We start from the raw sequence: 47,098 nt of genomic DNA on the forward strand, positions 1-47,098 counted from the left end.
CGCCCCGGATGACCGCGCCCAGCGCGATGACGGCGTCGTGCTGGCGCGCCAGCTCCTGGGCGACGACCGGGATCTCCACGGCTCCGGCGACCCGGACGACCACGGGATCGGCGGCGCCGGAGGCCTTGACCGCGGCCAGGGCGTTGGCGAGCATCGGCTCGACGATGGGCGCGTTCCAGCGGGTGACGACGATGCCGACGGACAGTCCGGCGGCGTCGACGTCATCGGGTTCGGGGCGGCCTTCACCACTCATGTGCGGATCTCCTTCGTACGGTACGGCGGGTCGGGGGCGGGGCGCTAGCGGGCGATGCCGGAGAGCACGTGGCCCATGCGGTCGCGCTTGGTCCGCAGGTAGGCGATGTTGTCGTCGGTGACGAAGGACGGCATCGCCACGCGTTCGCTGACGCGCACGCCGTGCCGCTCCAGCCCCTCGGCCTTGGCCGGGTTGTTGGACAGCAGCCGGACCGAGGTCACACCCAGGTCGGTGAGGATCTGGGCACCGGCCCCGAACTCGCGGGCGTCGGCGGGCAGGCCCAGGCGCAGGTTGGCGTCCACGGTGTCCACCCCCTGGTCCTGGAGGCTGTAGGCGCGCAGCTTGTGCAGCAGGCCGATCCCGCGGCCCTCGTGGCCGCCGAGGTAGACGACGACGCCGCGCCCCTCCTCGGCGATGTCGGCCATGGCGGCGTCGAGCTGCTCGCCGCAGTCGCAGCGCTGGGAGCCGAAGGCGTCGCCGGTGAGGCACTCCGAGTGCAGGCGGGCCAGGACGTCGGTGCCGTCGGTGAGGTCGCCGAGGACGAGGGCGACGTGCTCGGCCCCGTCGGTGGTACCCGTGAAGCCGATCGCGCGCCACTCGCCGTAGCGGTTGGGCAGGCGGGTCTCGACCTGGCGGGTGACCAGGGGCGGGGCGGCCTGCTCCGCGGTGAGGGTGTCGCCCAGGGCGACGCGGTGGGCGGCGAGCTGTTCGACGGAGACGAGCTTGAGGCCGTGCTCGTCGGCGAACTCGCGCAGGCGGGGCAGGCGGGCCATGGTGCCGTCGTCGTTGACGACCTCGGCCAGGACCCCGGCGGGGCGCAGTCCGGCCAGGCGGGCGAAGTCGACCGAGGCCTCGGTGTGCCCGCGGCGGGCCAGCACGCCGCCCGGACGGGCGCGCAGGGGCAGGATGTGGCCGGGGCGGACGAAGTCGACGGGGCGGCTGTCGGCGTCGGCCAGCAGCCGGATGGTGTGCGCGCGGTCGGCGGCGGAGATGCCGGTGCTGACGCCCTCGCGGGCGTCGACGGTGACGGTGTAGGCCGTGCGCAGGCTCTCCTCGTTGCGCGCGGTCATCAGCGGCAGGTCGAGGCGGTCCAGGTCATGGCCCTCCAGCGGGACGCACACCACCCCGGACGTGTAGCGGATCATGAACGCCAGGAGCTCCGGGGTGGCGAGTTCGGCCGCGAAGATGATGTCGCCCTCGTTCTCGCGGTCCTCGTCGTCCACCACCACGATGGCGCGCCCGGCGGCGAAGTCGGCGATGGCGTCCTGGATCGGGTCCAGGACGACGGCCTGCTCGATCCCTCTGGTGTCCGGGCTGGTGTCGGTGACGGTCATGGCCGCTCCCTGAGAGTGCGTGGGTGGTTCTGTGCGTGGTCGGTGGTGGGCCGGACCCTCCGGGTGCCGCGGGCGTCGGGGGCCGCACGGCCGGAGGGGACCCTAGGCGTCGGCGCCGGCGGCGTTCCGGGCGGCCGCGACGGCGGCGATGCGCTCGACGTACTTGGCGATGACGTCGACCTCGACGTTGACGGTGGCGCCGACCGCGAGGGAGCCCAGGGTGGTGGCCTCCAGGGTGGCGGGGATGAGGCTGACCTCGAAGTACTCCTCGTCGGCGCCGGGCGCGCTGACCGCGGAGACGGTCAGGCTGGTGCCGTCGACGGTGATCGACCCCTTCTCGACCACGTAGGGGGACAGCTCGCGGGAGAGTCCGAACCGCAGGACGTCCCAGTTGTCGCCGGGGCTCCGGGAGAGCAGGCCGGCCGTGCCGTCGACGTGGCCCTGGACGATGTGGCCGCCCAGGCGGCCGTCGACGCGCGCGGCGCGTTCGAGGTTGACCGGGGAGCCGGGGGTGAGGGCGCCGAGGGAGGAGCGGTCGAGGGACTCCTTCATCACGTCGGCGGTGAAGGTGTCCGGCCCCTGGGCGACGACGGTGAGGCACACGCCGTTGACCGCGATGGACTCGCCGTGCCGGGCGTCGGAGCTGACCAGCGGGCCGCGCACGGTGAGCAGGACGGCTTCACCGGCGGCACCGGCGGGTTCGATGGAGACGACCTCGCCGAGTTCTTCCACAATTCCTGTGAACACGCCTTCGCATTCCCTTCACCTGTAGAGGCTCCGGGGCAAAGGGTGTGGAACGGGTCCACGGCGGGGTCGGCGACACGGCGCACACGGGGCGCAGCGGTCGGACCGTCCCGACACGCGCTGCCTCCCATCCGGACTTTCACCGTCGGTACCGGAATTCCACCGGTTCAACCGGCCGATGGCTTCGGCCGGGTCGCGGACTGTCACCGCCGGTTCGGACTTTCACCGACCCCGGAGCACGCGTCTGACTTTCGTCTCAACGATCATGATCTTAACCGTTCGATCACCTGGCCGCATAGCCGGTGTGACGGGAGTCATGCGTGATCGGGGCCGGTGGGCGTGTCGGTGGCCTGGTCGGACCGTGTGGCCAGACCGGTGCGGACGAACAGCTCGGGTGCGAGGAACAGCGCCCAGAAGGCCAGGACGGTGTAGACCGCGTAGGCGACGACGGCCTCGGCGAGGCCCTCCAGACCGCCGGTGGCGATGTCGCCGACCACCTGGATGAGCAGGACGACGGAGATGCCCAGGACGAAACGGGCGATCCGCGCGACGAGGGTGCCCGAGGCGCTGTAGCCGCCGCGGCGGTCGAGCAGGGTGAGGCCGCAGACGCCGCCCATGAGGACGCCGCCGAGGGAGTACAGACTGACGAGGGTGTAGGCGGCGGGATCCAGGGGCACGGCGCCGATCCAGTCCGCCGGAGGGGTCCAGTCGCCGCGCACGCCCAGTTGCCAGAGGGTGGCCAGGACGCACGGGAGCAGGGAGGCGAGCGCGAGGTAGAGGACCCAGCGGGCGGTGTCGAGTCCGCGCCACCAGGCGGCGATGCGGTCCTCCCACCGCAGGGTGGCCCACAGGAGGGCGCCGCCGAACAGGAGTCCGGCCAGGACGTCGCTGATGAAGTGCACGCCGAGGTAGACGCGGGAGAGGCCCATCAGTGCGATGAGGACGCCCGCGGCCCACATCCACCGCCGGTCGCCGGTCTTGGCGCCGAGGTAGCCCCACAGCACGGTGGCGTGCTGGGCGTGGCCGGAGGGGACGCCGAAGCTCTCCTCGGCGGAGTGGGCGGAGATGTCGGCGCTGAACCAGTACGGGCGTGCGCCGTAGAACAGGGACTTGAACAAGTAGTTGACGACCGCCGACACGGCCACGGCGACGAACAGGCGCGCGCCGACCTTGGCGTTCACGCTCCAGAAGATCAGCGCGACGAGCGCGATCACGAAGGTCTGCGAACCGAGATCGGTGAGGAGTCCGAAGGGGACGGCGAGCCAGTCGCCCATCCCCTGGAGCCAGACAATGGGGGTGGTCTCCACCTCCCAGAGCACGTCCATGGCCAACTGCTCGGGGTTCCCAGCGTTCAACGTGCACTCCACGGTTCCACGCCTGGCAACGCGCTCACGCCGCCGCTCCCCCGGTTCGCGCTCACGCACAGCGGTGGACGGAGCCGCGACCAAGCGAGATCTACGACTGTCGAGCGGTCATCCTAGGGTGGCCGGGATCTGAGGGGCCAGTGGTGCTGGAGCAGCGCACCGGAATCGTTACGCCTTGGCCGCGGCGGTGGCGAGGTCGCGCAGGGACTCCACGGCCTTGGCGGGGTCCTGGGCGCCGTAGACCGCCGAGCCCGCCACGAAGACGTCTGCCCCGGCCTCGGCCGCGCGCTCGATGGTCTCGGTGCTGACGCCGCCGTCGACCTGGAGCCAGACGGAGGCCTCGCGGCTGTCGAGGAGTTCGCGGGCGCGGCGGATCTTGGGCAGGACCAGGTCGAGGAACTTCTGGCCGCCGAATCCGGGCTCGACGGTCATCAGCAGGAGCATGTCCATCTCGCCGATGAGGTCGGCGTAGGGGTCGACCGGCTCGGCGGGGTTCAGCGCCAGGCCCGCCCGGGCGCCGTGCCTGCGGATCTCCCGCAGGGTGCGCACCGGGGCGCCGGCCGCCTTGGCGTGGATCGTGACGCTGCCCGCGCCGGCTTCGGCGTAGGCGGGCGCCCAGCGGTCGGGGTCGTCGATCATCAGGTGGCAGTCCAGCGGCGTGGAGGTCGCCTTGAGCAGGGACTCCACGATGGGCAGGCCGAGCGTGAGGTTGGGGACGAAGTGCCCGTCCATCACGTCGACGTGCAGCCAGTCGGCTGCGGGCGAGACGGCGGCGGCTTCGTCGGCGAGGTGCGCGAAGTCGGCGTTCAGGATGCTGGGTGAGATCTGGATGGCCACGCACCGAAGTCTAGCCAGCCCGCACACGCACCCTCTCCCACCGGGGGCGACGCATCCGGCGGGGAGGGATCACCGCCGCAGCAGCGTGGCCAGTTCGCGCGTCCGCGGCCAGCGGCCCCAGGCCACCAGGGCGAAGACGACGCCGAGCACCGTCGTCTGCACCGCGAAGGCCTGGTAGCCGGGCGTGATCAGGTTGCTGGCGGTGGCGCCGACCATCACTCCCAGCAGCCCCAACGCGGCCAGTCCGCACAGCCGCGGGATCAGCAGGCCGACAGCGCCGGCGACCTCGACGACTCCGGTGACGTACCGCAGCCACTGGCCGAGGCCGATGTCGTCGAACAGCCGGACCGAGTCCTCGGTTCCGAGCAGCTTGCCACCGCCCTGGAACAGGAAGAAGGCCGCGAGCAGGATCTGGGCCGCCCACAGGATGATGTTCAGCGTCCGGCCCCGCCGCGGCGAGCCGCCCTGAGTGTCGCTCGGACTCACGTATCCGTCCCTCTCGCTCCTCGGCCCGGGAACCGCCCGCTGGTGGCCGGGTCCCGGACACGGCCGGTGCCGGTGTGTCCCCTGCCTTCCTTCCCAGGACGGGGACTCCCCACCCTGGGACAGGGCGCGATCGGTCAGGCCCCGGTCCTGCGGAACAGGGCCAGGAACATGGCGTCGGTCCCGTGGACGTGCGGCCAGAACTGGACGTACTTCCCGTCCGGCCCGGCGGCGAGGTCGGGGACCTCGTCGAGGTAGTCGGCCGCGCGGAGCAGCGTGAGGTCATCGCGCTCGGCCAGGACGCCCTGGACGATCGCGTCGGTCTCGTCCAGGTGCGGCGAGCACGTCACGTAGGCCACCACGCCGCCCGGGCGTGCCGCGTCGGCGGCGGCGGTGAGGAGGTCGTGCTGGAGCGGCGCCAGGTCGACGACGGACTGCGGGGTACGCCGCCAGCGGGACTCCGGACGGCGGCGCAGGGCCCCCAGGCCGGTGCACGGCACGTCCGCCAGGACCCGGTCGAAGACCCCCGGCCGCCAGGCGGGCCGGGTGCCGTCGGCGGCGATGACGCGTCCGGCGTCGCGGGGGGCGCGGCGCACGGCGGACGTCACCAGTCCCGCGCGGGCGGGCTGGGCCTCCGAGGCCAGCAGGTGGCCCTCGCGCTGGCCCGCGAGCGAGGCCAGCAGGCCCGCCTTGCCGCCCGGGCCGGCGCACATGTCGAGCCAGAGCCGGTCGTCCCCGTGCGCGTCCACGCGCGTGAGCGCCAGGGCGACGAGCTGACTCGCCTCGTCCTGCACGGCGGCGCGGCCCTGGCGGATCTCACGGATCCCCGCCGGGTCGCCCTCGGGCAGGTAGGCGGCGAACGGCGAGAACCGTGCCTCCTCGGCTCCGGCCGCGACGAGGTCGGCGACCGTGGACCGGCCCGGTTTGGCGACGAGGGTCACGCGGGGCCGCTCGTTGTGCGCGACGAGCAGGCGCTCGGTCTCGACCAGCCCGGTGGAGGAGTGCTCGCCCAGCGCCCGGGCCAGCGCCTTGACCACCCAGCGCGGGTGGCTGTGCACCACGGACAGGTAGCCGCTCGGGTCGCGCTCGCGGTCCGGGGCGATGACCGAGGTCCACGCGTCCAGGTCACGGGCGGAGACCTTGCGCAGAACGGCGTTGACGAACCGTCCCCGGTGGTGGCCCACCACGCGTCGCGCCAGGTCCACGGTCGCGCTGACGGCCGCGTGCGGGGGGATCTTGGTGGACAGCAGCTGGTGCGCGCCCAGCCGGAGCACCGGGAGCACCTCGCGGTCCACCGAGGCGAGCGTGCGGTCCACGCAGGCTTCGAGGATCGCGTCGTAGGTCCCCTGGCGGCGCAGCGTCCCGTAGGTGAGTTCCGTGGCCAGCGCGGCGTCGCGCCCGCTCATCCCCCGCTCGTTGAGGAGCGCGGGCAGGAGCAGGTTCGCGTAGGCGTCCCGCTGTTCGACGGCCGCCAGCACGTCGTAGGCCACCCGGCGGGCCGGGTCACGGGGCTGGGGCGGCCCGGCCTTGCCCTGGCCACCGCCCTGATTCGGCTTCCCGCGTCGGGGGCGGCGGTACGGGGATCGGGACTGCTCGCTCAACGTGTAACTGCCTCAACAGAGCCGGGGAAGGGTCAGCACGATGCTATGCCAGCTCAGCGTCCCAGGCGGTCGTCTTCGGTGGGACGCACGCCACGCGCCCAGTCCACGGCCGCCATGGGCCGCTTGCCCTGCGGCTGTACCTCGCCGAGGACCACCGGGTGCGTGCTCGTTCCGACGATGACGCGCTTCTTGTCGGCGTGCAGCTGCCCCGGGTCGAGCACCGGGGTGTCGGCCTCGGGCAGCGGCGTGACCGGGCCCAGCTTCAGCCGCGCGCCCCGGAACGTCGTCCAGGCGCCCGGCGCGGGGGTGCACGCGCGGGCCACGCGGTCGACCCGCCGCGCCGGCGCGGTGAAGTCGACCTCGGCGTCCTCGGTGGAGAGCTTGGACGCGTAGGTCACCTCGGCGTTCGGCTGCTCCACCGGACTCAGCGTTCCCGCCTCGATCCCGTCCAGTGTGCGCCTGAGCAGCTCGGCCCCCGAGTGGGACAGCCGCTCCAGCAGGTCGCCGCTGGTGTCGGTCGGCCGCACGTCCTCGGCGACGGTCCCGAAGACCGGTCCGGCGTCCAGCTCCTTGACGATCCGGAAGGTGGACGCGCCGGTGACGTCGTCACCGTGCAGCACCGCGTGCTGGACGGGCGCCGCGCCCCGCCAGGCGGGCAGCAGGGAGAAGTGCAGGTTGACCCACCCGTGCCGGGGGATGTCCAGCGCCGCCTGGGGCAGCAGCGCCCCGTAGGCGACGACCGGGCAGCAGTCCGGAGCGATCTCGGCGAGCCGCTCCAGGAACTCCGGGTCGCGGACCTTCTCCGGTTTGAGGACCTCGATCCCCTCGCTCGCGGCCAGCTCGCCCACCGGACTGGCCGAGAACGTCCGCCCGCGCCCGGAGCGGGCGTCGGGCCGGGTGACGACGGCGGCGACCTCGTGGTCGGAGTCGATGAGGGCCCGCAGCGATGGCACGGCCACCTGCGGTGTTCCGGCAAAGACAAGCTTCATCGGGAGAAGTCCTTCCACTGGCCGGGGGTCCGTCCCCGGAGCTCGCCGCGCGCCGGGGCGGGGGCGCCGCCGGACTCCGTCACGAGGCAGCACGGGGCCCGGCGGGCGCGGTCTGTCGGTCCCCCAGTTCTACCAGCCGCGCCCGCCCGGCCCGCCGCGAACGCCGGGAGGTGTCCGAGGATTCTGGTACACCAGAGACGATGACAGCGCAGCCCGACCAGCCCAGCGACGCCCTCTTCGACCTCGCGGAGCTGGTGGACCCCAAAGCCGCGGCCAAGGCCAAGGCCGAGCAGGCCGACCGACCGGTGCCGAAGCGGCCCGCCGATCGGCTCCCGGTCGCGCGCGTCATCGTGGACACACCGTTGCCGCACCTGGACCGCTACTTCGACTACCGCGTCCCCGCCGATCTGGACGAAGCCGCCGTCCCGGGTTGTCGTGTGACGGTGGTCTTCAAGAACCGGCAGCTCGGCGGGTTCATCGCCGAGCGGGTTGATCGATCGGAGTTTCCGGGCCGGCTGGCCTACCTGAGCTCGGTGGTCTCCCCGGAACCGGTACTCGCCCCGGAGATCCTGGACCTGGCCAGGGCTGTGGCCGACCGGTACTCGGGCACGTTGAACGACGTCCTCCGGCTGGCCATCCCGCCACGCCGCGCACGGGTGGAGAAGGAACCCGACCCGGCGGAAGCGGTTCCGGGGGCGAGGGATCCGGACGGGCCGCTGGAGCCGGGGAAGAAGGTCTCGACCGATCGGGAGAGCGCCCCGTCGCCCTGGGACCCCTATCCCGACGGTCCCGCCTTCGTCCGAGCCCTGAGGGAGGGGAGTCCGGCCCGCACGGTGTGGAACGCCCTGCCGGGCGCCGACTGGGTCGACGCCATCGCTGCGGCCGCCGAGGCGGCCCTGGACGCCGGACGCGGGACAGTGATCGTGGTCCCGGACAGCCGTGACGTCCGGGCGGTGGACGCGGCGCTGACCCGGCGTCTGGGCGAGGGCAGACATGTCGCGCTCCCCTCCGACCTCGGCCCCACCCCCCGGTACCGACGCTGGCTGTCGGTGCGGCGCGGACGGATCCAGGTAGTGGTCGGATCGCGCACCGCCATCTTCGCTCCGGTGCGCGACCTCGGCCTGGTCGTGCTGTGGGACGACGGCGACGACCTGCACGTGGACCCGCACACCCCCTATCCGCACGCCCGCACCGTGCTCTCGATGCGCGCGCACCGCGCCGGTGCCGGAGCCCTGATCGGCGGCCGCACCCGCACCACCGACGCCCAGCTCCTGGTCGAGTCCGGGTGGGCCGGGTCGCTCACGGCCGACCGCGCCACCCTGCGCCGCCGTGCCCCGCAGATCCGCGCAGCCGGGGACGACCGCGAACTCGCCCGGGACGAGGCCGCCCGGACCGCTCGAATCCCGAGCCTGGCCTGGCGCACCGCGCGGGAGGCCGCGCAGACCGGCCCCGTGCTCTTCCAGGTCCCGCGCCGCGGCTACCTCAACACCCTGGCCTGCGCGGGCTGCCGCGAACCCGCGCGCTGCGACGGCTGCCGGGGCCCGCTGTCGATCACCACGGCCCACGCGATGCCCTCCTGCGGCTGGTGCGGGCGGATGGCCGGGCAGTGGGCGTGCCCGGAGTGCGGGGTGACCCGGATGCGCGCCGTCGTCGTGGGCGCCCGCCGCACCGCCGAGGAGCTGGGCCGCGCCTTCCCATCGCTGACCGTGCGCACGTCCGGGCGGGAGGAGGTGCTCACCGAGGTCGGCGACCGGCCCTCGCTCGTGGTCGCCACGCCAGGGGCCGAGCCCGTCGCGGAGCACGGGTACGCGGCCGCGGTGCTGCTGGACGGCTGGGCCCTGCTCAACCGGATGGACCTGCGCGCGTCGGAGGAGGCCCTGCGCCGCTGGCTGAACGCCGCCGCCCTGGTCCGGCCGGGGGGCACCGTGGTGGTGTCCGCCGACGTCGCCCTGCCGGTGGTGCAGTCCCTGGTCCGGTGGGACCCCTCCGGGTTCGCCGAACGGGAACTGGCCGAGCGCCGCGAACTGGGCTTCCCGCCCGCGGTCTCGATGGCCTCGGTCACGGGCGCCCCCGAGCACGTGCGCGAGCTGCTCGACCAGGTGGACCTGCCCGAGGGCGTCGAACTCCTGGGCCCGGTCCCGGTCGCCCCGGACCGCGCGTCGGGCGCCGACCGGGGTGCGCGGGAGGGAGCCGCCGAGAGCGGTACCGTGCGGCGGGAGGACGGCACCCACCCCAGGGAGCGCGCCCTGCTGCGGGTGCCCCGGAGCGGTGTCGGCGCCCTGGCCCGGGCGCTGAAGGTCGCCGCCTCGGCGCGCAGCGCGCGCCGAGACGAGCACCTGGCCCAGGTCCGGGTGGACCCGCTGCACGTGGTGTGACCGGCTCCCTGCCCACCGGCTCGCGTCGGCTCAGTGGCGGTCGGGCGGCAGCGCGCGGTACAGGTCGCGGATGAGCGCCACCTCGGCGCCGTGGTGGATCAGCTCCCGGTTGAGGTGCAGCACCAGGGCGACCATCGGGAAGTCCGACCACTGGGCCGACTCGGCGCCGCCCACCGGGGCGGCCAGGGCGTCGTCGTCCATGGACTGGATCTGCTCCGACCACGCGAGGTAGGCGTGGCGCAGGCGCTGCTTGGCCTCGTCGACGTTGCCGGGCCAGTTGACCGTGTCGCGGGTGTAGGTGCGGTCCCCGAAGTGCCAGTTGATCCGGGTCTCCAGCACGTCCACGACCATGTGCCCCAGCCGCCAGGCGATGGTCGTGACCGGCGGCGGGTCGGGCTCGGGGCTGACGCCGTCCGGTCGGAACCGCCCGTCCTCGCCCCGGCTCACCGTCCACGCTCCGGGCACCGGCTCCCACAGGTACTCGTCCTCGGTCAGCCCCTCCAACCGGGGCCAGAGCGAGAAGTCCCAGTAGAACTGCACCTGAGCCAGGATCTCGCCGTTCCACCTCACCGCCATCGCGGCCCTCCCCTTCGTCGTGCGGGCACGCTCGTCGCCGTCGCCCCGTGGGCCACGTCGTGGAGCGCCGGGAGCACCCCTCTTCGGGACCGTCCCCGACGTGGCCACCCCTCAACGCGGCCTTCGGCCCCATCCTCTCGCCCGTCGCCCACCAAGGTCCCGCGAGCCACGTCGTGAAAGAGCGGGGCCACCACCCTCAGCGGAGCCTTCGGCCCAATCCTCCCAGGATGCCCGTGCCCCGGGCGGACACGTCCTCGTCCGGGTAGGGCCACCACGTGAGGTCGGCGACCCCGGGTTCGATGGGGTGGAAGGGGCGGAAGGCGCGCTCGACGGTGCGCCGGGGGGCGGTCGAGGCCAGGGCGAGGAAGCCGCCGCCGCGCATGAGGGCGTGCAGGGCTCCGACGTCGGCGGGCGGGTCGTCCGCGGTGAAGGGGCGGGTCATCAGAACGGCGACGGGCTCGTCGAAGTCGACGAGCCCGGAGGTGCTGAGGCGCCGCGTGAGCGCACCGTCGCCGGAACCGTCCGCGGTGATCACGGCGGTGCCGGAGGAGGACAGCATCCCGGCGGTGCCCTGCGGTGCCACGTGGACGAACCGGGCGTCGGCGCGGGCGGCGCGCACGCGTTCGGCGGTACCGGGGACCGGACAACCCCAGTCGACGAACTGGGTGACGCCGGCGTCGGCGCACAGGAAGTCGATCACCCGCCCCAGGAAGGCCTGGTGCACTCGGGTCTCCTCGGACACGGCGGGTTCGGGAGGCCGGGCACGCGCGCCGAGGCTCACCACGCGCGAGAGCTGGGGAGGAATCTGCGCAGGCGGGTGGCAGGCGGCCGTCATGCGGCCCGGTTTCGGCCCCCGGACATCCGTCACGTACTCGCTCCCCCAGCCGGTTCGCTCGCGGGAGGCAGAGCGGTCCCCCCACACGGACCGATCGGGCCCCGGGGCATCGCGCCTTGCCGTCAGGGCCCCGATCGTACCCCCTGGGAACGTGATCCCTCACACATCCCTGAGTGTTATGCGACCCATTTCGCCGTTTGTGGCTCCCTGGGGCACAAGAGGTTGATGCGCTCCCGGCCGGGGCACCACCGGCTCGCTCCCGGCCAGGACATCCACCGCTCCGTTTCTGGCCGAGCACCGACCGCCCCGTTCCGGGCTCGGGCGTCCACGCCTCGCTCCCGGCCGGGGCACCACCACCGGCTCACTCCAGGCCGGGCATCCACCACATCGTTCCCGGCCGGTGGCACGGAAACCGGCGATGGCCTACACCGGCCAGCCGGGTGTCAGAGCACGTTACGGGGGTCCGGGGCCGGGACCAGGCGGCCGTCGCAGTCGACGTACTCCCACCGGGGCCCGTGCGCGACCAGGTCGGCGACCGCGCCGACGAGCCGGTCCACGTGCTCGACGGTGGTGCCCACGCCCAGGCTCGCCCGCACCGCCTGCGTGTGGCCCTCGGCCAGCAGCGCGTGGGTGAGCCGGTGGGCGCAGAACAGGCCGTCGCGGACGCCGATGCCGTACTCCGCCGACAGCGCCGCGGCCAGCAGGTCGGCGGGCAGGCCGTCCACGGTGAACGACACGATGCCCACCCGCGGGTGCTCCTCGCCCCACAGCGCCAGCTCCCGCACGCCCCCGATCTCCGCCAGGCCCGCGCGCAGCCGCTCCAGCAGCACCGACTCGCGGATGTGCAGACGCTCCTGGGTGTCGGGGGTGAAGGTATCGCAGGCGGCGGCCAGGGCGACGGCGCCGAGCACGTTCGGGCTGCCCGCCTCGTGCCGGGCGGGCAGGTCGTTCCACACGACGTCGTGCTCGGTGACCAGCTGGGTCGCGCCGCCGCCGGACAGGTACGGCGTGGCCGCGCGCAGCCAGTCGGCGCGTCCGGCCAGCACTCCGGAGCCGAACGGCGCGTAGAGCTTGTGCGCGGACAGGGCCACGTAGTCGGCGCCCGTCGCCGTGAGGCTGAACGGCAGGTGCGGCACGTACTGGGCGGCGTCGACCACCACGCGGGCGCCCTCGGCGTGCGCGACCGCCACCAGCTCCTCCACCGGCCAGATCTCGCCCGTGACGTTGGAGGCCGCGGTCACGCACAGCAGGGTGGGGCCATCGGGCGCCGCGCTCAGGGCCGCGCGGGCGGCCTCGACCGCCTCCTCCGGGGAGGACGGCAACGGCAGGCGCTCGACCCGCCCGGCGCGGGAGGCGGGGTGCTCCCAGGGCAGCAGGCTCGCGTGGTGCTCGGACTCGAACACCACCACCGTGCAGCCCTCGGGCACCGACCGCGCCAGCAGGTTGAGCGCGTCGGTGGTTCCGCGCACGAACACCACCGCGTCCGCGGGCTCGGTCCGCACGCCCAGGAACCGGGCCACGCTGCGGCGGGCGCGCTCGTAGGCGTCGGTGCTCACCCGCGAGTGGTGGCCCGCGCCGCGGTGCACGCTGGCGTAGTAGGGCAGGGCCGCGGCCAGCGCGTCGGCGACGGGGGTCAGGCACGGGGCGCTCGCCGCGTAGTCGAAGTTCGCGTACTCCACGCACTCGCCGGTGACCAGCGGGACACCGCCCTCGGCGGCGACGATCGTGCACGCGTCGGACGGCGCGGTGCGGGCGGCGGGAGCGGTGTGGGTACGGCTGACGACGGTCATGGGGCACCTCTTCTGTGGGTCGTGGGACCCACAGGGGTGCCGGGAACGGCGACGCCTCAGGGGTCCGCGCTTGTCTGACACGGTCGTGTCGGGACCTGGTCCTCACCCGGGGCACCCCACCGCGGATGGAGGGTTGCCGACCAGCTAGCCGGGGCTTAGCGCTGGTACTCGTGACCTGCTCAGGAGGCTAGCACAGCGCCACGGACGGTCAACCCCGCGGCCTGGTGTGGCCCACGACACCCCCCGCTTGACACCCCGCGGACCCGCTGCGCCATACTGATCCCACTGCCTGCCCTCACGCCGCGGGTGTCCGGTTCCCCCGGCCGCCCTCCAGGCGCGAGACTCCAGAGCGTTGGAGTTTTCGCATGCCTGCCCGCGAGCGAGAGGTGAGTCCGTTGCCCGGCGACGACCGAATGCAGCAGTTGTTCCGCGACCCGAGGGTCGTCCTGATCTCCGGCTACGCCCGTCTGCCCGACTCGGTGGCGAGCCACTCCCAGTACCAGCGGCTCGGCGTCGTGCTCGCCGTCGACAGTTCCGACGGCCGGATCGTCGCCGCGGACACCACCCTGCTGACCGACCTGGCCAAGGACTTCTTCCGGGCCCTGGTCGAGGGCGCCTCGGTCACCGAGGACATCGCCGAGATCGTCCAGCGGGTACAGACCAGGTACGCGGGCCAGTCCGGTGCCGCGCTGACCACCGCCCTGCGCCGCTGCCTGGAGACCTACTACCAGATGCGGGACGGCGACCAGCTGCCCGGCGACCCCGACGGCAAGGAGTGACCACGCCCGTGACCGACACCCCATCCCGCACCGCGCCGCTGCCCCTGGCGGGGGTACGCGTGGCCGACCTGTCCCGGGTCCTGGCGGGCCCCTACGCCACCATGCTCCTCGCCGACATGGGCGCGGAGGTGGTCAAGGTCGAGCAGCCCGGACGCGGCGACGACACCCGTGCCTGGGGGCCGCCGTGGGCAGGCCCGGCCGACGACGCGCCCGGGAAACCGGAAGCGCCGGACACATCCGGTTCCGCGGACACGCACCCCGGGGAGTCCGCCTACTTCCTGTCGGTGAACCGCAACAAGCGCAGCCTGGCGGTGGACCTCAAGGACCCCGACGGCCTCGCCGCCGTCCAGGACCTGTGCGCCTCCTGCGACGTCGTCGTGCAGAACTTCCGCCCCGGCGTCGCCGAACGGCTCGGCCTGGGCTACGGAGCCGTCCAGGCCCGCAATCCGGCGGTCGTGTACTGCTCGGTGAGCGGGTTCGGTCCGGAGCACGAGCCCGCCAGCCGGCCGGGGTTCGACATCGTCGTCCAGGCCGAGAGCGGGCTGATGGCCACGACCGGCCCGGCGGAGGGCCCGGCGAGCAAGGTGGGCGTGGCCCTGACCGACGTACTCACCGGCCTCAACGCCGCCGTGGGCATCCTGGGCGCCCTCATGCGGGCCCGGGCCACCGGCGTGGGCGAGGACGTCAGCGTGTCCCTCATCAACTCGACCCTGTCGGGCCTGGTCAACCTCACACAGCAGGCCCTGGTCACGGGCGAGGAGCCGGCCCGGATGGGCAACGCGCACACCACGATCGTGCCCTACCAGGTCTTCCCCACCGCCGACGCCGACATCGTCGTCGCCGCGGGCAACGACGCGCTCTACCTGCGGCTGTGCGCCGCGATCGGCCGCGACGACCTGGCCGCGGACCCGCGCTACACGACCAACCGGGGGCGCGTCGCCCACCGCGAGGAGCTGGTCGCGGCACTGACCGGCACCCTGCGCTCGCGCGGCGCCGACCACTGGATGGCCGTCCTGGTGGAGGCGGGTGTCCCGGTGGGCCGCGTGCGCGGCGTGCTCGACGCCCTCCGCACGGCCGACGCCGGCGGGGACGACGTCCTGCGCACCGTGGAGCACCCCACCGCCGGGTTGCTGGAGCAGGTCCGCGCCGGCTTCCGGCTGGCGGGCTCTCCCCCGCCGCTGACCCCGCCGCCGCTGCTCGGACAGCACTCCCGGGAGCTCCTGACCGAGCTCGGCGTGGGCCCCGAGCGCATCGACGCCATGGTCAAGCGCGGCGCCGTACAACAGGCGGACGTGTGATCCGCCCGGCCGGGCCCTCACCGATCCCGGCCGGGCCCCGCGCCGCCGCCCGACCGACCGCCGCGCGACCGGCCGACACCAGATCCGCCGCCACTCGACCGTCCGTCACCCGACCCACCGCCGCCCACGGCACAGACCACCGGCCCGCCGGGCCGACCGCACCACGAAGGGACACCCACCGATGAGCGACTCCCAGCACAGGCCCGCCGCCCCGGACCCGCGCGACTTCCTGGCCGTGGACGCCACGCTGTCCGACACCGAACGCGACGTCCGCGACGCCGTGCGCGCCTTCGCCACCCGCGAACTGCTGCCGAACGTGGCGGACTGGTTCGACGCCGGGACCCTGCCAGACCCGCGCGGCCTGGCCAAGGCCTTCGGCGACCTCGGTGTGCTGGGCATGCACCTGGAGGGCTACGGCTGCGGCGGCTCCAGCGCGGTCGCCTACGGCCTCGCCTGCCGCGAGCTGGAGGCGGTCGACTCCGGCCTGCGCAGCTTCGTGTCCGTGCAGGGCTCCCTGGCCATGGCCGCCATCCACAAGTACGGCTCCGAGGAGCACAAGCGGGAGTGGCTGCCCCGCATGGCCGCCGGCGAGGCGATCGGCTGCTTCGGCCTGACCGAGCCCGACTCCGGGTCCGACCCCGGCTCCATGCGCACCCGCGCCCGCCGCGACGGCTCCGACTGGGTGCTCAACGGCACGAAGATGTGGATCACCAACGGCTCGGTCGCCGACGTGGCCGTGGTGTGGGCCGCCACCGACGACGGCATCCGCGGGTTCGTGGTCCCCACCGACACCCCCGGCTTCTCCGCCAACGTCATCCACAGGAAGCTGTCCCTGCGCGCCTCGATCACCGCCGAGCTGGTGCTGGAGGACGTGCGCCTGCCCGGCGACGCGGTCCTGCCGCTGTCCAAGGGCCTGGGCTCACCGCTGTCCTGCCTGAACGAGGCCCGCTACGGCATCGTGTGGGGCGCGGCCGGGGCCGCGCGCGCCTGCTACGAGGCGGCGCTGGAGTACGGACTCACCCGTGAGCAGTTCGGACGGCCGATCGCCGGCTTCCAGCTCACGCAGCGCAAGCTCGCCGACATGGTCGTGGACGTCAACCACGCGAACATGACGGCGCTGCGGATCGGCCGGCTCAAGGACGCCGGCGAGTGCCACCACAACCACGTCAGCTTCGGCAAGTTCTCCTGCGTGGCCGCCGCCCAGCGGGTGGCCGCCGCCGCCCGCTCCGTGCACGGCGCCAACGGCATCACCCTGGAGTACCCGGTGATGCGGCACATGGTGAACCTGGAGACGGTGGCCACCTACGAGGGCACCGAGGAGATCCACGCCCTGAGCATCGGCCAGGCGGTCACGGGCCTCTCCGCCTTCCGGTGACCGGGGCCCGCACTCCGCGCGCCGCACCCCGGACGGGCATACCGGGGTGCGGCGGCCCGTGCCGACCCTCCACAATGGAGGTATCCGACCGAGAGGGTTGCCGAGATGGTCAACGAACCGACGAAGCGGTTCGAGATGACGCGGTTGCGGCGTACGGCCAATGCCGTCATCAGCAACTTCGTCAAGTACGGGGCGTGCCCGCCCGAGATGCACCTGCTCACCACGCGGGGGCGCAGGTCCGGGTTCCTGCGCACCATCCCGATCAGCGTCCTGGACAGCGAGCGCGGCCGCTGCCTGGTCGCCCCCTACGGGGAGGTGGACTGGGTGCGCAACCTGCGCAAGGACGGGTTCGCCACCCTGCGCCAGGGCGGCTGGATCGAGCTCATCAGCGTCCGGGAGCTGGAACCCGAGGAGGCGGCGCCGCTGCTGAAGGAGTACCTGCAGCACCCGAGGGCTGCCGTGGTGGGACCGTACTTCGAGACCCCGCCGGACGCACCAGAGAACGCGTTCGTGGACGAGGCCCCCGGGCACCCGGTGTTCGCGATCGTGAGGTCCACCACGATCCGGATCTGATCGGGGTCCGGGCGGCGGACCGCGCCGGTCCCCGGCACCTTCACCGGTGCCGGGACCGGCGTGTCAGTTGCGCACGCGGTAGACGTCGTAGACGCCGTCGACGCCGCGCACCGCCCGCAGCACGCTCCCCAGGTGGGCGGGGTCGGCCATCTCGAAGGTGAACCGGCTCTGCGCCACACGGTCGCGGCTGGTCTGCACGGTCGCGGACAGGATGTTGACGTGCTGGTCGGAGAGCACCCGGGTGATGTCGGACAGCAGCCGGGAGCGGTCCAGGGCCTCCACCTGCAGCGCCACCAGGAACATCGAGTCCTCGGTGGGCCGCCACTGCACCGCCACCATGCGCTCGGTGTCCAGGGTCTTGGCGTTCACGCAGTCCGCGCGGTGCACGGACACGCCGTTGCCGCGGGTGACGAAGCCGACGATGTCGTCCCCCGGGACGGGGGTACAGCACTTGGACAGGCGCACCCACACGTCGGAGTCGCCCTCGACCACCACGCCCGGGTTGCCGGTCTTGGTCCGGCGGACCGCCGTCCTGCCGGGCAGCGCGGACTCGGCGATGTCCTCGGTGTGGCTCTCCAGCCCGCCCATGGAGTCCACCAGCTTGGACACCACGTTCTGCGCGCTCACCTGGTGCTCGCCCACCGCCGCGTACAGCGAGTCCACGTCCGGGTAGCGCAGGTCGCTGGCCAGGGCGATGAGCGCCTCGCCGCTGAACATGCGCTTGACCGGCAGCTCCTGCTTGCGCATGACCTTGGCGATCTCGTCCTTGCCCTGCTCGATCGCGGCCTCGCGGCGCTCCTTGGTGAACCAGTGCCGGATCTTGTTGCGGGCGCGGGCGCTCTTGACGAAGTTCAGCCAGTCGCGGCTGGGCCCGGCGTCGGGGTCCTTGGAGGTGAGGATCTCCACGGCCTCGCCGTTGTGCAGCTCGTTCTCCAGCGGTACCAGGCGGCCGTTGATGCGCGCGCCGACCGTCCGGTGGCCGACCTCGGTGTGCACGGCGTAGGCGAAGTCCACGGCCGTGGCGCCCTGGGGCAGGGAGATGACGTCGCCCTGCGGGGTGAAGACGAACACCTCCTGCACCGACAGGTCGAAGCGCAGCGACTCCAGGAACTCGCCCGGGTCCTTGGTCTCCTGCTGCCAGTCGATGAGCTGGCGCAGCCACTGCATGTCGGTGGTGCCCTTGGCCTTGGGCTCGGAGCCGCCGCCGCGGTCCTCCTTGTACTTCCAGTGCGCGGCGATGCCGTACTCGGCGCGGCGGTGCATGGCGCGGGTGCGGATCTGCAGCTCGACCGGGTTGCCCGAGGGGCCGATGACCGTCGTGTGCAACGACTGGTACATGTTGAACTTGGGCATCGCGATGTAGTCCTTGAACCGCCCCGGCACGGGGTTCCACCGCGCGTGGATAGTTCCCAGGGCCGCGTAGCAGTCGCGGACGCTGTCCACCAGGACCCGCACGGCGATGAGGTCGTAGATCTCGTCGAAGCCGCAGTTGCGGGCGATCATCTTCTGGTAGATCGAGTAGTAGTGCTTGGGCCGCCCGCGCACGGTCGCCTTGAGCTTGGACTCGCGCAGGTCCGCCGAGACCGCCTCGATGACCTCCTGGAGGTAGACGTCGCGGCGGGGGGCGCGCTCGGACACCAGCCGGGCGATCTCGTCGAAGCGCTTGGGGTAGAGGGTGGCGAAGGCCAGGTCCTCCAGCTCCCACTTGATGGTGTTCATGCCCAACCGGTGGGCGAGCGGGGCGAAGATCTCCAGCGTCTCGCGGGCCTTCTTCTCCCGTTTGGCCTTCGACGGGAGGTAGCGCAGGGTCCGCATGTTGTGCAGGCGGTCGCACAGTTTGATGACCAGGACGCGGATGTCGCGGGCCATGGCCACGACCATCTTGCGGACGGTCTCGGCCTGGGTCGCCTCGCCGTACTTGACCTTGTCCAGCTTGGTGACGCCGTCGACGAGCTCGGCGATCTCGTCCCCGAAGTCGGCCCGCAGCTCGTCCAGCGAGTACTCGGTGTCCTCGACGGTGTCGTGCAGCAGGGCGGCGGCCAGGGTGGCCTCCTGCATGCCCAGCTCGGCGAGGATGGTCGCCACGGCCAGCGGGTGGGTGATGTAGGGGTCGCCGCTCTTGCGCTTCTGATCGCGGTGGTGGTGCGCGGCGACCTCGTAGGCGCGCTCGATCAGCCGCACGTCCACCTTCGGATGGGTGGCGCGCACGGTCTTGATCAGTGGTTCGAGCACCGGGTTCATCGTTACTCCCCGCTGGGCGCCGAGTCGGGCGAGTCGCCTGCGGACCCGCACTGTGGAGGACGTGGTGGAGGGGGTGGACGCCGCGCGCCCCGGTGCCCCCGCCCCGGAGACGTCGGAGGGCGCCGCATCGCTCGCGGCGCCCTCCGGGCGGTCCCCCTGTGGTCTTTCGCTCGCCGACACAGGTGTCTGATCGCTCCGCGCCGGCGCACGGGTGACGTCGGCCTGCCCTCCCGGCGCGTCCGGGCGCCGGGCCCCGGAGGCGTCCGGCCGCGGTCCGCTCGCCGATACGGCCCCGGTCGAAACCACTTCGTTGGGCATGCCTACCTCCCGCGGTCCGTCCGGTCGCGCGGGCGTCATCAACGCCGATGGCGAAGGCGTCGCCCGGCTCCACCGGTACACGTGCGTGTCGTCAAGGGCCAGTCTCCGACGCGGCCGCCGCGGTGTCTCCCCCACGGACCGCCCCGCGGTCGCGGGAGCGATCTGCGTCTCCCGGTCGCGCTCCGGCGCCTCCCACGTGACCCTGTGTGACACGTATCACCTGGGGTGTGACCCCTGGTGTAGGAGTACATCAACGATGGCGGGCCCCCTCCCATTCCCGTGGGGACGGAGAGGGTGGAACGCGGATCGCCGGATCAGACCGAGAGGAGGCAGTGCGGCTCCACGTCGGGCAGCTTCTCGCGTCCCTGGAGCGCGGCGAGTTCCATCAGGACCGAGAATCCCACGACCGTACCACCCGCTGTGCGGACGAGTTCCACCGCGGCCCTGCCGGTGCCTCCGGTCGCGAGGACGTCGTCGACGATGAGCACACGGCTGCCCGGGTGGAGCGCGTCGGCGTGGATCTCGACGGTCGCGGTCCCGTACTCCAGATCATAGGCCCGGCCGATGGTCCGCGAGGGCAGTTTCCCGGCTTTGCGCGCCGGGACGAAGCCCGCGCCCAGTTCGAGGGCGACGGGGGCGCCGAAGATGAAGCCGCGCGCCTCCAGCCCGATGACGTGGTCCACTCCGGCGTCGAGGAAGGGCGCCGCCAGGGCGGCCACGGTCGCGGCGAACGCGTGCCGGTCGTTGAGCAGCGGCGTGATGTCCTTGAACAGGATGCCGGGCTCGGGGAAGTCGGCGACGTCGCGGATGCGGGACTGGATGAGTTCCAGGTCCGGAACGGCGTCGGCGGTGTCGGTCGTCATGCGGGGCCTCTGCAGTGGGATGCGGGTGCGGGTGGCCACGCACGGCGGTACCGGCCCCCGCGCGGGGAGCCGGTACCGAAGTCTGTGGCCGTCGGAGGGCGGACGAGGCCGGCCCTTCCGGTCTCGGTCCCCGAGGGGACCGGGCGGGATCAGCTCTGGGGCTTGTCGTCGTCGCCGAAGTCGGGGCGGTCCTCCACCGGGGTGTCGTCGGCCGCGGGCGTGATGACCTCGCCGATGCCGGCCTTGAGCATCCGGATACGGGTGCCCGGAGAGATCTCCAGCAGCACGTCGGTGTCGTGGATCTCCACGACGGTCGCGAAGATGCCCGCCTTGGTCATGACCTCGACGCCGGGCACGAGGGCCGCCTGCATCTGGTTCTCCTGCTGGCGGCGCTTCTGGTTCGGCCGCCAGAACAGCAGCCAGAAGACCAGCAGGATGAGCAGGAACGGCAGGATCATGGAGAGCAGCCCGCCCGCGGGCTCTCCTTCGGCGGCGAGATGGTAAATGCCCTGCACGGGGGCGTCCTTCCTGACGTTTCGTCGTGTGGCCGACGGATCCCGGTTCGGACACCGCGACGACCACCTTGAGCATGCCACCCGGATTCATCCCGGGTCGCACCCGTCACCTGTAACGCTCGACGGGCCCGACACGTTCCGCGAGTGCCGAAAAGACATCCGCGGGGTGCGCGGGGCGGGGCCCCGCGTCGGCTGGTGGACCCAGCTTACGTGGCGCCGGTCACCGTCGGCCCACCAGTGGAGATCGGTGTGTTAACGATCGCCGGTCAGGGCTGCGCGGCACCGTTCGCGCCGGTGGAGTTCGCGTCGGCACCGTTCGCACCCGTGCTGTTCGTGCCCGTGGCCTTCGTCCCGGCACCGTTCGCCCCGGTGCCGTTCGCGTCGGCGACGGCCGCGCCGAAGGCGGCGTCCGGCGGCGGGGTCAGCCCCATGTGCGCCCACGCCTGCGGGGTGGCCACGCGCCCGCGCGGGGTGCGGGCCAGGAAGCCGGAGCGGACGAGGAAGGGCTCGGCGACCACCTCCACGGTCTCCGCCTCCTCCCCCACCGACACCGCCAGCGTGGACAGGCCGACGGGCCCGCCGCGGAAGCGGCGCAGGAGGACGTCGAGGATGGCGCGGTCGAGGCGGTCCATGCCCAGTTCGTCGACCTCGTAGAGGCGCAGGGCGGCGCGCGCGGTCTCCAGCGTGAGCCGACCGTCGCCGCGCACCTCGGCGTAGTCGCGCACCCGGCGCAGCAGCCGGTTGGCGATGCGGGGCGTGCCGCGCGAGCGCCCGGCGATCTCGCGGGCGGCGTCGTCCTCGATGGGCGCGCCGAGCAGGCCGGCCGAGCGGTGCAGGATCAGCTCCAGCTCGTCGGGCCGGTAGAAGTCCATGTGGGCGGTGAAGCCGAAGCGGTCGCGCAGCGGCGCGGGCAGCATCCCGGCCCGGGTGGTGGCGCCGACCAGGGTGAAGGGCGCGATCTCGATGGGGATCGCCGTGGCGCCGGGCCCCTTGCCGACCACCACGTCGACCCGGAAGTCCTCCATGGCGACGTAGAGCATCTCCTCGGCGGGCCGGGCCATCCGGTGGATCTCGTCCAGGAACAGGACCTCGCCCTCCTGGAGGGTGGAGAGCACGGCGGCCAGGTCGCCGGAGCGCTCGATGGCCGGGCCGGAGGTGATGCGCAGGGGCGCGCCGAGCTCACCGGCGATGATCATGGCCAGGGTGGTCTTGCCCAGCCCGGGCCCGCCCGACATCAGGATGTGGTCGGGGGCGCGGCCCCGCCGCTGGGCGCTGTGCAGGACCAGGGAGAGCTGCTCGCGGACGCGCTCCTGCCCGACGAACTCGGTCAGTGCCCGGGGGCGCAGGGCGCCCTCCAGCTGCCGTTCGTCACCCTGCGCGTCGGGTGAGACGGCGTCGCGCTCGTAGGCCGACGGCTCGTCCGTGGGTTCCATGGGGGCCGGTCTCCTTGTCGGGGCGTGTTCGTTGGGTACCGCGCACACCCTAGGGCGGTGCGGCGGGGCGGGCGTCCGCCGCCCGCTCCCTAGGCGCGGCTGAGCCTGCGCAGGGCGCTGCGCAGCAGGACGGCGACGTCGGCGGTGTCCTCCGCCTCGGCGGCCACGGCGGAGGCGGCGGTCTCGGCGTCCTTGGCCGACCAGCCGAGGTTGACCAGGCCGGAGACCACCTTCCCGCGCCAGGCGTCGTCGGGGGCGGGGGCGGGTTCGGCCGTGCCGGGCAGGGTGCCGTCGGTGAGGATCGGGCCCTCCAGCTTTCCGGCCAGCTCCAGCACGATGCGCTGGGCGCCCTTCTTGCCGATCCCGGGCACCCTTGTGAGCGCGGCGGTGTCCTCGGTGGCCACCGCGTGGCGCAGGGTGGCCGGGCTGTGGACCGACATCATGGCCAGCGCCAGCCGTGGTCCGACGCCGGAGGCGGTCTGGACCTGCTCGAACATGTGCTTCTCCTCGTCGTCGGCGAACCCGAAGAGCGTCAGGGACTCCTCCCGGACGACGAGGCTGGTGGCGACGGTGCCGGTCTCGCCCACGTGCAGGCGCGACAGGGCGGTGGGGGTGCACTGGACGGTCATGCCGACCCCGCCGACGTCGATCACGGCGGTGCCTGCGCCGCGTGCGGCGACCCGGCCGGTGAGGAACGCGATCATGGCGTGGGGGCACCCGAGGGGGTGCCCGTCTCCTTCCTGGGGGCGGGTGTCACCGGCCCCGCGCCTGGCGGGCCAGCTCCACCTTGCGGGCGAAGTCCTGCTGTGCCTGGGCCACGCGGGCCTGGGCGCCGCCGCGCCAGATGTGGCAGACGGCCAGGGCGACGGCGTCGGCCGCGTCGGCGGGCTTGGGGGGTGCGTCGAGTCTGAGGATACGCGCGACCATGTGCCCGACCTGCGCCTTGTCCGCGCGTCCGCTGCCGGTGATGGCGGCCTTGGCCTCGCTGGGCGTGTGCAGGGCGACGGGCAGCCCGCGCCGGGCGGCGCAGACCAGGGCGATGCCGCTGGCCTGGGCGGTGCCCATGACCGTGCTCAGGTTGTGCTGGGCGAACACCCGCTCGACGGCGACGGCGTCGGGCCGGTGCAGGTCGAGCCAGGCGTCGATGCCGCGTTCGATGGCCACGAGCCGCTGGGGGAGGTCGTCGTCGGGGCTGGTCCGGACGGCGTCGGCCCCGAGCAGGGTCAACGGGCGGCCGATGGCGCCTTCGACGGCGCCGACACCGCACCGAGTGAGCCCTGGATCGATCCCCACCACGCGCACCTGCGCCACCCTTCTCGAACGTCCGTTCGCACCATGCTAGCGGCGCCCGCCGACGCCCGCCGCCCGCCGCCCCGGGCGTGTCGCCCGCCGGCACCGGCCGTTACGGCCCAGGAACGGGCTCGGATTCCTCCAGGGATGGACGGAATCCGCTCACGGTGCTAAGTTGATCTCAGCAAGAGAAAAACTCACTTTGAGAACAACTGGGGGAACACGTGAGCGGCGAGCGGACACCACGGCGGGACGACGGCGAGCGCCGCTTCCTGGACGCCTACGACCCCGGTGCCTACGCGCCCGCCGCGGTCACCGTGGACGTCGTCGCCCTCACCATCCGCGCCGGGGTCCCCCACGTGCTGCTGATGCGTCGGTCCGCCCGTCCGCAGCTCGGCTGGTGGGCGCTGCCCGGCGGGTTCGTCCGGGCCCAGGACGGACCGGACGGCCCCGCCGACCCCGACCTGCCCGACGCCGCCCTGCGGGTGCTCTCCGAGAAGACCCCGCTGCCCACCGAACTCCATCTGGAACAGCTGGGCACCTACGGCGCCCTCGACCGCGACCCGCGCATGCGGGTGATCTCCGTGGCCTACGTACTCCTGGCCCCCGACCTGCCCGACCCCGAGACCGACGCCGACCAGGCCGCCTGGATCCCCTGGTCCGCGCTCGGGCACGGCGACGGAGGGGACCGCGGCGGCCGTGCCGAGATCGACCTCGCCTTCGACCACGCGCGCATCGTCGCCGACGCGGTCGAACGCGCCCGCTCCAAGCTGGAGTACACGGCGCTGGCCACCGCCTTCCTGCCCCCCGAGTTCACGATCACCGCCCTGCGCGAGGTCTACGAGGCCGTGTGGGGACGCCCCCTGCACGGGGCCAACTTCCACCGCAAGATCCTCGCCACCCCCGGGTTCGTCGAGGACACCGGCCGCCTGGCCGAGCGGGGCGGCCCCGGCGGCGGCCGCCGCGCCCGCCTCTACCGGCCGGGCGGCGCCGCGTTCCTGCACCCGCCGCTGTTGCGCGGGGCCCAGTCCTCCCCCGCGGGCTGACCCTCCCCGCCCGTATCCCCCCACCACCCAGAAGGGCACGATGAGCATGTCGCACGGCACCGCGGAGTTCGACGCGGCACTGCGCTCCATCGCGCTGGCCGAGAACCCCGAATCCCTGTTCGGCCCGGTCCAGGACGATGGCGACGTCCCCCCGGCCGCGGCCGCCGCGTACCGGCGGCTGGCCCGGCGCGTCCACCCGGACCTCGCTCCCCCGGCGCGGACGGCCGACGCCGCCACGGCGTTCACCCGTCTGACGCGGCTGTGGAGCCACTTCCAGGACATGGTCGCGGGCGACCTGAGTTTCGGCGACCCCACCCTCGTCACCCGCGCGCACACCTACCACGTGCGCCGCCCCCTGGCCCGCGGCGACGTGGCCGACCTGCACGGCGTCCGCTACCGGGACGATTCGGGGCCCGGCGCCCCGTGGCGGGACGCGGTGCTCAAGCTGCCCCGCTCCCCCCGCGACAACGACCTGATGCGGGCCGAGGCCACCGCGCTCGCACGCGTCCGCGAGCGCGGCCACGAGCGCTACCGGGCCTTCGTGCCCTCGCTGGTGGAGTCGATCCGCCACCGCGACGCGGGGACCGGCGTCGAACGGCGCGCCAACGTGCTCACACGCCTCGTCGGCTTCCACTCCCTGGCCGAGGTGCGCCGGGCCCATCCCGACGGCGTCGACCCGCGCGACGCCGCCTGGATGTGGCGGCGGCTCCTCGTCGCGATCGGCAACGCCGCGGCGGCCGGGGTCGTGCACGGCGCGGTCGTTCCCGAGCACGTGCTCATCCACCCCGAACAGCACGGACTGGTGCTCGTGGACTGGTGCTACTCGGTGACCTCCGCGGCCGCGCACACGGCTCCGCACATTCCCGCGATGGTCGCCCACCGCAAGGACCTGTACCCGCCCGAGGTGGCCGACCGGCGGCCGGCGGTGCCCGCGACGGACGTCTACATGGCGACCCGCTGCGTCGAGTACCTCACCGGGGACCGCCTGCCCCGGCGGCTGCGCGCCTTCGCGCGCGGCTGCTCCCTGCCCGCGCCCGAGCGCCGCCCCGGCGACGGGCTCGCCCTGCTGGGCGACCTGGACGAGGCGCTGGAGCGGGAGTTCGGGCCGCGCCGGTTCCGCCCCTTCCACATGCCGTCCGCTCCCCCGAGCGGTACCGGGCACGGCACCCGGACGGCCTGACCCACCACACGACCCCCGGCTCCCACGAGCCCCACCCTCCGCGATCCACCCGGCCGCGCACCCGCCGGAACCGCGCGCCCCGCCCCTGCGCCCCTCACCCCCGTAGAAGGAGAACCCCATGGGAAGCAGCAACTGGTCCACCGACGCCTACCACGCCCGCCAGGCCTACAACGCCTCCGTCGGCGCCAGCGGCTTCGGCTACACCGACAACGTCGCCTCGTCCGTGCCCCGCGACCAGTGGAAGGTCCACCCGTCGCTCGACCCGCACGGTGTCACCGTCCGCGAGAGCCGCGACTCCGACGCCCACCCGAACTCCCTCGCCATCTCCGTCCTGTTCGACGTCACCGGCTCCATGGGACGCGTGCCCCGGGGCCTGCAGGCGAAGCTGCCGGACCTGTTCGGCCTGCTGCTGCGCAAGGGCTACGTGGACGATCCGCAGATCCTGTTCGGGGGGATCGGGGACGCCACCTGCGACCGCGCCCCGCTCCAGGTCGGCCAGTTCGAGTCCGGCAACGAGCTGGAGGACGACCTGGACCGCATCCTGCTGGAGGGCGGTGGCGGCGGACAGGCCACCGAGTCCTACGAGCTGGCCATGTACTTCATGGCCCGGCACACGGCCATGGACTGCCTCGACAAGCGCGGACGGCGGGGCTACCTGTTCATCATCGGCGACGAGATGGCCTACGGCGCCGTCAAGGCGCGGGAGGTGCGCGACGTCATCGGCGACGACATCGGCGAGAACATCCCGTTCCCGGTGATCCTGGCCGAGCTGCGCCGCCGGTTCGAGGTCTACTTCGTCATGCCGACGGGCAGCCACTACTTCCACGACGACCGGGTCCGCGGCTTCTGGGACACCCACCTGGGCCAGAACGTCATCTACCTGGACGACCTGGACGCGGTGTGCGAGACGATCGCCGTCACGGTGGGTCTCGGTGAGGAGGCGATCGACCTCCAGGAGGGGCTGGACGATCTCGCCGAGGCGGGCTCCGACGCAGGCGACGCGGTCGGCAAGGCCCTGGCGCCGATCGCCGCCTCGCGCCGATCGGTCGTGGTGGCGCCGGCCCTCGACCGGCTCGCGGCCGACGGCAACGGGACCGGGGCCGGCGGCGGGGTGGACCGGCTGTGAACCGGACTCCCGGCCACGGGGCCGACGAGCACGCGATCGTCGTCGACCTCGGCTTCGGCGACGCGGGCAAGGGCGTGACCGTCGACCTGCTGTGCGCACGGCGGCGCTACGGCGCCGTCGTGCGCGCCAACGGCGGCGCCCAGGCCGCGCACAACGTCGTCACGCCCGACGGACGGCACCACACGTTCGCCCAGTTCGGGGCGGGCACCCTGGCTCCCGGCGGCCCCGTGCCGACCCACCTGTCGCGGTTCGCGGTGGTGGACCCCTTCGCGCTGGCCGCGGAGGCCCGCCATCTGGCGGAACTCGGGATCCGCGACCCGTTCTCGCTGGTCACCGTGGACCGGCGGGCCCTGATCAGCACCCCCTGGCACCAGGCGGCCAACCGGGCCCGCGAGCTGGCCCGGGGCGCGGACCGGCACGGCTCGTGCGGGATGGGGGTGGGCGAGACCATGGCCTACGCCCTCGCCCACCCCGGGGACGCCCCGACCGCGGGCGACTGCGCGCATCCGGCACGGCTGCGCCGCAAGCTGCGCCGACTGGCCGCGTACGTGGCCGAGGACCTGCCCCGGGAGGAGGGCCCTGGCGGGCGACGCCTCTCGCCCAGCCCGGCCGGTGCCCCGCACCGGTCGGGCGGTCCGGACGGTGCCCCGCGCAGGCAGGACGGCCTGGACGTGGAGGAGTGCGTGGCGGCCTACGCGGCGTTCGCGCAGCGTGTGCGGCTGGTGGACGAGGACCACCTGCCACACCTGCTCGCCTCGGCCCCCGTGGTGTTCGAGGGGGCCCAGGGCGTGCTGTTGGACGAGTGGCACGGGTTCCACCCCTACACCACGTGGTCCACGACGACCACGGCCAATCCGCTGGCGCTGCTGGCCGAGGCCGGACGCCCCGGTCAGGCGCGCCGGATCGGGGTGGTGCGCACCTACACCACACGCCACGGCGCCGGGCCGCTGGTGAGCGAGGACCCGGCGCTCGGGGCGGTCCTGCCCGAACGGCACAACGGGACCCACCCCTGGCAGGGGCCGTTCCGGGTCGGGCACCTCGACCTCGTGGCGCACCGGTACGCGCTCGCGGCCACCGGCGGTGTCGACTCGCTGGTGGTCACCCACACCGACGCGTTCGACCGGACGTCGGGGACGGCCGACGCACCGCACGCGGCCGCCCGAGCCGTCCCCAGCCCCCAGTGGTGCACCGGCTACGAGAACCCCGACGGGTCGGCGCTGCGCGTCGCGCCCGCGGCCGACCGCGACCTGGAACGGCAGGAGCGGCTCACCCGGGCTCTCCTGGCGGCGCGCCCGGTCCTGGCACCGATCCCCGGCGAGGACCTCGGGAGCACCGTCGGGCACGCCCTCGGGCTGCCCCTGGAAGCGGAGTTCGGCGGACCGACGAGGGAGGACGCGCGCGTCCCGTCCCATGTCTGACCGTCTTCGAGGAGCGGCGCCGCCCGCGAGAGGTCGCCGTGGCCTCAGACCACGGTCAGGTGGTACGTGGTGTCCACCCAGAACCCCTGACCGGTGTCCGCCTTGATCTCCAGGACGTATCCGCCGGGGTTCAGAGGAGCGATCGCGCCCCAGAGCCCCCAGGTGTACCAGCGCGACCACAACGGGCCGCGGAACCTTCCGTAGAACTCCTCCAGGGGCAGGTGGACACCGTTGAGGTGCGCGTCGGCACGCGCGACCGGCATGCCCACCGGTTCCTTGACGGCTCTGGACTTGTTCACGCAGTTGAGCACCGGGAAGAACAGGGGGCGGCCCGTGGGCACCTCGCACCGGCGCACGACCCTGCCCCCGTAGGTGCCGGCGAGGAACCACAGGTCGTCCGGTTGGTCGTGGGCCGCGTACCGGCCGGTGGTGTCCCCGACCGGATCGCCTCCCTGCGGCGCCGACCACACCCACCTCCACCAGCGGCCCGCGAGCTCGACACCCTCACCGGCGCTGATCCGCCACGTACCGTCGTCCGGCACGACCTCACCCATGGCACCCCTTCTCGGTTCCGGCCGTCCCGTGTGAACGCCGTTGTGGCGTGGATCGTATCGATGCCGTGTGCTCCGGCGGCGCTCGGGCCGCCCGGCACCGTGTCGTGCCCGGTGGGGCACGGGGCGCGGCGCTAGCGTGGGCCCATGGCTTCCATCACCGATCCCCAGGTCCGCGACTTCCTCCTGGCGGGGACGCGCACGGGCAAGCTCGCCTTCACCGCCTCGGACGGGCGCCCGCTCGTGGCACCGGTCTGGTTCGTCGTGGAGGACGGGGTCGTCGTCTTCAACACCGGCCGGGCCACCGCCAAGGGCCGGTCGATCCTGCGCGACCCGCGCGTGGCCATGAGCGTGGACCTGGAGGAGCCGCCGTTCGCGTTCGTCCAGGTCCAGGGCCTGGCCGAGGTCTCGGAGGACCCCGACGAGCTGCTGCGGACGGCGACCGTGATCGCCGGCCGCTACATGGGCGAGGACCGGGCCGAGGAGTTCGGCAGGCGCAACGGGGTACCGGGCGAGCTGGTGGTGCGGATCCGCCCCACCAAGGTGATCGCCCAACTCGACATGACCGCCTGAGCGCACCGGCGCCCGACGCACCGGCGAGGCGGTTCCCGGCCGCCGGCCCGCGCGGCGCGTCCGGCGGACTCGTGGGCGACGTGCGCCAGGTGGTCGGGTACCACGAACGTCGTGCGGCGCGTCCGGCGGACTCGTGGGCGACGTGCGCCAGGTGGTCGGGTACCACGAACGTCGTGCGGCGCGTCGCCGTCATCCGGTGCAGGGTGCGCTCGTCGTACGGCGCCCGCTCGACACCGCCCGCGCACTCGGGGCGGGAGGCACCCCGGACACGCCTGTGCCCTCCCCGCGCGTGGGGAGGGCACAGGCGTACCGACGGGTCCTCAGCCGATCTCGGCCATGACCTCGTCGGGGATGTCGGCGTTGGTGAAGACGTTCTGCACGTCGTCGGAGTCCTCCAGCGCGTCCACGACCCGCATGACCTTCTTGGCGGTCTCGGCGTCGACCGGGACCTCCATGGTCGGCAGGAAGCTGGAGTCAGCGGACTCGTAGTCGATGCCCGCCTCCTGGAGCGCGGTGCGGACCGGCACCAGGTCGGTGGCCTCGCACACGATCTCGAACGCCTCGCCCAGGTCCTCGACGTCCTCGGCGCCCGCCTCCAGCACCGCCAGCGTCACCTCGTCCTCGCTCGTGCCCTCCTTGGGCACGATGACGACGCCCTTGCGGTTGAACATGTAGGACACCGAGCCGGCGTCGGCCATGTTGCCGCCGTTGCGCGTCACCGCCACGCGCACCTCGGAGGCGGCGCGGTTGCGGTTGTCGGTCAGGCACTCCACCAGCATCGCGACGCCGCCGGGGGCGTAGCCCTCGTACATGATGGTCTGCCACTCCGCTCCGCCGGCCTCCTCACCGGAGCCGCGCTTGCGGGCGCGCTCGATGTTGTCCTGGGGGACGGAGTTCTTCCGCGCCTTCTGGATGGCGTCGTAGAGCGTCGGGTTCCCGTCTGGGTCCCCACCACCGGTACGCGCGGCCACCTCGATGTTCTTGATCAGCTTGGCGAAGAGCTTGCCGCGCTTGGCATCGATGACGGCTTTCTTGTGCTTGGTGGTGGCCCACTTGGAGTGGCCGCTCATGCTTGTCCTTTCACGATGTCGACGAAGAGGCGGTGGATGCGCGCGTCGCCGGTCAGTTCGGGATGGAAGGACGTGGCCATCAGGCCGCCCTGTCGTACGGCGACGATCCTACCGGCCTCGTCGGGGCCGGGGACGCTCCCGAGCACCCTGACCTCGGGCCCCACCGACTCCACCCACGGCGCCCGGATGAACACCGCGTCGAACGGCTCCGCACCCACCCCCTCGATGTCCACCGCGGCCTCGAAGGACTCCGTCTGGCGGCCGAAGGCGTTGCGCCGGACGGTCATGTCGATGCCGCCGACCGTCTCCTGGTCGGCGGTGCCCCCCAGCAGGTGGTCGGCCAGCATGATCATGCCCGCGCACGTGCCGTAGGCGGGCATGCCCGCCGCGACGCGCTTGCGCAGCGGCTCCATCAGCCCGTAGCGCAGCGCGAGCTTGGACATGGTGGTGGACTCCCCACCGGGCAGGACCAGGGCGTCGACGGTGTCGAGGTGGTCGGGGCCGAGCACCTTCACGGCGTGCACGTCCAGCCGGTCGAGCACGTGCAGGTGCTCGGCGACGTCGCCCTGCAGGGCGAGGACGCCGATGGTGGGTCTGGCGGTCAAGAACGGCCTCACTCGTGGTCGAAGCGTGGTGTCGCGGTGCCGGCGCGGGAGGGACGGCCGCGCCGGCGGCGGTCCTGCTACCAGCCCCGTCCGGCGTAACGCTCGGAGTCGGCCAGGTCATCCAGGTTGATGCCCACCATGGCCTCCCCCAGCCCGCGCGAGACGCGCGCGATGACCGCGGGGTCCTCGTAGTGCAGGGTGGCCTGGACGATCGCGTCGGCGCGCCGGGCCGGGTCGCCGGACTTGAAGATGCCCGAGCCGACGAAGACGCTCTCGGCGCCCAGCTGGCGCATCAGCGCGGCGTCGGCCGGGGTGGCCACGCCGCCCGCGGAGAACAGCGGCACCGGGAGCTTGCCCAGGGCCGCCACCTCCTTGACGATCTCGTACGGGGCGCGCAGCTCCTTGGCCGCGCCGAAGAGCTCCGGCTCGTCCAGGGTGCCCAGGCGCTTGATCTCGGAGCGGATCGACCGCATGTGGCGCGTGGCCTCGACGACGTTGCCGGTGCCGGCCTCGCCCTTGGAGCGGATCATGGCGGCGCCCTCGGCGATACGGCGCAGGGCCTCGCCGATGTTGGTCGCACCGCACACGAAGGGGACGGTGAACGCCCACTTGTCGATGTGGTACGCCTCGTCCGCGGGCGTGAGGACCTCGGACTCGTCGATGAAGTCGACGCCGAGGGACTCCAGGACCTGGGCCTCGACGAAGTGTCCGATGCGGACCTTGGCCATGACCGGAATGGAGACCGCCTCGACGATGCCGTCGATCATGTCCGGGTCGGACATGCGGGCGACGCCGCCGTCCTTGCGGATGTCGGCGGGGACCCGCTCCAGGGCCATGACCGCGACGGCACCGGCGTCCTCGGCGATCTTGGCCTGCTCGGCGTTGACGACGTCCATGATGACGCCGTTCTTGAGCTGCTCGGCCATGCCGCGCTTGACGCGCTGTGTACCGACGGCGTTGTCGGTGGGGTTCGATGCGTTGGTGGCCACGGTGGTGGACTCCCGTCCCGTCTGAGTTGTGCGCAGAGTTGTGGTGGTCCCCCGGTCGGCGGCGCGGGTCTCGCGCGGAGGGCGCGCGGACGCCGTCGGGGCCGCGCGCCCTGGGGTCTACCAGGCCCCCATGGTAGTTCCTCACCCTCCGGGGTGGTTTGGCCAGATCGGTGGTTTCGCGGGTCCCGCCCTTACAGGGTGTCCGGTTCGGCCATGGAGTAGGGCGTACGCGGCGCCTGGTCGTCGATGTCGAAGTAGTCCGGCAGGGGCGCCGTGCCCGCGAGCCGGAACAGGCGCACCGGGCGTGACCGGCGGGCCCGGCGGGTGTCGGACACGGCGTCGTTGTAGAACGTGCGGGCCAGCTGGACGCTCCTGGCGGCGGCCGCCACGGCGGCCAGGCGCTCCCGGACCTCCTCCGAGGGAACTCCGACCACGGCCCCCACGTGGCCGTCGGCGGGCTCGACGGCGGCGCGCAGGGCACGCGACAACCGGCTCTCGGCGAGTTCGTAGCGCGCCTGCCGCGCCGCACCCCCGTCGATCGGGCCCGTCCGGCCGTCCTCCGACGGCCCTGCGGCGTCCGGCCCTCCGTCGCCGAGCACCGCGGGGTCCAGTCCGCCGTGGCCGAGTGCCCCGTGGCCCGGTCCTCCGCGCCCGCGCACCGCGCCGCGGGTGGCGAGCGCGGCGGTGGCCGCGGCCATCAGTTCCTCGACCGGCGCCGGGACCTGGCCGTGGTCGCCGCCGCGCGGGTCGTCGGCCGCGCGCACGCGGGCCGCCACCAGGTCCAGCACGGCCGCGCCGCGCCTGCGCAGGGCCTCCTCCAGCGCGGCCCGGGCGATGTCCACGCGCACGTGGAGCCGGTGCAGCCGGGTGGCCCGCCAGGACAGGTACACGCCCAGCGCCAGCGCGGCCAGGACCACGGCGACGGCGACGGTCACGGGAAACACGGTCACACCTGCCCTCTGCGCAGCAGCGCGGTGGCGCTGGGCCCGGTGTCCAGGCGGACGCCGGACGGGTGGCCGTGGCCGGCGCCGTCCCACATCAGGACGGTCTCGTACACGCGGGCGACGTCGGCGGCGACGGTCCCCCAGTCGTAGGCGCGCACGGCCAGCCGCGCGGCCGCCGACAGCTCGGCGCGGCGGGCGCCGTCGTCCAGCAGGGCCCCCGCGCGCGCGGCGAGGTCGTCGGAATCCCCGGCGGCGAACAGGTCCCCCGCTCCCCCGCCGTCGAGGACCGCGGCGAAGGCGGGGATGTCGCTCGCGACGATGGCCGCGCCCGCGGCCATCGCCTCGGTGAGCACGATCCCGAAGCTCTCTCCGCCCAGGTTGGGGGCGCAGAAGACGTCGGTGGAGTGGTAGGCGCGGACGCGGTCGGCCTCGCTAAGGCGCCCCAGCACGGCCACCCGCGATCGCAGGCGGGCCGGAACGTCGGCCAGCGCGGCTTCCGGATCGCCCGGCCCCGCGACCATCAGCCGCAGCCCGGGGCGGCTCTCGGCCAGGCGGACGAAGGCCCGCGCCAGGACGGCCAGCCCCTTGCGCGGTTCGTCCACCCGGCCCAGGAATCCGAGCGAGCCGCCCTCCCCCGGCCAGCCCGGCAGGGGTTCGGCCCGGGCGAAGGCGTCGGCGGCCACACCGTTGGGGATGAGGACCGCGTCGCCGCCCAGGTGCTCGACCAGGGTGCGGCGGGCCGCCTCGGACACGGCGATGCGCCCGTTGATCTTCTCCATGGCCGAGCGCAGCGCGCCCGAGCCCACGGCCATGGCGCGCGAGCGCGGGTTGGAGGTGTGGAACGTGGCCACAAGCGGCCCGTCGGCCGCCCAGCACGCCAGCAGCGAGACGCTGGGCGCGGCCGGCTCGTGGATGTGCAGCAGGTCGAAGCCGCCCTCGGCGATCCAGCGCCGGACCCGGGCGGCGGCGCGCGGTCCGAAGGCGACCCGTGCCACCGACCCGTTGTAGGGCACCGGTACGGGGCGCCCGGCGGGTACGAGGTGGTCGGGCAGCGCCGCCTCGGTGTCCCCCACGGGCGCCAGCACCGACACCTCGTGGCCCATGGCGGCGAGCGCGTCGGCGAGGTCGCCGACGTGCTGCTGCACACCGCCCGGAACGTCCCAGGCGTAGGGACAGACCAGGCCGACGCGCATGCCCACGCTCACCCTCCCCGCTCGATCCGTTCGAGGTCCCGTGCCCGGTCGGCGTCGTGGTCGGCGCTGAACACGGTCTGGAGCATGTGCCAGTCCTCGGGATGCTCGGCGATGGCGTCCTGGAACACGTGCGCGAGCGCCTGGGTCGTGTCCCGGATGCGCTCGGTGCGGCGGGCGCCGGGCGCGACGGGGATCTCGTCGTGGACGCGGATGTTCCAGTCGGGGCCGTCGTACCAGAGGGAGACGGGCATGAGCGCGGCGCCCGTGTTCAGGGCCAGGGCCGCCGGGCCGGAGGGCATCCGCGCCTTCTCCCCGAAGAAGTCGACCTCCGGGCCGCCGCCGTTGATGTCGCGGTCGGCGAGCAGGCACACCAGCCCGCCCCCGCGCAGCCGCCGGGCGAGGGTGCCCACGGTGTCGGAGCCGCCGCTCAGCGGCAGCACCTCCATGCCCAGGGACTCGCGGTAGGCGGTGAAGCGCTGGAACAGGCTCTCGGGCCGCAGCCGCTGGGCCACGGTGGTCAGGGTGTGGCCGCGCAGGGCGATCCAGGCACCGGCGTGGTCCCAGTTGCCCATGTGGGGCAGGGCGGCGATGACGCCCCGGCCCTCGCGCAGGTGGCCCTCCAGGACCTCGATGCCGCTCTGGCGAGTGTGGCGCACGAGGTGGTCGGAGTCCATCGCGGGCAGCCGGAACATCTCGTAGTAGTAGCGCATGTAGGAGCGCATGCCCGCGCGCGAGAGCGCGCGCAGCTGGGCGTCGCTCGCCCTGGGGCCCAGCAGGCGCCGCAGGTTGCGCTCCAAGCCCCGGGTGGCGGCGTCGTGCGTGCGCCAGGACCGGTCGGCCATGTGCCGGAACACCGCCCGGCCCACGCGTTCGGGCGAGCGGCGGACCATCGCCCACCCGGCCGAGTAGGCCAGGGCGGCCGTGCGTTCGTCCACGTCGTGTCCCCCTCCTCCCGGGTTCAGGTCCCGCTGCCCGCGTCGGACCCGGAGTTGCTCTGTTCGTCGGTGTCGCGGGCGGCGCCGGGGCCACCGGAGTCCTGCTCGGACTCCTCACCGCGACGGCGGGCGGCCAAACGGGGATCGCGGTCGTTGAGCCGGGCGCGCGTCTCCATGAGCCGCTGCAGGACCGTGACGAGGCTGAGCCCGGCCAGCAGCCACAGTCCTCCGGCGAGGATGTAGGGGACGCCGAACTCGCTGACGCCGACGGCGACCAGGATGATGATCAGGCGCTCGGTGCGCTCGGCCATGCCGACGTCGCAGTTGACGCCCAGGCCCTCCGCCCGCGCCTTGATGTAGGACACCATGAACCCGGTGATCAGGCAGAACAGGGTGAGCCCGGCGAGCAGCGGGTCGTCGCCGTCGCCGATGAACCACCACAGGAGGCCGGCGAGGATGGCGGCGTCGGCGACCCGGTCGAGGGTGGAGTCCAGGAAGGCGCCGAACTCGCTGGCGGTGCCCTTGGCCCGGGCGACGGCGCCGTCGAGCATGTCGAACAGGGCGAAGACGGTGATGACCACCGAGCCCGCGTACAGTTCGCCGCGCGGATAGAAGTACAGCGCACCCGCGACGACGCCCACGGCGCCGACGATGGTGACGATGTTCGGCGTCAGGCCGATCCGGGCCAGGCTCCGTCCGAGCGGAGCGGTGATCCGGGAGATCAGGGGACGAAGGATTCTCAGCATGTCTTCTTGTGATCGTAGGACGGGAAGGGTCGCGGGGGTGGGAACCGCGCCCGGTGGGGGCGGCGCGTCGTCCCGGCGCTGAGCGGGCCGCCGGCGGCCCCGCCGCGCGCGGTCTCGGCGGCCGGGCCGGCCCGGGTCAGTCGCGGGACCAGTGTTCGGCCAGCTTGGCGCGGGTCTGCTCCAGCATCTCGGGCAGGACCTTGGTGTGTCCGATGACGGGCATGAAGTTGGTGTCGCCGCCCCACCGGGGCACGATGTGCTGGTGCAGGTGCGCGGCGATGCCCGCACCGGCGACAGTACCGAGGTTCATGCCGACGTTGAACCCCTGGGGGCGGAAGGCGGCGCCGAGCGCGCGGATCCCGGCCTGGGTGAGGGAGGCGACCTCCGCGGTCTCGTCCTCGTCCAGTCCCGTGTACTCGGACACGTGGCGGTAGGGGCACACCAGCAGGTGGCCGCTGTTGTAGGGGTAGAGGTTGAGGACGACGTAGGCGCTCTTGCCGCGCGCGACCACGAGCCCCTCGGCGTCGGGCAGTCCGGGCGCCCGGCAGAACGGGCACCCGTCCTCGGGGCGGGACCCGGTGGGCTTGCCCTCGCCCTTGATGTAGGCCATGCGGTGCGGCGTCCACAGCCGGTCCCAGCCGTCGGGAGTCCCCGTGCCCGTACCCGGGAGATCGCTGGGCCCGTCCTCGGGCCGCTGGGGGCCACCGCTCATCGCTCGTCCGTTCCGTCGTCCGGGTTCGTCGTAGACCCAGCATAGAAGCGCCCGCGGGGAACGGCGTCCGCCCGCCTGCGCGCACACCCGACCGGCCGCCCGTGGGTCCTGCCGCGCACCCACCCGTGGGGGCCGGGCCGCGCACCGGTCCGCGGGAGTGCGTCCACCCGTCCGCCCGCGGGGGCCGGGCCGCCAACCGCTCGGCGGGAGTGCGTCCGCCCACACCCGCCCGCGGGGCCCGGCCGCGCACCGCTCGGCGGGCGGCCCGGTTCGGGTCACAGGCCGAGCAGCGTGCGCAGGTGGCGCGGGGGCGGCGAGCCGTGGGCGAGCATCGCGTCGTGGATCTGGCGCGCGTCGGCGCCCGGACGCGCCGCCGACAGGTCCCGGGCCAGGTCGGCGACCTCGGTGTAGCCCACGTAGTAGGTGGACAGCTGGGCGCTGGTGAGCTGGGCGCGCCGCCACTTGCCGACCGCCTCGCCCTCCTCCTGGTGGCCGCGCTCGGTGAGCAGGGCGACGGCCTCGGCCTCGGTGAGCCCGCGTGTGTGCAGGCGCACGTCCAGGATCGCGTTGAGGACGACCCGCAGGCGCATCTTGAGCTGGACCAGTCGCAGGGCCAGGTCCTCGCGGCGGGACGCCTCGTCGGTGCCGCCGGTCCACCCGTGCCGGGCCAGCAGCTCCTCGGTGTAGACCGCCCAGCCCTCCACGAAGGTGCCGCTCCACAGGACGTTGCGCACGCGTGTGCCGCCGTCGTGGCGCGCTGCGTGGGCGAGCTGCAGGGCGTGCCCGGGCACCGCCTCGTGGACCATGAGGTTGCGCAGCATGGCGCCGTTGTACTCGCGGAAGAACGACGCGCGGCGCTCGGCCGGCCAGTCCTCGGGCGGCGGGGCGACCGCGACCAGGGTGGGCTGGTCCCGGGCGGCGGGGTCCAGGGGTCCGGGGGCGTCGCAGTAGGCGACCGCCACGCCCTGGCGCGACCGCGGCATCGGGATGATGCGCACGGGATCGTCGTGGACGGTCACCAGGCCGAGCTCGCGCACCCTGGCGTCCAGGTGCTCCAGCGCCCGCGCGCACGAGGGCCGCACGGTGTCGGAGTCGGTGGCGGCGGCACCGGCCAGGGCGGAGAGAACCTCGGCGACCTGGCCGGGGCGGCGCGGTCGGCCCTCGTACTCCGCCGCGGCCTCGGCGATGGCCTCCTCCGTGGCGAAGAGGTCGCTCTCGGCCCGGATCAGCAGGGCTTCGGGGGAGACCTCGGAGTCGAGCGTGTACCAGAGCTGGGCGGCGAAGTCGCGCTCGCCCAGACGGGGGTCGGCGGTGGCGGTCTCGAGGCGCGAGCGCAGCCACGCCCCGTGCTCCTCCACCGCGGCCAGCCCGGCGCGGGCCGCGTCCTCGACCCGGCCGCGCAGGCCGGAGTCGCGCTCGGCGAGCGCTGGGACGTCGGTGGTGAGCAGCTCGCGGGCGCCGGCGAGCTGGGCCAGGGCCGTCTCGACGTGGACCCGGGGCATCCCGGGGCCCTCGTCCAGGCGGGCGCGGGCGGTGGCGAGGTAGTCGGGCAGCCCGGCGCAGCGCGCCGCCAGGGCCTCCAGGCGCTCGGACAGCGGGAGGACGTCCCGCTCGACCAGGGACAGGACTGCCCCACCCGGCGAGTGCAGCAGGGGGTCCCAGGTGTGCGGACGCAGTTCGGTGAGGTGCCACAGGTCGGCACTGACCTTGGAGCGCAGGATCTCCAGGTCGACCAGGTCGCCCTCGGGGATGAGGTCGCCGTCGATCTCGTCCAGCGAACCCAGGGCGTCGGCGAGCAGGGCGACCCGGGCGGCGTCCGCCTCGACCGAGTGGTCGGACAGCCGGTCGGCACCGCGGGCGTCCCCCAGATCCAGCGCCCACTCGGGGGCGTCGGAGAGCAGGGCGTCGACCACTCGCTCGGCCACCCGTCGGAACCTCTGGGTCATCGCGGCCGCGTCGGGATGCGAGGGAGAGCTCATGGATCCATCATGCCAGCACGGGCGCCCGGTCCCCGCCGTGCGGGAACCGGGCCGTGCTCGTGCGGGACCCCGGCCCTGGTCAGCGCCAGGAGTTCTGGCCTCCGGTGGAGGTGGGCTGTCCGGCCGCGCCCTCGGGGTCCCCCACCGTGATGGCGTGCTCGACGAGGGTGATGAGCGTCGACTTGGTGGAGGCCTTGTCACGGGCGTCCACCTGGACGATCGGGATCTCCGGGCTGAGGGTCAGCGCGTCCCGGACCTCGTCGGCCGCGTGGGGGTAGTACCCGTCGAACCCGTTGATCCCCACGATGAAGGGCAGACGCGCCTCTTCGAAGTAGTCGATCGCGGGGAAGCAGTCCGCCAGACGACGGGTGTCCACCAGGACGACGGCACCGATCGCGCCCTTGACCAGGTCGTCCCACATGAACCAGAACCGGTGCTGTCCGGGGGTGCCGAACAGGTACAGGATCAGGTCCGAGTCGAGGGAGACACGACCGAAGTCCATGGCCACGGTGGTGGTCTGCTTGTCCGGCGTCTTGGCGAGGTCGTCGACCCCGACACTGGCGCTGGTCATGACCGCCTCGGTGGTCAGCGGCACGATCTCGGAGACGGAGCCTACGAATGTCGTCTTCCCGACACCGAAGCCCCCGGCGACGACGATCTTGACCGACGTCATCGCGTTCCCCCCAGCACCGCCTTCCTCGGCTGGGCTAGAGCTTGCGAAGTCCACTGAGCACCCTTTCAAGCAGGTTGGTGTTGGGACGGGCCTCGTTGTTGAGCGAAGACCTGATCTGGACCAGTCCCTGCTCGGACATGTCCGCCACAAGCACCCGCGCCACACCGAGAGGCATCCGCAACAGCGCGGAGATCTCCGCCACGGAACGCCATTCCCGGCACAGGTCGCTGATCGCCTGCCATTCGGGCGTCAGCGTCCCAGACTCGTTGCGAGCGGCCGCGGTGGCCGAGATCAGAGCCTCCAGGGGAAGCTGAGACTTCGGCTTGGTACGGCCCTTGGTGACCGCGTAGGGGCGCACGAGAGAACTGGGCGCGCTGCCCCCCGCTGGTCGTTGGTCAAACGGTTGTTGCATTGGTCGAGGAACATCTCCGCCGCCCGGAACAGCCGGCACTCCCCCTGTGGGGGGACCGCCCGGTTGTTGCCCGAACCACGAGGCGCTCCCGGCATCTCTACTGTGAGGTGCCACCACTTCCTCCTGTCGGTGGTGGATCAGTGGATTCCCGAGGTGCGCGCCGTTGGAGTCAGCGCCCGCCCCGCCCGCTCGACGAGCAGTGTCATCTCGTACGCGACCAGACCCAGGTCACTCTCGGCCGCGGCCAGGACCGCCAGACAGGAGCCGTCGCTGATCGCCATGATCAGCATGAGCCCCCGCTCCATTTCCACGACGGTCTGCGCGACCGCGCCACCCTCGAACACCCGGGCCGCGCCCTGCGTGAGGCTGGACAGGCCGGAGGCGATCGCCGCCAGCTGGTCGGCCCGGTCCGCCGGGAATCCTGCCGACGACGCCAACGGAAGGCCGTCTGAGGAGACGACGATCGCGTGGGCGACGTCAGGCACCCGGTCGGCAAAGTCAGTGATCAACCAGTTGAGCTCGTTCACCTGTCGACTCATCTGATCTCCTGTCCAAGTTCGCCGGCTGGTCTTACGGCACTGCTACCGCCGGCACGGCATGTGACAGCACTGCCTCTGCGAACTGCCCGGCCCCTCCTGTGGGGGACGCCGGGAGCCTCGTGTGGTGTTCTCTTCAAGCGTCGGGTGTCGCGCGTCCGAGAAGCTCGGTAGATGCTATTGCATCCGGCTTCGAGGAATAAGGGGGACCCCGTCCCACCAGGTTGCACTGACGTCACTCCTCAGTCGGGCGGTCGCCGAGTCGGTTTCGGCCGTCCCGAACACCCTTTTGGAAACCAGAGAATCGGTTGCGGACCCGGTCGGCACTGCGCGTGGGCATCTGCTTGAAATTCTCCGGCTTGGGGGCGGTCCCCGGGACAAGGTTTGCCTTGGGAACGCGTTTTGGCAACCCCGAGGTGGTGAGACCGCCCGCGAGCGGCTCCGCCGCGGTGCGCGCGGCCTTCCATCCGCGGTCGGCCGCGGAGTTCCACTCCTGCTCCGATCCGGCACTGCCGTTGGACCGCGGAGCGGGCTCCTCACGGGTGGCCTGGGCGGTGGCCGGACTCGGCGACTCGGCCCCGACCTGCGGGATCGGCCCGGTCTCGGTGGTGTCCACCGTAGGTCCGCCGGTGCGGCGCTTGAACCAGTTGGACTCGATCGCGTCGAAGATCGGCAGCGAGTCGTTGTCGTCCCCGCCCGGGGTCGGGGGCACGACCGTGTTGTTCGGCCCCTGAGTGCCCCCGTAGCGCCGCGAGAGGTAGGCCGTGGACCCGTAGCCCTCCCGGGAGTCCGAACCGCCGGAGCGCCAGTTCCCGTTGCCCGAGGCCGGTGCCTCGGGAGCCTGCGGGGCCGGGGCCTGGTGCGAGGCCTGCGGCGGCTGCTGCGCGCCGGTGTCCCAGGCCGAGGAGACGGCCGGGAACGTCTCGGTGTCCTCGGGACGCGGCGAGGCCGGTGCGGCCCCGTGCCGGTCGAAGGACCCGGTCCCGTTGGCGCCGCCGTCGGCCTGGCCGGAGCCGGCGCCGCTGAAGGCGTCGTAGGACTCCGAGGCGTCGAGCGGCCGTCGGAAGGCCCCCGTGTCCGTGGTCGGACGGCGGAAGGCCCCCGTGTCGGCCGGCCGGCCGAAGGAGTCGGTCTCCGGGCGGCTGAAGGCCCCGGTGTCCGTGGGACGGCTGAAGGACCCGGTGTCCGAGGAGCGGCCGACCGACCCGTGGTCGCCGAAGGGCGAGTCGCCGGTGTCGGCGCGCGGGGCGGGGTCGAAGAGGCTGCGGCCCGTGTCCTGGGCCGGCGCCTCCTCCTCGGGGACGTCGTAGGGATCGACGACGGGCGGAGTGCCCGCTCCGTTGCCGGTGACGCCGCTGCCCGCGGTGGGCTGCCAGGCGGAGCCGGAGGAGGTGTCGTTGCCCCACAGGTCCTGGCCGCTCGGCGGGTGCTCGTCCGAGCGCGCGCCGCCGGGCTGGCGCTTGGGCAGACCGCCCAGCTCACCCGGGCCCGCGGTCGTCTCACGGGTCTGCCAGGCGTCGCCGGGCTCGACCGCGGCCGGGGTCGAGGCGAAGGCCGCCTCGGCGTCGGCGTAGGTCTCGGGCGCCGCCGCGGCCAGTTCGGGCCGGGCGTCCGCGCCGCCGAGCGAGTGCTGTCCCTCGACCGGCGTGATGAGCAGGTCGGGCGGGAAGACCACGATGGCGGTGGTGCCGCCGCCGTGGGCCTCCTGGAGCCGGAGCCGGACACCGTGGCGGTGCGCCAGGCGCGAGACCACGAACAGGCCCATGCGGCGCGAGACCGCGACGTCGATGACCGGCGGGGCGGCCAGGCGGGCGTTGATCGCCTCCAGGTCGTCCGGGGCCATGCCGATACCGCTGTCGGTGACGTCGACCTGCACGCCGCCGTTGTCGAGCGTCTTGGCGCTGACCAGCACCTCGGTGTCGTGGGGCGAGAACGAGGTGGCGTTCTCGACCAGCTCGGCGACGAGGTGGATGACGTCGTTGACCGGGCGGCCGAGCACCGAGATGTGGGAGGGGGCTCGGACGTTGACGCGCTCGTACTGCTCCACCTCGGAGACCGCGCCGCGCAGGACGTCGACCAGCGGGACGGGCTGGGCCCACTTGCGGGTGTTGTCCTGTCCGGACAGGACCAGCAGGTTCTCGTTGTTGCGGCGCATACGCGTCGCGAGGTGGTCCAGCTGGAAGAGGTCGGACAGGCGGTCGGAGTCCTGCTCCGACTGCTCCAGGCCGTCGATGAGGCGCAGCTGCCGTTCCACCAGGGTCTGGCTTCGGCGGGAGAGGTTGACGAACATCGCGTTGACGTTGCTGCGCAGCGCCGCCTCGTCGGAGGCCAGCGTGAGCGCGACGCGGTGGACGTCGTCGAAGGCGCGGGCCACCTCGCCGATCTCGTCGCGGGTGTCGACCTCGATGGGCGTGACCCGGACGGAGTCGGGGGCGGTGCCCGCCTCCTGCATCCGGTTGATCGCCTCGGGCAGGTCGCGCTCGGCGACGCGGCGGGCGCCGTCCTCCAGGGTGCGCAGCGGGCGCACCAGGGAGCGGACCACCAGCGAGGTGAGCACGAAGACCGCCAGGAGGACGAGCGCGACGACGACGAGGTCGCCCAGCGCACGCATCATGGCCTGTTCGCGCAGTTCGCCCGCGGCCTGGGAGATGCCGTCGGCGATCTCCTCCTCGACCGTCTGCAGGCGGTCCAGGGCGGTGTTGGCGATGACCGCGTAGTCCTCGGGCCCGTCGTTCTCCGTCACACCGGTCAGGTCGTCCCCGCGCTCGGCGCGGTACATCACGCGCATGCGCATCGTGGAGACCTGGCTGACCTCCAGGCCGGTGAAGTGCTCGTCGAAGACGGCCCTCTGGGCCGGCGACGCCGCCTGGATGAAGTTGGAGATCTCGTTCTCGTAGCGCGCCCGGCTGGAGTCGATGGCCTCGGCGATACCGCCGGTCATCGTGTTCCTGGTGAGCGAGTGGCTCATCAGCGCGGTCTCGTAGGAGAGCTGGTCACGGGCGCTCGACAGCGCGGTGAGCGCGCGCACGCCCTCACGCAGCTCGGTGTCGTCGGTCTCGTCGGCGATCGTCTGGTTGAAGTCCGCCAGGGCCCGGGAGATGGTCCGGTACTTGGTGACGACCGGGAGCACCGTGATGCGGGTGTCGTCGACCTCTTCACGCAGGTTGCTGAGGGTGCCGAGCTGGCTGTTCATGGTGGACAGCCGGGTCTGGGCCAGGCCGCCGTCCATCTCGCCGATGTCCTCCAGCTGCGCTTCGAGGCTGGTCTGGAGGGACTGCGACTCGGCGCGCTCCTCCTCCAGGGCCTGGCGCAGCTGGTCCGAACGGCGCTCGGGGTCGGCGTTGTCGGAGATGTAGATCGCGCTCGCGGTGCGCTCGCGGCCGAGCTGGTTGGCCAGCTGCACGATGAGAACGCCGACCTCGGCGCGGCTCTCGATGTGCGCGTGGGTGACCGTGGAGTCCGCTGCCTCGTAGACCCTCAGACCACCGAGCGCGAGCGCCACGGCGGTGGGGATGACGATGAGCGCCACCAGTCGGGACCGCACCCGCCAGTGGCGCGGCCGCCACCACTTGGCTCTGCGCCGTCGCGGGGCATCGGCATGTTCGGCCTGCGCTGCCTCGCTCTGCGCGCTGGCCCCGTTGTTCGTCGCTCGTGTCGACACGGACCCTCGCAACCTTTCGTGTCACCGCCTCGAACGGCTGTTGAACCCAGGGATTGACCGCTCCAGACCGAAGACTCCTTCTTCGGAGGAGAACCGGTATAGACCACTTGGTCCACCAGAGGAAGCGGTGGGAATGTGGGGAGATGTGAGACTGTCCGCCGGACTCGCCTGGGAGGAGAGGCGCCGCACACCCGAAGTCCTGCACTGGGTGCACGTGCGGTGGATAGCGTACCAATGGGCGCGAAGGGCTCGCTTCGACCGTTTGGCGGCCTTCGGCAAGATCATCCACGCTGACCCAGGGACATAATGCCTCTCCTGTCGGCATTATGACCAACTTTCCTGGTCAGACGGGGTGACCGAAACCCACACCGGCCATGAGGTAACTATTTGGACACACCCCCAGCATCCCCATCAAGACCGCCTCGACATGACATCGTGACAAGACGTTGACGCAGGTCCTGAGGAGGATGCGGGAATGCGAGCCGACCCATGCCCCATTGCGCACACGCACGGTGACACGAAACGACCACAGGGTTCCGACGGCCCTTTCCGCCGGCCCGCGACGGGACGCCGATTTTCGGTCACGGTCGTGCTCCCCCTCGGCACCGCCGTCGTCCTCGCCCTGACGTCGGCGGCCCCCGGAGCGGCCGACTCCGACGCGGGACCGGAGGCCGGACCCGGCGACGCGCGTGTGGAGCTCGCGGAGCTGCGCGCGGGAATGGAGACCCTGCGCCGTACCGCGGTGGAGCGCATCGAGCGCTACCGGCGGGAGAGCACCCGGCTGGCGGAGCTGACCGAGGCGCGCGAGGCCGCCGAGGAGCGCGCCGAGAGCGCGGACGGGCACCGCACCCGGGCCCGCACGGCCGCCGCCCAGCAGGCCGCCACGGCCTACATGGGCGGTGACCTGGACATGGTGCACGCCTGGACCGGTCCGAACGGGCCGAGCGAACTCCTCGAACGCGGGGCCTACCTGACGCTGCTCGGTGAGCACCGCTCCGCCGACCTGGACCGGGCCGAGGCCGCGCGGATCGCCACGAGCACGCTCGCCGAGGTGGCCGAGACCGTGGAGGACGAGCAGGCCGAGGCCACCGAGGCCGCGCGGACGGCCCGCGAGGAGGCCGAGGCCGCCGTGGCTGAGCAGGAGGGGTACGTCCGCACCCTGGTGGAGGAGCAGACCCGGCTGGAGGCCCGGCTCGCCGAGGAACGCGACCCCGACGCCGAGGAGGCGCGCCACGAGGAGGCCCTGGCCGACGCGCGGACGGCCGCCGCGCTGCCCGGCCCCGCCGACGGGGACTCCTCCGGCGCACCGGCCGCGGGCGGTCACGGATGCGCCTCCGGTTCCTCCGCCGCCGCCCACGCGAACGGACGTATCCCCGAGGCCCTGCTGTGCCCGCTCCCCCAGCCCGGCGAACGGCTGCGGGCGGACGCGGCGCAGGCCTTCATCGAACTGGACGGGGCCTTTCGGGCGGAGTTCGGCCGCCGGATGTGCGTGGCCGATTCCTACCGCCCCTACCACGAGCAGGTGCGCCTGTTCGAGGAGATGACGCCCGGCATGGCCGCCCGCCCGGGGACGAGCCAGCACGGGCTGGGCCTGGCCGTGGACCTGTGCGGGGGCGTGCACCGGGTCGGTTCGCCCGAGCACGAGTGGATGCTGGCCACGGCGCCGGACCACGGGTGGGACAACCCGTCCTGGGCGCGCGGCGGCTTCGAGCCCTGGCACTGGGAGTTCACGCCCTGAGCAGGTGCGGGCGGCCCGCGATGCCTGGTTTCGGACGGACCCTAAACCTGCGAACCCACCCGGACCTCGAAGGTGCCCAGGACGTCGGCGTCCACGAACAGCTCGTCGTCGGCCGCCAGCGGCGGTGTGGCCACCGGCAGCACGGCGCGGATCCGGCCCGGCCCGGCGGTCAGCCAGGCGTCGGCGGGATCGACCAGGCCGCGGCCCAGTTCCCGCTCCTCCTTCTGCGCGCTCACGCCCAGCGGGGCGGCGCCGAGTTCGTCGGCGGTCACCAGGGCCGGGCCCAGGCTCAGCTGCGCGGGCCGACCGTCGGCGTCCAGCCACAGGCAGGCGGGCGTGTAGGCGAGCACCGACCGGTCGCCGGAGTTCACCGCGGCCACCCCGGCCCTGGCCGAGACGGCCTCGGGGGCGACGGGGTCGTCCACGCCGACCACCAGCTCCGGATGGACGTCCCACAGGTCGTCGCCCGCGCGCACCGGGACCGGTGCGAGGGGGACGACCGGGGCGCACATCCGCGCCTCGGGCTCGACGATGATCTCGATGGGGGACGCCACCGCGCGCTCGTGGGCCGCGCCCAGCACGGCGAGCCCGGCGTCGAGCAGGTCCGTGAGTCGTTCGTCGCCGGGCAGGCCCAGCACGTCACCGTCGTCGAGTACGGCGGCACGCTCGCGCCCACCGCTCGGCGACAGATAGGTCACCCAGCGCACTGTCCCACTCCTCGTCCGGCCATGACCCGTCGAACCCTCATCGGGCGGCGGTCGAGTCGTGTTCCTTGCCCGTCCCGGCACAGCCGCGGCAGGGCTCGTCGATTCTGAGCCACACGATCACTCCGCTGCCGTCCCGGTGCGGCTGTTCGGGCCGCCACCATCCGGTCCCTGAACAGAACCGGCAGTCGACTCCGTCCCGATCGCACCACCCGCACGAGGTGATGGCGCACCGGTCGTGTGTCGGTTCCCGCGTCGGGTCCATGTGCTCCCACCGTCTCCCGCCACATCGCTGCAAGCCTCGCACAGTCGCGGTGCGGGAGTCCACCCGTGAGCTGGTCGAAGGCCCCAGAAGCACCCACGGATCGCAAGCCGGACCGGTCCGGAACGGTGGTCGCGGGCACGGAGACGGGCGACGGTGGCAAGGGCGGGGGCACCCAC

General features: G+C 73.2%; 44 protein-coding genes and 2 riboswitches (1 of these 46 cut by a window edge). Of the genes, 11 read left to right on the forward strand and 33 right to left on the reverse strand.

Going from position 1 to position 47,098, the window contains the following annotated elements:
• From ribH to fmt, 8 genes are all read right to left on the reverse strand, one after another.
• Positions 1–253: the 5' portion of a 6,7-dimethyl-8-ribityllumazine synthase gene (gene ribH / locus ADL05_RS28915; RefSeq protein ID WP_053620184.1), read on the reverse strand. 221 nt of this gene lie to the left of the window's left edge; only the first 253 of its 474 coding nucleotides appear in the window; its start codon is at positions 251–253; its stop codon lies off the left edge, out of view.
• Between the two features lie 44 nt (positions 254–297).
• Positions 298–1,587, reverse strand: a complete 1,290-nt coding sequence (locus ADL05_RS28920) for a bifunctional 3,4-dihydroxy-2-butanone-4-phosphate synthase/GTP cyclohydrolase II (protein ID WP_053620185.1) — start codon at positions 1,585–1,587, stop codon at positions 298–300.
• A 102-nt stretch (positions 1,588–1,689) separates the two neighbouring features.
• Positions 1,690–2,334, reverse strand: a complete 645-nt coding sequence (locus ADL05_RS28925) for a riboflavin synthase (protein WP_053620186.1) — start codon at positions 2,332–2,334, stop codon at positions 1,690–1,692.
• Positions 2,335–2,446: 112 nt separating this feature from the next.
• Positions 2,447–2,575: riboswitch (FMN riboswitch) on the reverse strand.
• Between the two features lie 70 nt (positions 2,576–2,645).
• Positions 2,646–3,686, reverse strand: coding sequence for a phosphatase PAP2 family protein (locus ADL05_RS28930; RefSeq protein ID WP_156366096.1), 1,041 nt, complete (start codon positions 3,684–3,686; stop codon positions 2,646–2,648).
• Positions 3,687–3,863: 177 nt separating this feature from the next.
• The gene (gene rpe, locus ADL05_RS28935) at positions 3,864–4,532 is read right to left on the reverse strand and encodes a ribulose-phosphate 3-epimerase (protein ID WP_053620188.1); all 669 of its coding nucleotides are present in this window, start codon (positions 4,530–4,532) and stop codon (positions 3,864–3,866) included.
• A 69-nt stretch (positions 4,533–4,601) separates the two neighbouring features.
• Positions 4,602–5,018: a DoxX family protein gene (locus ADL05_RS28940; RefSeq protein WP_053620189.1), complete on the reverse strand. Its 417-nt coding sequence runs from the start codon at positions 5,016–5,018 to the stop codon at positions 4,602–4,604.
• A 134-nt stretch (positions 5,019–5,152) separates the two neighbouring features.
• A complete protein-coding gene (locus ADL05_RS28945) occupies positions 5,153–6,616 on the reverse strand; it encodes an RsmB/NOP family class I SAM-dependent RNA methyltransferase (RefSeq protein WP_053620190.1) in 1,464 nt (487 codons plus the stop codon).
• Between the two features lie 53 nt (positions 6,617–6,669).
• Entirely contained in the window at positions 6,670–7,605 is a 936-nt protein-coding gene (fmt, locus tag ADL05_RS28950) for a methionyl-tRNA formyltransferase (protein ID WP_053620191.1), read from the reverse strand.
• 200 nt (positions 7,606–7,805) lie between these two features.
• Here fmt and ADL05_RS28955 point away from each other — a divergent pair, with 200 nt between their 5' ends.
• Positions 7,806–9,980, forward strand: a complete 2,175-nt coding sequence (locus ADL05_RS28955; RefSeq protein ID WP_053620192.1) for a primosomal protein N' — start codon at positions 7,806–7,808, stop codon at positions 9,978–9,980.
• Positions 9,981–10,010: 30 nt separating this feature from the next.
• On the opposite strand, the gene ADL05_RS28960 is transcribed toward ADL05_RS28955, so the two are convergent.
• The 3 genes from ADL05_RS28960 to ADL05_RS28970 all read right to left on the reverse strand — a co-directional run bounded on the left by ADL05_RS28960 (position 10,011) and on the right by ADL05_RS28970 (position 13,181).
• Positions 10,011–10,556: a DinB family protein gene (locus tag ADL05_RS28960; RefSeq protein WP_053620193.1), complete on the reverse strand. Its 546-nt coding sequence runs from the start codon at positions 10,554–10,556 to the stop codon at positions 10,011–10,013.
• A gap of 196 nt (positions 10,557–10,752) precedes the next feature.
• Complete coding sequence (locus ADL05_RS28965; RefSeq protein WP_053620194.1) at positions 10,753–11,391, reverse strand: SAM-dependent methyltransferase; 639 nt, start codon at positions 11,389–11,391, stop codon at positions 10,753–10,755.
• A 443-nt stretch (positions 11,392–11,834) separates the two neighbouring features.
• Positions 11,835–13,181 carry an aminotransferase class V-fold PLP-dependent enzyme gene (locus ADL05_RS28970; protein WP_053620195.1) on the reverse strand — a complete coding sequence of 449 codons (1,347 nt, stop codon included), beginning with the start codon at positions 13,179–13,181 and terminating at the stop codon, positions 11,835–11,837.
• Between the two features lie 61 nt (positions 13,182–13,242).
• Positions 13,243–13,357: riboswitch (SAM riboswitch) on the reverse strand.
• A 219-nt stretch (positions 13,358–13,576) separates the two neighbouring features.
• On the opposite strand from ADL05_RS28970, the gene ADL05_RS28975 reads away from it, so the two are divergent.
• The 4 genes from ADL05_RS28975 (at position 13,577) to ADL05_RS28990 (ending at position 17,206) form a co-directional block, all read left to right on the forward strand.
• A complete protein-coding gene (locus tag ADL05_RS28975) occupies positions 13,577–13,960 on the forward strand; it encodes a DUF3870 domain-containing protein (RefSeq protein ID WP_053620196.1) in 384 nt (127 codons plus the stop codon).
• 8 nt (positions 13,961–13,968) lie between these two features.
• Entirely contained in the window at positions 13,969–15,258 is a 1,290-nt protein-coding gene (locus ADL05_RS28980; protein WP_197285976.1) for a CaiB/BaiF CoA-transferase family protein, read from the forward strand.
• Between the two features lie 181 nt (positions 15,259–15,439).
• Entirely contained in the window at positions 15,440–16,633 is a 1,194-nt protein-coding gene (locus tag ADL05_RS28985) for an acyl-CoA dehydrogenase family protein (RefSeq protein ID WP_053620198.1), read from the forward strand.
• A gap of 105 nt (positions 16,634–16,738) precedes the next feature.
• Complete coding sequence (locus tag ADL05_RS28990) at positions 16,739–17,206, forward strand: nitroreductase/quinone reductase family protein (protein WP_053620199.1); 468 nt, start codon at positions 16,739–16,741, stop codon at positions 17,204–17,206.
• Positions 17,207–17,269: 63 nt separating this feature from the next.
• Here the strand turns inward: ADL05_RS28990 and ADL05_RS28995 are convergent, their stop codons facing one another.
• From ADL05_RS28995 to ruvC, 6 genes are all read right to left on the reverse strand, one after another.
• Positions 17,270–19,447 (reverse strand): bifunctional (p)ppGpp synthetase/guanosine-3',5'-bis(diphosphate) 3'-pyrophosphohydrolase, encoded by a 2,178-nt coding sequence (locus ADL05_RS28995; protein WP_053620200.1) that lies wholly within the window; start codon positions 19,445–19,447, stop codon positions 17,270–17,272.
• 632 nt (positions 19,448–20,079) lie between these two features.
• The gene (locus ADL05_RS29000; RefSeq protein WP_053620229.1) at positions 20,080–20,628 is read right to left on the reverse strand and encodes an adenine phosphoribosyltransferase; all 549 of its coding nucleotides are present in this window, start codon (positions 20,626–20,628) and stop codon (positions 20,080–20,082) included.
• A 149-nt stretch (positions 20,629–20,777) separates the two neighbouring features.
• A complete protein-coding gene (gene yajC / locus ADL05_RS29005; protein ID WP_053620201.1) occupies positions 20,778–21,143 on the reverse strand; it encodes a preprotein translocase subunit YajC in 366 nt (121 codons plus the stop codon).
• Between the two features lie 266 nt (positions 21,144–21,409).
• Positions 21,410–22,576: a Holliday junction branch migration DNA helicase RuvB gene (ruvB, locus tag ADL05_RS29010; protein ID WP_053620202.1), complete on the reverse strand. Its 1,167-nt coding sequence runs from the start codon at positions 22,574–22,576 to the stop codon at positions 21,410–21,412.
• Positions 22,577–22,665: 89 nt separating this feature from the next.
• Positions 22,666–23,280, reverse strand: a complete 615-nt coding sequence (gene ruvA, locus ADL05_RS29015) for a Holliday junction branch migration protein RuvA (protein WP_053620203.1) — start codon at positions 23,278–23,280, stop codon at positions 22,666–22,668.
• 49 nt (positions 23,281–23,329) lie between these two features.
• Positions 23,330–23,878 carry a crossover junction endodeoxyribonuclease RuvC gene (gene ruvC / locus ADL05_RS29020; RefSeq protein ID WP_053620230.1) on the reverse strand — a complete coding sequence of 183 codons (549 nt, stop codon included), beginning with the start codon at positions 23,876–23,878 and terminating at the stop codon, positions 23,330–23,332.
• A 212-nt stretch (positions 23,879–24,090) separates the two neighbouring features.
• Between ruvC and ADL05_RS29025 the strand changes: the two genes are divergently transcribed.
• From ADL05_RS29025 to ADL05_RS29040, 4 genes are all read left to right on the forward strand, one after another.
• Complete coding sequence (locus tag ADL05_RS29025; protein ID WP_053620204.1) at positions 24,091–24,912, forward strand: NUDIX domain-containing protein; 822 nt, start codon at positions 24,091–24,093, stop codon at positions 24,910–24,912.
• A 40-nt stretch (positions 24,913–24,952) separates the two neighbouring features.
• Positions 24,953–26,092, forward strand: a complete 1,140-nt coding sequence (locus ADL05_RS29030; protein ID WP_156366097.1) for a molecular chaperone DnaJ — start codon at positions 24,953–24,955, stop codon at positions 26,090–26,092.
• A gap of 118 nt (positions 26,093–26,210) precedes the next feature.
• Positions 26,211–27,218 carry a hypothetical protein gene (locus ADL05_RS29035; RefSeq protein WP_053620206.1) on the forward strand — a complete coding sequence of 336 codons (1,008 nt, stop codon included), beginning with the start codon at positions 26,211–26,213 and terminating at the stop codon, positions 27,216–27,218.
• Positions 27,215–28,636 carry an adenylosuccinate synthetase gene (locus tag ADL05_RS29040; RefSeq protein WP_053620207.1) on the forward strand — a complete coding sequence of 474 codons (1,422 nt, stop codon included), beginning with the start codon at positions 27,215–27,217 and terminating at the stop codon, positions 28,634–28,636. The genes ADL05_RS29035 and ADL05_RS29040 overlap by 4 nt, the downstream gene beginning before the upstream one ends.
• 44 nt (positions 28,637–28,680) lie before the next feature.
• On the opposite strand, the gene ADL05_RS29045 is transcribed toward ADL05_RS29040, so the two are convergent.
• Positions 28,681–29,190, reverse strand: a complete 510-nt coding sequence (locus tag ADL05_RS29045) for a hypothetical protein (RefSeq protein ID WP_053620208.1) — start codon at positions 29,188–29,190, stop codon at positions 28,681–28,683.
• 144 nt (positions 29,191–29,334) lie between these two features.
• Between ADL05_RS29045 and ADL05_RS29050 the strand changes: the two genes are divergently transcribed.
• Complete coding sequence (locus ADL05_RS29050; RefSeq protein WP_053620209.1) at positions 29,335–29,760, forward strand: PPOX class F420-dependent oxidoreductase; 426 nt, start codon at positions 29,335–29,337, stop codon at positions 29,758–29,760.
• Between the two features lie 320 nt (positions 29,761–30,080).
• On the opposite strand, the gene ADL05_RS29055 is transcribed toward ADL05_RS29050, so the two are convergent.
• The 13 genes from ADL05_RS29055 to ADL05_RS29115 form a co-directional block, all read right to left on the reverse strand.
• Positions 30,081–30,830: a YebC/PmpR family DNA-binding transcriptional regulator gene (locus tag ADL05_RS29055; RefSeq protein ID WP_053620210.1), complete on the reverse strand. Its 750-nt coding sequence runs from the start codon at positions 30,828–30,830 to the stop codon at positions 30,081–30,083.
• Entirely contained in the window at positions 30,827–31,435 is a 609-nt protein-coding gene (gene pdxT, locus ADL05_RS29060) for a pyridoxal 5'-phosphate synthase glutaminase subunit PdxT (protein ID WP_053620211.1), read from the reverse strand. Before pdxT ends, ADL05_RS29055 begins: the two co-directional genes overlap by 4 nt.
• Before the next feature lie 77 nt (positions 31,436–31,512).
• On the reverse strand, positions 31,513–32,424 hold the full coding sequence (pdxS, locus tag ADL05_RS29065) for a pyridoxal 5'-phosphate synthase lyase subunit PdxS (protein ID WP_053620212.1): 912 nt from the start codon (positions 32,422–32,424) through the stop codon (positions 31,513–31,515).
• A 191-nt stretch (positions 32,425–32,615) separates the two neighbouring features.
• On the reverse strand, positions 32,616–33,359 hold the full coding sequence (locus ADL05_RS32515) for a hypothetical protein (protein ID WP_082376971.1): 744 nt from the start codon (positions 33,357–33,359) through the stop codon (positions 32,616–32,618).
• 11 nt (positions 33,360–33,370) lie between these two features.
• Positions 33,371–34,561: a glycosyltransferase family 4 protein gene (locus tag ADL05_RS29075; RefSeq protein WP_082376972.1), complete on the reverse strand. Its 1,191-nt coding sequence runs from the start codon at positions 34,559–34,561 to the stop codon at positions 33,371–33,373.
• 8 nt (positions 34,562–34,569) lie between these two features.
• Positions 34,570–35,496, reverse strand: a complete 927-nt coding sequence (locus ADL05_RS29080) for a phosphatidylinositol mannoside acyltransferase (protein WP_053620215.1) — start codon at positions 35,494–35,496, stop codon at positions 34,570–34,572.
• A gap of 23 nt (positions 35,497–35,519) precedes the next feature.
• Positions 35,520–36,221, reverse strand: coding sequence for a phosphatidylinositol phosphate synthase (gene pgsA / locus ADL05_RS29085; protein WP_082376973.1), 702 nt, complete (start codon positions 36,219–36,221; stop codon positions 35,520–35,522).
• 157 nt (positions 36,222–36,378) lie between these two features.
• Positions 36,379–36,954 carry an HIT domain-containing protein gene (locus ADL05_RS29090; RefSeq protein WP_053620216.1) on the reverse strand — a complete coding sequence of 192 codons (576 nt, stop codon included), beginning with the start codon at positions 36,952–36,954 and terminating at the stop codon, positions 36,379–36,381.
• A 275-nt stretch (positions 36,955–37,229) separates the two neighbouring features.
• Entirely contained in the window at positions 37,230–38,900 is a 1,671-nt protein-coding gene (locus ADL05_RS29095; protein WP_053620231.1) for a DUF885 domain-containing protein, read from the reverse strand.
• 112 nt (positions 38,901–39,012) lie between these two features.
• Positions 39,013–39,606 carry an ATP/GTP-binding protein gene (locus ADL05_RS29100; RefSeq protein WP_017565656.1) on the reverse strand — a complete coding sequence of 198 codons (594 nt, stop codon included), beginning with the start codon at positions 39,604–39,606 and terminating at the stop codon, positions 39,013–39,015.
• Positions 39,607–39,640: 34 nt separating this feature from the next.
• On the reverse strand, positions 39,641–40,018 hold the full coding sequence (locus ADL05_RS29105) for a DUF742 domain-containing protein (protein WP_218897632.1): 378 nt from the start codon (positions 40,016–40,018) through the stop codon (positions 39,641–39,643).
• Between the two features lie 137 nt (positions 40,019–40,155).
• A complete protein-coding gene (locus ADL05_RS29110) occupies positions 40,156–40,557 on the reverse strand; it encodes a roadblock/LC7 domain-containing protein (protein WP_014909276.1) in 402 nt (133 codons plus the stop codon).
• 232 nt (positions 40,558–40,789) lie between these two features.
• The gene (locus ADL05_RS29115) at positions 40,790–44,098 is read right to left on the reverse strand and encodes a nitrate- and nitrite sensing domain-containing protein (protein WP_231640944.1); all 3,309 of its coding nucleotides are present in this window, start codon (positions 44,096–44,098) and stop codon (positions 40,790–40,792) included.
• 706 nt (positions 44,099–44,804) lie between these two features.
• On the opposite strand from ADL05_RS29115, the gene ADL05_RS29120 reads away from it, so the two are divergent.
• The gene (locus ADL05_RS29120; RefSeq protein ID WP_053620218.1) at positions 44,805–45,953 is read left to right on the forward strand and encodes a D-alanyl-D-alanine carboxypeptidase family protein; all 1,149 of its coding nucleotides are present in this window, start codon (positions 44,805–44,807) and stop codon (positions 45,951–45,953) included.
• Positions 45,954–45,994: 41 nt separating this feature from the next.
• Here the strand turns inward: ADL05_RS29120 and ADL05_RS29125 are convergent, their stop codons facing one another.
• Entirely contained in the window at positions 45,995–46,660 is a 666-nt protein-coding gene (locus tag ADL05_RS29125; RefSeq protein WP_053620219.1) for a hypothetical protein, read from the reverse strand.
• A 37-nt stretch (positions 46,661–46,697) separates the two neighbouring features.
• A complete protein-coding gene (locus ADL05_RS32080) occupies positions 46,698–46,922 on the reverse strand; it encodes a hypothetical protein (RefSeq protein WP_082376967.1) in 225 nt (74 codons plus the stop codon).
• Positions 46,923–47,098: the final 176 nt, after the last annotated feature.

It is taken from the genome of Nocardiopsis sp. NRRL B-16309, from assembly GCF_001279585.1.
In the GTDB taxonomy this organism is placed as follows: domain Bacteria; phylum Actinomycetota; class Actinomycetes; order Streptosporangiales; family Streptosporangiaceae; genus Nocardiopsis.

Coding starts and splice junctions, on each gene's coding strand:
- ADL05_RS28920 (WP_053620185.1), bottom strand. CDS start 1,587: ATGACCGTCACCGACACCAGCCCGGACACCAGAGGGATCGAGCAGGCC.
- fmt (WP_053620191.1), bottom strand. CDS start 7,605: ATGAAGCTTGTCTTTGCCGGAACACCGCAGGTGGCCGTGCCATCGCTG.
- ADL05_RS28955 (WP_053620192.1), top strand. CDS start 7,806: ATGACAGCGCAGCCCGACCAGCCCAGCGACGCCCTCTTCGACCTCGCG.
- ADL05_RS28960 (WP_053620193.1), bottom strand. CDS start 10,556: ATGGCGGTGAGGTGGAACGGCGAGATCCTGGCTCAGGTGCAGTTCTAC.
- ADL05_RS28965 (WP_053620194.1), bottom strand. CDS start 11,391: ATGACGGCCGCCTGCCACCCGCCTGCGCAGATTCCTCCCCAGCTCTCG.
- ADL05_RS28970 (WP_053620195.1), bottom strand. CDS start 13,181: ATGACCGTCGTCAGCCGTACCCACACCGCTCCCGCCGCCCGCACCGCG.
- ADL05_RS28985 (WP_053620198.1), top strand. CDS start 15,440: ATGAGCGACTCCCAGCACAGGCCCGCCGCCCCGGACCCGCGCGACTTC.
- ADL05_RS28990 (WP_053620199.1), top strand. CDS start 16,739: ATGGTCAACGAACCGACGAAGCGGTTCGAGATGACGCGGTTGCGGCGT.
- ADL05_RS28995 (WP_053620200.1), bottom strand. CDS start 19,447: ATGAACCCGGTGCTCGAACCACTGATCAAGACCGTGCGCGCCACCCAT.
- ADL05_RS29000 (WP_053620229.1), bottom strand. CDS start 20,628: ATGACGACCGACACCGCCGACGCCGTTCCGGACCTGGAACTCATCCAG.
- ruvB (WP_053620202.1), bottom strand. CDS start 22,576: ATGGAACCCACGGACGAGCCGTCGGCCTACGAGCGCGACGCCGTCTCA.
- ruvA (WP_053620203.1), bottom strand. CDS start 23,280: ATGATCGCGTTCCTCACCGGCCGGGTCGCCGCACGCGGCGCAGGCACC.
- ADL05_RS29030 (WP_156366097.1), top strand. CDS start 24,953: ATGAGCATGTCGCACGGCACCGCGGAGTTCGACGCGGCACTGCGCTCC.
- ADL05_RS29035 (WP_053620206.1), top strand. CDS start 26,211: ATGGGAAGCAGCAACTGGTCCACCGACGCCTACCACGCCCGCCAGGCC.
- ADL05_RS29045 (WP_053620208.1), bottom strand. CDS start 29,190: ATGGGTGAGGTCGTGCCGGACGACGGTACGTGGCGGATCAGCGCCGGT.
- ADL05_RS29050 (WP_053620209.1), top strand. CDS start 29,335: ATGGCTTCCATCACCGATCCCCAGGTCCGCGACTTCCTCCTGGCGGGG.
- ADL05_RS29055 (WP_053620210.1), bottom strand. CDS start 30,830: ATGAGCGGCCACTCCAAGTGGGCCACCACCAAGCACAAGAAAGCCGTC.
- ADL05_RS29075 (WP_082376972.1), bottom strand. CDS start 34,561: ATGCGCGTCGGCCTGGTCTGTCCCTACGCCTGGGACGTTCCGGGCGGT.
- ADL05_RS29090 (WP_053620216.1), bottom strand. CDS start 36,954: ATGAGCGGTGGCCCCCAGCGGCCCGAGGACGGGCCCAGCGATCTCCCG.
- ADL05_RS29095 (WP_053620231.1), bottom strand. CDS start 38,900: ATGACCCAGAGGTTCCGACGGGTGGCCGAGCGAGTGGTCGACGCCCTG.
- ADL05_RS29100 (WP_017565656.1), bottom strand. CDS start 39,606: ATGACGTCGGTCAAGATCGTCGTCGCCGGGGGCTTCGGTGTCGGGAAG.
- ADL05_RS29105 (WP_218897632.1), bottom strand. CDS start 40,018: ATGCAACAACCGTTTGACCAACGACCAGCGGGGGGCAGCGCGCCCAGT.
- ADL05_RS29110 (WP_014909276.1), bottom strand. CDS start 40,557: ATGAGTCGACAGGTGAACGAGCTCAACTGGTTGATCACTGACTTTGCC.
- ADL05_RS32080 (WP_082376967.1), bottom strand. CDS start 46,922: ATGGACCCGACGCGGGAACCGACACACGACCGGTGCGCCATCACCTCG.